At 42.4% G+C, this 57,671-nt stretch carries 44 protein-coding genes and 3 pseudogenes (2 of these 47 running past the window's edge); 33 read left to right on the plus strand and 14 right to left on the minus strand.

The window, feature by feature from the left end; genetic code table 11:
* Positions 1 to 326, plus strand: the final stretch of a protein-coding gene (locus NG22_RS03745) for an AraC family transcriptional regulator (protein ID WP_053404480.1). Its footprint begins 586 nt before the window's first position; only the last 326 of its 912 coding nucleotides appear in the window; its start codon lies beyond the left edge, outside the window; it ends in the stop codon at positions 324 to 326.
* Positions 327 to 667: 341 nt separating this feature from the next.
* Here NG22_RS03745 and NG22_RS03750 read toward each other — a convergent pair whose 3' ends face one another.
* Together NG22_RS03750 and NG22_RS03755 are read right to left on the minus strand one after the other, a co-directional pair.
* Positions 668 to 1,579, minus strand: coding sequence for an Rpn family recombination-promoting nuclease/putative transposase (locus tag NG22_RS03750; protein WP_053404481.1), 912 nt, complete (start codon positions 1,577 to 1,579; stop codon positions 668 to 670).
* 522 nt (positions 1,580 to 2,101) lie between these two features.
* Entirely contained in the window at positions 2,102 to 2,641 is a 540-nt protein-coding gene (locus tag NG22_RS03755) for an RNA polymerase sigma factor (protein WP_053404482.1), read from the minus strand.
* A 155-nt stretch (positions 2,642 to 2,796) separates the two neighbouring features.
* On the opposite strand from NG22_RS03755, the gene NG22_RS03760 reads away from it, so the two are divergent.
* The 8 genes from NG22_RS03760 to NG22_RS03795 all read left to right on the plus strand — a co-directional run bounded on the left by NG22_RS03760 (position 2,797) and on the right by NG22_RS03795 (position 16,011).
* On the plus strand, positions 2,797 to 3,900 hold the full coding sequence (locus NG22_RS03760) for a FecR family protein (protein WP_157600849.1): 1,104 nt from the start codon (positions 2,797 to 2,799) through the stop codon (positions 3,898 to 3,900).
* A 43-nt stretch (positions 3,901 to 3,943) separates the two neighbouring features.
* Complete coding sequence (locus NG22_RS03765; RefSeq protein WP_053404484.1) at positions 3,944 to 7,150, plus strand: TonB-dependent receptor; 3,207 nt, start codon at positions 3,944 to 3,946, stop codon at positions 7,148 to 7,150.
* 20 nt (positions 7,151 to 7,170) lie between these two features.
* A complete protein-coding gene (locus tag NG22_RS03770; protein WP_053404485.1) occupies positions 7,171 to 8,739 on the plus strand; it encodes a RagB/SusD family nutrient uptake outer membrane protein in 1,569 nt (522 codons plus the stop codon).
* 2 nt (positions 8,740 to 8,741) lie between these two features.
* Positions 8,742 to 9,719, plus strand: a complete 978-nt coding sequence (locus tag NG22_RS03775) for a glycerophosphodiester phosphodiesterase family protein (protein WP_053404486.1) — start codon at positions 8,742 to 8,744, stop codon at positions 9,717 to 9,719.
* A gap of 133 nt (positions 9,720 to 9,852) precedes the next feature.
* A complete protein-coding gene (locus NG22_RS03780) occupies positions 9,853 to 10,629 on the plus strand; it encodes a glycerophosphodiester phosphodiesterase family protein (RefSeq protein WP_172674313.1) in 777 nt (258 codons plus the stop codon).
* A 644-nt stretch (positions 10,630 to 11,273) separates the two neighbouring features.
* The gene (locus tag NG22_RS03785; protein ID WP_053404488.1) at positions 11,274 to 12,932 is read left to right on the plus strand and encodes a hypothetical protein; all 1,659 of its coding nucleotides are present in this window, start codon (positions 11,274 to 11,276) and stop codon (positions 12,930 to 12,932) included.
* A 72-nt stretch (positions 12,933 to 13,004) separates the two neighbouring features.
* Positions 13,005 to 15,224, plus strand: a complete 2,220-nt coding sequence (locus NG22_RS03790) for a hypothetical protein (RefSeq protein WP_157600851.1) — start codon at positions 13,005 to 13,007, stop codon at positions 15,222 to 15,224.
* Position 15,225: 1 nt separating this feature from the next.
* Complete coding sequence (locus NG22_RS03795; protein WP_053404490.1) at positions 15,226 to 16,011, plus strand: DUF4249 family protein; 786 nt, start codon at positions 15,226 to 15,228, stop codon at positions 16,009 to 16,011.
* A 366-nt stretch (positions 16,012 to 16,377) separates the two neighbouring features.
* On the opposite strand, the gene NG22_RS03800 is transcribed toward NG22_RS03795, so the two are convergent.
* The 3 genes and pseudogenes from NG22_RS03800 to NG22_RS03815 all read right to left on the minus strand — a co-directional run bounded on the left by NG22_RS03800 (position 16,378) and on the right by NG22_RS03815 (position 21,158).
* The gene (locus NG22_RS03800; protein WP_053404491.1) at positions 16,378 to 16,740 is read right to left on the minus strand and encodes a hypothetical protein; all 363 of its coding nucleotides are present in this window, start codon (positions 16,738 to 16,740) and stop codon (positions 16,378 to 16,380) included.
* Between the two features lie 490 nt (positions 16,741 to 17,230).
* Positions 17,231 to 18,411 (minus strand): annotated as a pseudogene (locus NG22_RS03805) (phytase).
* A gap of 29 nt (positions 18,412 to 18,440) precedes the next feature.
* Positions 18,441 to 21,158 carry a TonB-dependent receptor gene (locus NG22_RS03815; protein WP_072159024.1) on the minus strand — a complete coding sequence of 906 codons (2,718 nt, stop codon included), beginning with the start codon at positions 21,156 to 21,158 and terminating at the stop codon, positions 18,441 to 18,443.
* A 319-nt stretch (positions 21,159 to 21,477) separates the two neighbouring features.
* Here NG22_RS03815 and NG22_RS03820 point away from each other — a divergent pair, with 319 nt between their 5' ends.
* Positions 21,478 to 22,239 carry a cyclase family protein gene (locus NG22_RS03820; protein ID WP_053404495.1) on the plus strand — a complete coding sequence of 254 codons (762 nt, stop codon included), beginning with the start codon at positions 21,478 to 21,480 and terminating at the stop codon, positions 22,237 to 22,239.
* Positions 22,240 to 22,295: 56 nt separating this feature from the next.
* On the opposite strand, the gene NG22_RS03825 is transcribed toward NG22_RS03820, so the two are convergent.
* Positions 22,296 to 22,970, minus strand: coding sequence for a hypothetical protein (locus NG22_RS03825; RefSeq protein WP_157600852.1), 675 nt, complete (start codon positions 22,968 to 22,970; stop codon positions 22,296 to 22,298).
* A 300-nt stretch (positions 22,971 to 23,270) separates the two neighbouring features.
* On the opposite strand from NG22_RS03825, the gene NG22_RS03830 reads away from it, so the two are divergent.
* On the plus strand, positions 23,271 to 24,503 hold the full coding sequence (locus NG22_RS03830; RefSeq protein ID WP_053404287.1) for an IS256 family transposase: 1,233 nt from the start codon (positions 23,271 to 23,273) through the stop codon (positions 24,501 to 24,503).
* Positions 24,504 to 24,880: 377 nt separating this feature from the next.
* Complete coding sequence (locus NG22_RS17330) at positions 24,881 to 25,003, plus strand: Sua5/YciO/YrdC/YwlC family protein (protein WP_367379240.1); 123 nt, start codon at positions 24,881 to 24,883, stop codon at positions 25,001 to 25,003.
* A gap of 201 nt (positions 25,004 to 25,204) precedes the next feature.
* Here NG22_RS17330 and NG22_RS03835 read toward each other — a convergent pair whose 3' ends face one another.
* Entirely contained in the window at positions 25,205 to 26,143 is a 939-nt protein-coding gene (locus NG22_RS03835; RefSeq protein ID WP_053404497.1) for a hypothetical protein, read from the minus strand.
* Between the two features lie 265 nt (positions 26,144 to 26,408).
* Between NG22_RS03835 and NG22_RS03840 the strand changes: the two genes are divergently transcribed.
* Both NG22_RS03840 and pgk read left to right on the plus strand, forming a co-directional pair.
* Positions 26,409 to 27,371: an L-threonylcarbamoyladenylate synthase gene (locus tag NG22_RS03840; protein ID WP_053404498.1), complete on the plus strand. Its 963-nt coding sequence runs from the start codon at positions 26,409 to 26,411 to the stop codon at positions 27,369 to 27,371.
* Between the two features lie 54 nt (positions 27,372 to 27,425).
* Positions 27,426 to 28,613 carry a phosphoglycerate kinase gene (gene pgk, locus NG22_RS03845; protein ID WP_053404499.1) on the plus strand — a complete coding sequence of 396 codons (1,188 nt, stop codon included), beginning with the start codon at positions 27,426 to 27,428 and terminating at the stop codon, positions 28,611 to 28,613.
* A 666-nt stretch (positions 28,614 to 29,279) separates the two neighbouring features.
* Here pgk and NG22_RS03860 read toward each other — a convergent pair.
* On the minus strand, positions 29,280 to 29,585 hold the full coding sequence (locus NG22_RS03860) for a hypothetical protein (protein WP_216597589.1): 306 nt from the start codon (positions 29,583 to 29,585) through the stop codon (positions 29,280 to 29,282).
* Positions 29,586 to 29,851: 266 nt separating this feature from the next.
* Between NG22_RS03860 and NG22_RS03865 the strand changes: the two genes are divergently transcribed.
* The 4 genes from NG22_RS03865 to NG22_RS03880 all read left to right on the plus strand — a co-directional run bounded on the left by NG22_RS03865 (position 29,852) and on the right by NG22_RS03880 (position 33,041).
* Positions 29,852 to 30,088 carry a hypothetical protein gene (locus NG22_RS03865; protein ID WP_053404503.1) on the plus strand — a complete coding sequence of 79 codons (237 nt, stop codon included), beginning with the start codon at positions 29,852 to 29,854 and terminating at the stop codon, positions 30,086 to 30,088.
* Positions 30,089 to 30,403: 315 nt separating this feature from the next.
* Positions 30,404 to 30,757, plus strand: coding sequence for a carboxypeptidase-like regulatory domain-containing protein (locus tag NG22_RS03870; protein WP_053404504.1), 354 nt, complete (start codon positions 30,404 to 30,406; stop codon positions 30,755 to 30,757).
* An 86-nt stretch (positions 30,758 to 30,843) separates the two neighbouring features.
* Positions 30,844 to 31,035, plus strand: a complete 192-nt coding sequence (locus NG22_RS03875; protein WP_053404505.1) for a hypothetical protein — start codon at positions 30,844 to 30,846, stop codon at positions 31,033 to 31,035.
* Positions 31,036 to 31,262: 227 nt separating this feature from the next.
* On the plus strand, positions 31,263 to 33,041 hold the full coding sequence (locus NG22_RS03880; protein WP_172674314.1) for a GAF domain-containing protein: 1,779 nt from the start codon (positions 31,263 to 31,265) through the stop codon (positions 33,039 to 33,041).
* A 66-nt stretch (positions 33,042 to 33,107) separates the two neighbouring features.
* On the opposite strand, the gene NG22_RS03885 is transcribed toward NG22_RS03880, so the two are convergent.
* The 4 genes from NG22_RS03885 to bla form a co-directional block, all read right to left on the minus strand.
* Positions 33,108 to 33,308: a hypothetical protein gene (locus NG22_RS03885; protein ID WP_053404507.1), complete on the minus strand. Its 201-nt coding sequence runs from the start codon at positions 33,306 to 33,308 to the stop codon at positions 33,108 to 33,110.
* Positions 33,293 to 33,652: a hypothetical protein gene (locus NG22_RS03890; RefSeq protein ID WP_053404508.1), complete on the minus strand. Its 360-nt coding sequence runs from the start codon at positions 33,650 to 33,652 to the stop codon at positions 33,293 to 33,295. The genes NG22_RS03885 and NG22_RS03890 overlap by 16 nt, the downstream gene beginning before the upstream one ends.
* A gap of 41 nt (positions 33,653 to 33,693) precedes the next feature.
* Positions 33,694 to 33,984: a hypothetical protein gene (locus tag NG22_RS03895; protein WP_053404509.1), complete on the minus strand. Its 291-nt coding sequence runs from the start codon at positions 33,982 to 33,984 to the stop codon at positions 33,694 to 33,696.
* A 214-nt stretch (positions 33,985 to 34,198) separates the two neighbouring features.
* Positions 34,199 to 34,795, minus strand: a complete 597-nt coding sequence (gene bla / locus NG22_RS03900; protein ID WP_053404510.1) for a metallo-beta-lactamase — start codon at positions 34,793 to 34,795, stop codon at positions 34,199 to 34,201.
* Positions 34,796 to 35,271: 476 nt separating this feature from the next.
* On the opposite strand from bla, the gene NG22_RS03905 reads away from it, so the two are divergent.
* Positions 35,272 to 35,601, plus strand: a complete 330-nt coding sequence (locus NG22_RS03905; RefSeq protein ID WP_053404511.1) for a hypothetical protein — start codon at positions 35,272 to 35,274, stop codon at positions 35,599 to 35,601.
* Between the two features lie 291 nt (positions 35,602 to 35,892).
* Positions 35,893 to 37,581, plus strand: a complete 1,689-nt coding sequence (locus tag NG22_RS03910) for an AAA family ATPase (protein WP_053404512.1) — start codon at positions 35,893 to 35,895, stop codon at positions 37,579 to 37,581.
* A gap of 1,154 nt (positions 37,582 to 38,735) precedes the next feature.
* Here NG22_RS03910 and NG22_RS03915 read toward each other — a convergent pair.
* Positions 38,736 to 39,323 (minus strand): annotated as a pseudogene (locus NG22_RS03915) (phenylalanine-4-hydroxylase); the annotation flags it as partial.
* A 396-nt stretch (positions 39,324 to 39,719) separates the two neighbouring features.
* On the opposite strand from NG22_RS03915, the gene NG22_RS03920 reads away from it, so the two are divergent.
* The 8 genes and pseudogenes from NG22_RS03920 (at position 39,720) to NG22_RS03955 (ending at position 49,969) form a co-directional block, all read left to right on the plus strand.
* Positions 39,720 to 40,409, plus strand: a complete 690-nt coding sequence (locus tag NG22_RS03920; RefSeq protein WP_053404514.1) for a CoA transferase subunit A — start codon at positions 39,720 to 39,722, stop codon at positions 40,407 to 40,409.
* Between the two features lie 29 nt (positions 40,410 to 40,438).
* The gene (locus NG22_RS03925; RefSeq protein WP_053404515.1) at positions 40,439 to 41,092 is read left to right on the plus strand and encodes a CoA transferase subunit B; all 654 of its coding nucleotides are present in this window, start codon (positions 40,439 to 40,441) and stop codon (positions 41,090 to 41,092) included.
* Positions 41,093 to 41,219: 127 nt separating this feature from the next.
* A pseudogene (locus NG22_RS03930) lies at positions 41,220 to 42,375 on the plus strand (homogentisate 1,2-dioxygenase).
* Between the two features lie 47 nt (positions 42,376 to 42,422).
* Complete coding sequence (gene hppD / locus NG22_RS03935; RefSeq protein WP_053404516.1) at positions 42,423 to 43,547, plus strand: 4-hydroxyphenylpyruvate dioxygenase; 1,125 nt, start codon at positions 42,423 to 42,425, stop codon at positions 43,545 to 43,547.
* A 43-nt stretch (positions 43,548 to 43,590) separates the two neighbouring features.
* Entirely contained in the window at positions 43,591 to 44,859 is a 1,269-nt protein-coding gene (fahA, locus tag NG22_RS03940; protein ID WP_253275647.1) for a fumarylacetoacetase, read from the plus strand.
* Between the two features lie 374 nt (positions 44,860 to 45,233).
* Positions 45,234 to 46,124, plus strand: coding sequence for a flavin reductase family protein (locus tag NG22_RS03945; protein WP_053404518.1), 891 nt, complete (start codon positions 45,234 to 45,236; stop codon positions 46,122 to 46,124).
* A 464-nt stretch (positions 46,125 to 46,588) separates the two neighbouring features.
* Entirely contained in the window at positions 46,589 to 47,962 is a 1,374-nt protein-coding gene (locus NG22_RS03950; RefSeq protein ID WP_053404519.1) for an FAD-binding oxidoreductase, read from the plus strand.
* Between the two features lie 789 nt (positions 47,963 to 48,751).
* Positions 48,752 to 49,969: a hypothetical protein gene (locus tag NG22_RS03955; protein WP_216597590.1), complete on the plus strand. Its 1,218-nt coding sequence runs from the start codon at positions 48,752 to 48,754 to the stop codon at positions 49,967 to 49,969.
* 306 nt (positions 49,970 to 50,275) lie between these two features.
* Here the strand turns inward: NG22_RS03955 and NG22_RS03960 are convergent, their stop codons facing one another.
* Positions 50,276 to 50,743 carry a PaaI family thioesterase gene (locus NG22_RS03960; RefSeq protein ID WP_053404521.1) on the minus strand — a complete coding sequence of 156 codons (468 nt, stop codon included), beginning with the start codon at positions 50,741 to 50,743 and terminating at the stop codon, positions 50,276 to 50,278.
* 345 nt (positions 50,744 to 51,088) lie between these two features.
* Here NG22_RS03960 and NG22_RS03965 point away from each other — a divergent pair, with 345 nt between their 5' ends.
* The 5 genes from NG22_RS03965 to NG22_RS03990 form a co-directional block, all read left to right on the plus strand.
* Entirely contained in the window at positions 51,089 to 52,300 is a 1,212-nt protein-coding gene (locus NG22_RS03965; RefSeq protein WP_053406875.1) for an aminopeptidase C, read from the plus strand.
* A gap of 1,081 nt (positions 52,301 to 53,381) precedes the next feature.
* Positions 53,382 to 54,449, plus strand: coding sequence for a hypothetical protein (locus tag NG22_RS03975; protein ID WP_053404523.1), 1,068 nt, complete (start codon positions 53,382 to 53,384; stop codon positions 54,447 to 54,449).
* Between the two features lie 20 nt (positions 54,450 to 54,469).
* Positions 54,470 to 57,031 (plus strand): SusC/RagA family TonB-linked outer membrane protein, encoded by a 2,562-nt coding sequence (locus NG22_RS03980; protein WP_053404524.1) that lies wholly within the window; start codon positions 54,470 to 54,472, stop codon positions 57,029 to 57,031.
* Positions 56,998 to 57,615: a hypothetical protein gene (locus NG22_RS03985; RefSeq protein ID WP_053404525.1), complete on the plus strand. Its 618-nt coding sequence runs from the start codon at positions 56,998 to 57,000 to the stop codon at positions 57,613 to 57,615. The genes NG22_RS03980 and NG22_RS03985 overlap by 34 nt, the downstream gene beginning before the upstream one ends.
* A gap of 10 nt (positions 57,616 to 57,625) precedes the next feature.
* Positions 57,626 to 57,671, plus strand: partial view of a RagB/SusD family nutrient uptake outer membrane protein gene (locus NG22_RS03990; protein WP_082304980.1) — the start only. It continues 1,613 nt past the right edge of the window; 46 of the gene's 1,659 nt are visible here — the first part of the coding sequence; its start codon is at positions 57,626 to 57,628; the stop codon falls past the right edge of the window.

Here is a 57,671-nt window from a genome sequence, read left to right on the forward strand (position 1 = left end):
TCAATCAGGCATTGTCAACCTATTTTGATTCTGGTCGGGTGCAGGAAGAAGGAATTCCGGGCATTGAACAAATCGCCGAGGAGCTTTCGGTATCACAGCGTTATTTGAGCGATACGCTGAAAAAAGAAACGGGCAAAACCACCACCGAACATTTGCAGCTCTACCTGATCGAAGAAGCCAAGAATATCTTACTGGATCCGGGCAAAACCGTAGCCGAAGTCGCCTATGAATTAGGCTTCGAATACCCTCCTTATTTTTCAAGACTGTTCAAAAAGAAGGAAGGCATGAGCCCCACCGAATACCGCCAAAAGTACAGCATGAATTAATCGGACAGTCCCAGCAGGTGCTTTTTTGGGGCCGTGCCTCGCAGGCTCAGCACCGGGCTGGCGGCAGTCGCTATTTTGGCGCGCCGCCCACAATAAAACCGCCCAAGTTGGAGCTGGCCAAAATGAGCTCCAACAATGCCTTCATCCCTCGGCCGGGCTGCTTTGCGGGTCGATACAGATTATTCTTGAAAGAAAGCTGCCATTGGAAAAACGGAGGAGGGTGATGCAAAGCATTAACATATAATACCTTGGCTTTTATTAAGCAAAAACGAGGGATTACCTGTAATTATTAAAAGCCTTTGATATCCAGTTCTTTATAGGGGGTGTCAAGTACTTCTGTCTCATTTTTCACCTTTAAACTCCCGAACCTGCTCTATTGAAATATTCAATGCCTCGGCGATTTGCTCATCTGTGAGCAAGCCGGTTTTTAACAGTCCATGCACAGAATTTTTTAGGGTTTCCGTTCGGCCTTCTTCCCTGCCTTCTTCCCGCCCTTCAATCCTGCCTTCTAAACGACCTTCCTCCTTTGCTTCTTCCTTGGCAGTTTCCATCACATTATAAAGATCGCGGTAATTTTTCAGGGAAGCTTCATAGGCTTTCTTTTCTATCGGACTGTATTTGGCCAGTTCTGCCAGATCAAAAAAACGATTAAAAACCCTTTCCTGTAATTCCATCGGCCGGCTTTGCAATTGCTCCAGATTTCTCAACAGGTAAAGCCATTTGTCAAAATGGTTTTCAAGTTCATGTAATTCCTTGGTGAATTTGGGGGTTTCCAGATAAATAAAAGTCAGTTTATCGTAGAAGACTTTGCAGGTCTCTACTTCCATGAGTTGTACACGGTGCAGGATTTTTCCAGGCTCATCGTCTTCCTCTTCAAAGAGAAAATCCATAATGCCGATGGTATAAACACTTTTCAGACGGAACTTCCATTCTTTCCCCGGCTCGGCCTGTTCCTGTATAGGAAAGGTGGAATAATAAAGACTTCGGTCCTTAAAGTATTTTTGTTTCGCCCTTTGTAGTTCAATGATGAATTTTTCCCCGTCCTGATTTTCACAGTATAAATCAAAGATCGCCTTTCTTTCTTCCGGGGTCCGGGGAAAATGTTCATTGGCCTGATAGCTGAGGTCCGCGATTTGGTCTTCTTCTGGCAGGAGCTGGTTGAGGAAATCAATGAGTAACTCCTTATTGGCTTCTTCTCCAAAAAGCTTTTTAAAGCCAAAGTCCGTAAAGGGGTTAATGAATTTGCTCAACATGCCGGTTATCTTTTAAAAATGAAAAAGAAGACGCTTACGCCCTGATTGTTGGCACAAAGATAAGCAAAAATATAAGAGAAGGGAATGGGGTGTTTGGGGGTGCTCCATATTTTTCCTCTTGGCCAGGAGGTTGTCTATTAAGAGGTGGGAAATTTCTTGATGATGAAGACCATGGGCACAGCGCGTAAAGCGTGGTGGTAGCCGCTTTTCCAATAGGGTGTTTTTGTTTTATCATCGGTCAATGGGTTAAAAGGCAGGCTTCTAACTTAATTCCCGGGTATTTTTGGGTAGCTTAGCGGGCGAATAGCCCGGAAGGGGCAGGGATGAAGCGGGCTTGTTTGAACCACAGCGGCCCAAAAGGCCGATGGGGTGAGCCGCGCCAGCCCGGTGCTGCCGTCTAAGCGGCAGCAGTCCCCCAAAAGGAATTCTCCAGTATTTTAATGGGTATGGAAAGGGAGCCTGGGAATGCTTTGCTAGTAGAGCAGGGGCATACTATTCTGAAATAAGGTTGACTCAGCTGATTCAGGAAATGCTATAGCCATGTAGCAGCATTTTTTCTCTGATATTTTTCAAAGCCATTCCCAAAAGGTTGTATACGGTTTTGGGGCTGATCTCCAATATTTCAGCAATTTCCTGCACTCCAAGTCCGTCAAATTTGGCCAGACGGAAGACCATCTGTTGTTGCGGGGCCAGGTTGTTCACCATCATTTCCAATACCTGTTGAAGGTCGGCATATTGCACCTGATCGTTGCCATCATCTCCAATGATCGGTAAGTCTTCTGCTATGCTGAGGCTTTCTGATTTTCTGGATGATTTTTCCAATAGGTTAAGTACGCTATTCTTTACGGCACGGTATAAATAGGGCTCAATAGAAGTTTTGATGTTTTGACTTTTTCGATTTTTCCAAAGATTAAGAAAAACATCTCCTACTATATCTTCAGCTTCTGTTTCTGAAAGTTTCATGGCTTTGGCAAATCCGACCAACCGATCATGATACTTAATAAACAGATCACTGAATTCTTCTTTATTGTTAAAGGAGGCATGCTTAGAAAATAGTTCCATTGCTTTGATTCAGGTATAAAACAAAGGTAGTATGTGCGGTTTTCGCTAAGTGAAGTTTAAGTTCAAAGCTATGTTATACCGAAATGAGAGAGCGGTTAAGGCAGTAAAGTGGGCTTAATATTGGTGGTGATTTTGGTGGGCTGTGTTATCCATTTGTGAATGTTGAAATTCATATGGGAATTTATGGGGTGTTGTCTGTCTATATGATCAGAATCGATTTATTATATAAAATGAATGAACTGATCGGGAAATATTTTTTAAATGAACTGACATCCGGAGAGCAGGGACAATTAGCGGAATGGCGGAGCGCACATCCGGATAATGAAGCTTATTTTCAGGATATCGCCCGTCTGCAGGAATGTAAAGTCAGCCGGGAGGTGAATCTGAATGCTTTTATAAGGGTGAATCAGCTCAATGAAAAAATCCGGGACTATGAGTATGGGCGGAGTATTGAAAGAAAACGGAAGGCATACCAATATTCAGGTGCGGCGGCGCTTTTAATTTTGGTGCTATTCGGAGGGGTGATGTACGGGCTTATGGGGACTTTTGTTCCAGAGAAGGACCGTTCAGTTGTGACTTTAACCAGTAGTCGGGCCGTTACCGGAGAGAAAAGGCCTCCGATCATTTTCAAAACGAATCAGCCTTATAAGCGGGTGAGTTTACCGGATGGTAGTGAGGTGACTTTGAGGGCTGGCGCGGAACTGAAGTGGATGTGGGATTTTCATCAACAGTATCGGACCGTTAGGCTGAAGGGCGAGGCTTTTTTCGATATTAAGCGGGATGAGGCACACCCTTTCCGTTTATATGCCAATGATAGCCGGACAGAGGTTCTGGGTACTTCCTTTAATGTGGAGCAGTCAGAGGAAGCGGTTAGGTTGTGCTTGTTTAGCGGTAAAGTGAAATTCGGGCAGGTTTCTGTTAAAGAGGAGGTTGTGCTGCAGCCCGGGCAGGCTGTGAGTTTTTCTGAAAAGGAAGGGCAGATGGTATTGGGTGATTTTGATGCGGAGGCTGTGTCAGACTGGACCCGGGGGATTCTTCGGTTTGATCAATGTTCTATGCCGGAGATGGTGCAGAAACTGAATAAGCATTACAACAGTGATTACAGGCTTAGCAGTAATGAAGATTTTTCGAAATTAAAATTTACGGGAGTATTTACAGATGTTCCGGTAGCGGAAGTGATGGATATGATGGGGCAGGTGCTTCACATAAAGACGGTCCATCATGGTGAAGAAAAAATAATAACAAAGTTGTGGGAGTAGATCGGCAAACCTTTCCCACAACCGTATAAACCAAACCAAAAATATGACAATTTTTACAAAAAGCAAGGCGGCCGGCATTCTGATGCTGGCGGCAGGGGCATTCTTTGTCCCAACTTCAGGGCATGCAGCACCTGAACGGCCTGTAATTCAGTTGGAAACTGGAGAGCGCATCGCGCTGAAAAACTTGTTTAAGCAGATTGAGAAAAGCACGGATTACCGCTTTGTTTTTTCTCAGGAGGTGGATGTGCTGCAGACGGTGGAAGTAAAGAATACTTCCCTTAGTATTGATGAGCTGCAAAAAGTACTTAGGGAACAGTTGGGGTTGAATTGTAATCAGCAAGGGAATAATATTCTGATTACGCCCGGCACGCAAAAGCAAAAGCTGACGCAAAATGTAAAAGTTAAAGGGGTGGTGCTGGATAATTATGGCGAGCCTATTATCGGTGCTACGATTGTATTGAAAGGAACACAGCAGGGAGGGATTACCGATATTGAAGGTAAATTTAGTCTGAACCTGGAAGGAGTAACGGCGGAGGATCGTTTGGAAGTCAGCTTTTTGGGCTATGAAGATAGTGAGGTGAAGCTGGGGAATCAGTCGGATTTTCGTATTGTGCTGAAGGAGTTCTTCGCTGAGTTGAATGAAGTTGTGGTGGTAGGCTATGGCGAGATGGAGAAGAAGGATGTTACCGGTGCGGTGGCCTCAGTAAGTGGAGAAAGCCTGAATGATATGGCTACGGCTAATTTTTTGGATGCCGCACAGGGTAAGGTGGCCGGTTTGGATGTGAACATTGGAAGTGCTGCTCCGGGGCAGCAGATGGACATCGTGATTCGTGGGAACAGTTCGATCACCGCCTCCAACGCACCGGTAGTGGTGGTGGACGGAATGCCGATTGAAGGCGGACTGAATGAGATTAACCCTAACGATATTAAATCTATGGAGGTGCTCAAGGACGCCTCTTCCACAGCGATCTATGGTTCTCGTGGAGCAAATGGGGTGATTTTGATTACCACCAAAAGAGGAAAGTCCGGCCAGACGCGCGTATCGGTGGATTCTTATCTGGGGGTGACTTCCGTTTCCAACAAGCTGAACCTGATGAATGGGGAGGAATTTGCGGAGATGAAAAGGGAAGCTTATCGTACGGCGGGCAACCTGATGCCGGATGATCAACTTTTCGATCCGATAGCCTATAATAATTTACAGCAAGGGAATTATACTGACTGGCAGGACTTAATGTACCATAATGGCTTACAACAGAATCATCAGATCAGCATCGTAGGAGGGAATGATAAATTAAGAACGGCTGTCAGTGGTGGCTTTTATGAGGAGCAGGGGATTATTGATAACTACGATTTCAACCGAATCAATTTGCGCACCAATATTGATTATGATGCTTTTGATTGGTTGACGGTGAGAACGTCCACGATGTTCTCCTCCTCAACTCAGAATACCGGACCCGGAGGTCAGAATATTTTTGATAATATTGTTCGTCTGAATCCGCTGGGAGACGCTTACGATGAGGATGGGAATATCCTTTTTCGTCCAACGACTGATGAGGGTCAGCGTTCGAATCCTTTATCGGATATTGAAAATATCACCAATGAGATAAAGAACAACCGTTTCTTGTCTAACCTTTATGCGGAGGCCAAAATATTACCTTGGTTATCTTACCGGGTGAATTTGGGTTTGGATTATTTATATGAAAATTCCGGTGCTTTTTATGGTAGTGAGTCTTCGCGTCAGCAGGGCGGAAATAACCGTGCGGAGGTGGTGAATCGCAGGAAGATGGGCTATATGGTGGATAATATTTTATCGGCTAAAAAGACCTGGGACGATCATAAGTTGAATGTGACCCTGATGACGGGAATGCAGGGAGAGAACAGCACTTATGCACACATCTATGCCAATCGCATTCCTAATGATGATTTTCTGTGGCATAATATCGGATCAGCAGAGGAGATCGAATCTGTTGGTTCTGACTATGCTGACTGGATGCTGTTGTCTTATATGGCGCGTGTAAATTATACCTTCAAGGACCGTTATATCTTTACGGTGAGTTCACGTCGGGATGGCTCCAGTCGTTTCGGAGATGGCTATAAGTACGGCTTGTTTCCTTCGGCGGCTTTTGCCTGGAGAATTAAGGAAGAAAGTTTTATGCAATCGGCAGAATGGCTGGATGATCTGAAGTTGCGCGTGAGTTATGGTGCAGCGGGTAACACCGGCATTCCTCCCTATCAGTCTTTGGGCAGTTTGCACAGCTCCAACTATGTTTATGGCGATCGTGGGGCTTCTGGTTTCCGATTTCAGGATTTGGCTAATCCGGATTTGCGTTGGGAAAAAACTGCTTCTTTTAATGTGGGTGTTGATCACTCGCTGTGGAGCGGAAGAATTAGCGGAAGTATTGAATATTATAATTCTTTGACTACTGATTTGTTGTTGGAGCGCCGATTGCCAGCCTCAACCGGTTATGAATCGGTATTGCAAAATGTGGGAAGCGTGAGAAATTCCGGTATTGAATTTAACCTGAATACGGTGAACGTAGTGACCAAGGATTTTCGCTGGAATTCCAATTTAAACTTTTCATACAATAAAAATCAGGTAGTTGATCTTTACGGCACCGGTCTGGATGATGTGGGGAATGCCTGGTTTATTGGTCAGCCGATCAATGTGATTTATGATCATCGTAAATTGGGCATCTGGCAGTTGGAAGAGCAGGAAGAGGCCCTAGCAAAAGGTTTTCAGCCCGGAGAACTGAAAGTGACAGAGGGGCGGGAGATTATCGGTTACCGTGATCCGCAGTGGATTGCCGGTATGACCAATAGTTTTAGCTATAAAGGTTGGGAATTCAGCTTCTTGTTAACCGGGAAATTTGGTTATGAAATTTACAGTGGTCTGCATTCTTCTGCCGGTCGCCTGGACGGAAGATACAATAATTTCCGACAGGATTACTGGACGCCGGACAATCCGACCAATGCCTACCCAAGACCCGATGCCGCCACTCAGGGCCCTAAATTTGGTAGTTCCAATAATGTGTTCAGAGGAGATTTTATCCGATTGAAGAATGTGACCCTGGCTTATAACTTCAATGCAAAGCAGTTGGAGCGAATCGGTTTGAAGAATCTTAGAATTTATGCACAGGCCAAAAACCCGGCCATTTGGACAGAATACGAAGGTTATGATCCTGAATTCGGTACCAGCACTGCTTACCCGGCGGTCTCTACTTACTTAATGGGAATCAATTTAAGCTTTTAATTATTGATTAAATTTTTGTCATGAAAAAGGTAAATTTATTATATATCCTACTATTCCTTTCCTTCAGTGCCTGTACTGGCTGGCTGGAGGAAATTCCAAAGTCATCCATTACCGGTGATAAGCATTTTTCCACCTATAGTGGAATCCTGGACGGCCTTGCCGGCACCTATGATGGCTTAAGGTCGATTTACGGGCAACAGGAAGGTTTTATGGTCACTACTCCAGGGACGGATATTTTCACCCACGGGAGTGAGGGAGGCTCCGAAATGGATACTTATGATGCGCGTTTGAATCCGCAGATGGGGAATTTCCGACACATCTGGAATACTATGTACGATAATATTAATCATTGTAATGCGATGATTGAGCGCTCAGCTTTGTTAACTGATGCGACAGCAGAGCAGATTGAGCAAGTGCAGGCGGAAGCATATGTGATACGCGCCATGTGCTATTGGTGGCTGACCCAGCAGTACGGGGACGTGCCCTTCAGAATAACGGAAACCAAAGAGATTTCCACAGAGGCTACCCGTGAATCGGTTGAAGTGATTTTGAATCAAATGGTGAAAGACCTGGAGTGGGCGATAGGCGTTTTGCCTTCCCATTCCGCTCAGGAATTGGGGAAATTCACCAAGGGGGCTGCGCAGCATCTGTTGGCGAAGATTCATTTGATTATGGCTTATCAATATCAGCAGACGGCCTCCTATGTGGCAGCTGAGGAACTTGCAAAAGCGGTAATCAATTCGGGAGAATACCATTTAGAAGAATATGCCGCTATTTTCGATTACGATAATCAGCGCAATGGGGAGGTCGTGTTTGCCGTTCAATTTATCAATAATCCGCAGTTTAACCGTAGCGGTAACCGTGGCCATTTATACTTTACTCCGGTATATGATAAATTCCCCGGCTTGATGCGTGATTTGCATCAGGGAGGTCGTCCATGGAGTCGTTTTGCGCCCACGAAGTTTTATAGGGAATTGTTTGATGCGAATGATGCTCGTTTTGATGTCACTTTCCGTCGTATGTGGTATTATAATACCGAGGCCGGCTTGCCGGATGGGAAAGCCATCGGCGATGAGGCTGAATGGGATTATCTGGATGGAAGCACCGATGTGATAGCGCCGAATGAAGGCCTGATGCACTGGGGTATAAAAAAGCATGATGACCATACCCGTGCAAGCTTCCAGGACACGAACGGCTTCCGTGATTATTTTGTCTTCCGCCTGGGCGAAACCTATCTGATTTTGGCGGAGGCGCTTTCTGAGCAGGGGAAAACAGCTGAAGCGGCTGAAGTACTGAAACAACTGAGAGCTTTCCGTACCGTGGAGGGAGGAAGTATTCCGGAGGTGCAGGCCTGGGATATTGACCTGGATTATATTCTAGATGAAAGAGCACGTGAATTGGGTGGAGAAATGCACCGTTGGATGGACTTGGTCAGAACAGATCGTTTGATTACCAATGTGAAAAAACATAACGAAAATGCGGCGCAATTCATTCAGGATTACCACGCCCTGCGCCCGATTCCACAAACTGAAATAGATTTGGTAACCACAGAAGGTTACGAGCAAAATCCGGGTTACCCGAAAAACTAATCATGAAAAAAATTCTTTTATCTCTTGTAGTTGCCGGCTTGTTTTTTCAGGCCTGTGACTCTCAAAAGGCGAGTGTTCAGGAGCAAACCTCGCCCAAAAATGCAGAAAATAAGAAAGCCGTCGCAAAGGCTGAGGCTTTGAAAAAGTACCAGGCGGCATTCGATCGGTTAAATCAAAAACCTGTATGTGAACAGGGGCTTGATCAAGTGCGTGAAATATTCGGAAATCCGGAAGGCCGGGTGTTGGTCGCCGCCCACCGTGGAGACCATATGGAAATGCCGGAAAACTCCCTGCCTTCCTTTGAGCATTCCGTGAAATACGGCACCGACATTATTGAGTTGGATATCAGAAACTCAAAAGAAGATTCTCTGATGGTGATCCATGATGGTACCGTGAACCGAACCACCAATGGGGAGGGGAAGGTGTCAGAGATGAGCTATGAACAGTTACGCGCTTTAAAGCTGATTGATGAATTTACAGGTAAGAACACGGATTTGTATATTCCCACCCTTTATGAATCCCTGAAAGCCATGAAGGGGAAGATCGTGATTGATTTGGATATCAAATGTGATAACATTGAAGCAATTCATGCCACAGTGGGAGCTTTGGAAATGTTTGATCAGTGTTTGTTCTTCTGCGATGAAGCAGACATGGATTATGTGCTGGGCAGAACACCGGAGGCACTGGTGATGCCTCGTGCCCGTTCCATGGAAAGTCTGGAACACTTGATGGAAAAGTACAATCCGGCTATTATTCATATTGATGATTCCAATTTTGAGGTGAGTGAGGCAGTACGGTATATCAAATCTATGAGAGCGGACTGTCGGGTTTGGGCCAATGCTTTGGGCAAGTATGACCGTGCGGCTATTGAGGGGAATGATGCGGGCATTTTGAAGCTGATGGAGCAGGGGATAGATGTAGTACAAACCGACTTGCCACGTTATGTGCAGTATTTGGTATGTAAGGAAGCCTCTTATTAAAGATGAAAATTAAGCTGACTCGATTTTTATTGATCCTTTCCCTTCTTGTTTTTCAAGGGGGAAGGTTTTTTCTCAGGCGATTCAACCCATCCTGGAGAAATTTCATAAGACGGGAGAGGGGCAAGTGATGGTCATGGCGCACCGGCAGGACTGGAACCATTTTCCGGAAAATTCTCTGGAAGCCCTAGAAGGAAGCATTGCGCAGGGAGTGGACATCGTGGAAATTGATATTCGCAAAACCAAAGATGGCCAACTGATCGTGATGCATGATCATACCGTAGATCGTACCACCAATGGGCAAGGTGCAATAGCAGAGCTTGACTGGCTAGAAATTGAAAAATTACAACTTCGAGATAAGGAGGGAAATCTTACCTCCTACAAAGTACCGACCTTCAAGGAATATATGCAGGCGGCTAATGGGAAGATCATGGTAAATCTGGATATCAAGATTGACCCATTAGAAAATTTTTCTGCCATGTATCAGGTGCTGGAAGCCACTGAAACCCTGGATCAGACTTTCTGGGTCTTTGATGCGTCCTATCAGGCGGTGAAAGATACTCTGCAAAAATACCCCGGGGCCATCATGTGTCCAAAGATTGGTTCTCATCAGCAAGACCCCGTGGGGGAATACTATGCCTATGTGGACAATATGGAATTACAAACGCTTTTCTTTCGCTTCAAAACGGAGCAGGATACTTTATGGACCGTCGTGGAGGATGCTTTGAATCGGGGGATCAAAACCTATTGCCATACGCTTTGGGAAGGGAGTTCTGCTGCCGGACATTCCGATTATAAAAGCAAGGATGATCCGGATTTCAGTTGGGGTTGGCTGATCGACCAGGGCATGGAGATTATCATGACAGATGAAACGGAAGCGTTGATCAGGTATTTAGAAATAAGGAATCAATAGATGGGGATTTGATAGTTTCTGTTTGAATTGTTGGAGAAGGTGGCCTGTTGGCTGCCTTTTTTTATGAGAAAGGTTTCTTATCAGTGGAGATAACTTTTTTCGACAACCTTGAAAGCCTTTGTTGATTGTTATTGTAGGGAATTTGATACAAACAGCTGCAATAGGCTTTAAATTTGGGCTATTTTGGGGTGCTGTATTTTCTTTAGTTGTTATATTTTGAGGTTGGTTATTAATCTCTTAAGTGATGTTCTTCTGCGTTTTTCACGATATTGTAATGCATACTTTCGTTAATTGAGTTTTAATATTTTGTAGTGTAGGATAGTGGTTTTTATGTTTTATTCTTTAGGCCGGTTTTTCCGCAACTTTGTTTAATGAGCCCGGCGTGGTTTTCAATTTAGCTATGTTTAATGGCTGGGTTGAAAGTTGTTTTAGAAATCCTCATCTTCTGGTACTTTATGTATTGCTTTTTATTTATTGACCAACAAATTCAGCGCAGAAAGCTGTTTGTTGACTGAGGAGTGTTACTATAGGTTTGTGTATTTTATCTGTTTATTATTGTAATAACTGATTAATGGTTTTGATGCGAGATGCTTTTATTTTATAATTGCATGAAAATATTTTATTGTAAATAATTATTTATTTTTATGAATTTATCGCGATTGATTTTGCTGCTGTCAGTTGGTTTTTTGATCTTATTTACTGCATGTAAGCCGGATGATCCGGTTGAGGATCAGGGCTCTTCTATCGAGGATGTTATTGGGGATGGGAAGGTGGAGAGTTACAGGTTGAGTGCTGATGGTTTATCTTTGGAAATTGTTTTTGAGAATGGGCAAACGGCCACAATCAACTTTCCGGAATCCATTCAAGGAGAAGATGGGCAAGATGGAGTGGGAATTGAAGATATAACTTTTGATCCTTTAACAAATGAATTGAAGATTTTCTTAACTAATGGGGTGGAGTACATTTTCGTATTGGAAATAAATGGTGAAGGAGGGATGGATCCCATTTTTTCGGATGTGAATGGAAAATATTTTGTAAAGGACTTGAAGGTCGGGGCCCTGGACTTAGTAAATATTACCTACACTAATGATTTTCAGGTCAAGGACATTCGGAAATATGATGTAGTGGATGGTCAAAAAGTCAAATCAAGTGAAATAATAAAACAATTTAATGCTCAGGGGCAAATTAGCCAAGTTACGAATCGAGAGTTTGTGACCAAAAGTGGACCTGATTATTATAACCCGTATTATAGCGGTAGCATTAATTATTGTTGTGAAGCTTACTCTTTGGAATACCAGGGTAGCTATTATTTGAATGGGGATGTTTTGGGAATATATAGATATCAAAGTGATGATCAATTTGTGTATGCAAGTTATAATTATTATTCTTATTACTATGGTGATTATGAGGTTGATGTGATCAAAGTGTTTGAGGTGAGTGAAGATGATTATAATAATGGAGAATGGGCGGATAAAAATCAGTTTTATCTAAAAGTAGCTGAGAATTTCGGTGTGTTTTATGAAAGGGAATTGGTTGAATTCGTGAATAAGGACGGGGTTTCTTCGGTGGTTTTGGTTTATTTGGTTAGGCAAGGGGTAATTCGGGCAGAAAATCCAGAGCTTGGGAGTTTGAAGTTGGAGCAGAATTCATTTATGTCTTACCTAAGCAATGGTAAGTTAGATAAGGTTTATGCTAGTGATACGGATGATCTTGCCGACGCCAAAGAATATAGTCAGCATTTTTATAATACTGCAGGAGAATTAATCAAGGTAGAGTACTATCATAAAAATGCTCAGGGAGAGTTTGTAAAGGATCCGGCATACACCACTTTAGAATATTCAGGAGGGGTAGTTGTTGCTATGTATCGCCATGAGGGAGGGGAATCTCAAATGGAAGGCAAAGTATATTATGATGATGAGGAGGAGCGCAATCCTGTGGATATTTGGTTTTGGGAGCCAGCCAAATATGATTACGATTTCGTGTTTGATTTTGAAACTGGTGATTATGTTTGGGATAAAATTATAATTGAAGAAGCGGGTTTAAAACATCAAGTTACGGTCGAGTATAATTATGAGATGAAAAACTTTTTTGGAAATTCTATAGAAGCATTAGCTCCTGAATTGCGCGATTTTAAAATAAATAGAGCGGTAAGAAGAATTTCTGATCCAAATGGATTGAATTCAAGTACTATGGACTATCAGCATTTTAATATCGGGGGGTATCCGGAGACTGTCACTCTGCGATTGAACGAGGCAGGAGAGTTTATACTTTTTGAAGCTGCTATAGATTATCATAAAAAATAGAATTAACAATAAGTGAGGAGTTTCTCCTCACTTTTTCTTATGAAGGGCAGATTTTTATTTTTGGTTTGTTTCATGAATGTTTTTCAAACTTGGGCTCAGGTAACGCTTCACTTAATTGATGGTCAGGGTCTTGATCCGATAGATGCTTCATTGATTCTTATTAATGATCGACCTTATTTGTTGAATGAACAGGGGGCGGTAAAAGTTTTTTCTCCAAAATCAGTTGATAGTCTTTGTGTTGAAGTAAGTGGTTATCAGCCTCGATTGGTCATGCTTCCTGATGAGGGAGAAATGGTTTTAGAATTAATTCCTATTACTTATAATTTGAAGGAGTTTGTTTTGGAGGGCAATCACAATGAAGTTGTGGGGCAAGTTGAAATTTTTTCAACGGAAAGTTTGTCGAACCTTGCCCCACAATTTATGGGTGAGTTTAATATTGAAAGAAGCCTTCAAAGTCTTCCTGGGGTAATGCAAACTGGGGATCATCAGAGTGGTATGTATATTCGTGGCGGGCATAGAAGCGAAAGTATGAGTTACTTAAATGATGTGCCTTTATTGTTTACCAATCATTTTTTTGGGATTAGTGGTCCTCTGCATGCTCAAATGGTAGAGGCCGTATATTTGTATAAGGATTACTTCCCCATGGCATATGATGGTGTAAGTTCCGGATTTTTAAATATTGATACATTTCAGGCTGTTGATGACAGGCAAGAGGTTTCAGCAGGGGTGGGAATTATTTCTTCAGATATTTATTTGAAAATACCTTTGATCAATGATCGATTGAATTTAAGTGTTGGTGGGCGACGGACTTATTATGATCTAATTGCCAATTTTTATAATCAACAAAATAGCAATCATATTCATTTACCTGATTATCGATTTTATGATTTTGATATTAATCTAAGTTGGAATATTAAAACCGATCAATTTTTCCATATTAATTATTTAAATAGTCGGGATGATTTATTTGCTGATTTTGGTTCCCGAATTCTTTCTGGTCAATGGTCCGGGCACCATTTTAGTGCGCAGTGGTTGAAATCATATAGTAATCAAAGGACATTAACTTTTATCACAGGTTTTAATTTAAATAAATTTAACCACACTTTTGATTTCCTTGGAAAAGAAAGGGTGGAAATGGAGAATGGATTGGATTTTGTAAGTCATAAAATTAAGTATGAGGAGATTTTAAATCGGTTTTGGAAGTATGAAGCTGGGATTGATTTCGTAACTGAGGGAGGTGTTCAGAACCTAAAATCGACAAGCGATGAAATAGAGGATGGTGATGATGTCAGGGCCTATGAAGCATTGGGAATTAGGCTGGATGCTTATTTGGAATCTACCTTATTGATTACAAATTGGCTCAATACAGATTTGGCTTTGCGTTATGGGTGGTTTGCCACCAAAGAGAAAGCGTATAATTTACCAAGTATTAGATTTAGAACTACTTTGGATGCAAGTGACCGGATCCAGTTTTACCTTTCCTATATGCAGTCTTGGCAGCACAGGCATGTGATTCCGGGAGTAGGGATGGATTTACCGATGGATCAATGGTTTTTTTCAGATAAATTCATTAATCCGATTTTTGCTCAGCATTATAATTTTTCTTTTAAGTATCAGTGGTTGAAGTGTTTAAGGTCTTCTTTGAATTTTTTCTTTATTGATAAGCATAATATTTCGGATACTAAGTCTGGTTTGTATGCCGGAGGGATTCGATGGCAAGATGCAGTAGCCCAAGGAGATGAGGTTAATTATGGTTTAGAAAGTCAGCAGGATTTGCATATAGCGAATTTGGAATTAAAACTTAGCTACACTTATTTGTTCTCCGAAAGGAAAATTGAGGGTATTAATCAAGGGCATTCCTATAGGAATGGTTATAGTCCTCAGCATCAGTTAAATATTAATGGGCAGTATCAGTTGAATAAGAATTGGTCTTTTGGTGCCTTATGGTTCCTTTCCACTGGCCAAAAAATCACCTTGCCTGAATCATTTACGTTAATTCAGGGGCTACCGGGCGGCCACCCCTCTTATGATTTTGTTCCAATATATGGAGAAAGAAATAATTTTGATTTACCTATCTCTCATCGTCTAGATATTAGTATTGATTATTCTAAAAAGAGGAGATGGGGTGATTATACTATATCACTTAGTGTTTTTAATGTTTATAATCAGGCTAATCCATATTTCATTAATTTGGAGTTAATTACTTTTGAAGATCGACCATCAGTAGTGGGAGCAAAAACAGAAAGTTTATTACCGATAATGCCTTCTTTATCGTATCGTGTTAAATTTTGATATGGGGAAAAAATTTGTAATCATTATTTTAGTTGTTTTCTTAGGTTGTAAGCCAGTGGATAGCTGGTATATGATTCCGATCGAAGGATATGCTCCGTATTTTGTAGAAGCTTATATGGAGCATGGATCCCCATTGGAGTTTACTTTATTTGAAAGCCAGCCATTAAAAGATTCTTTATTATTAAAACCGGTCTGGAATGCGAATGCTTTATTAATGGATGAGTTGGGGAACCAATATGAGTTAGAAAATTTGTTTTATCGCAGAGGGGAAGATGGAAGGGTGGTTAATTATGTTTATGTTGATAGTATTGATTGGGAAGCTCAGGCATTTGAATTACAATTTACATTGACCGATGGGACAATTTTGGCTAGTCAAACCAGAGCAATTAAGCCCCCCGATTTGATTGCTTTTGGTAATGATGTAAGTCGGCTCTGGCTAAGCTTTAACCATCAGGATGATGATGATTATTATCGTTTGGTAACGGATTATTATATCAATGGAGAGCGTAATTATCAAAAATCTCAAACTTACGAACTGTTGAAACAAGGAGAGGAGAGTTGGACTATAGCATTTAATCATCCTACCACCATAGAATATGACTCCATGGTGGTTCATTATTATAAATATACTGAAGATGCTTATCGGTTTTTCGAGTCAGTACGAAAGGCCAAAGTAGGAATTGTTGATCCTACGAGCCCGGCAGTTCCTATTCTTTCTAATATTGAGGGAGGTTCGGGTATATTCTCCTACGTTTGGCATGATACCATCCATATTAGGCGTAATTGAGCAGAGGATTTAACCCAAATTATTCACCGCTAGATTGATGGGGGCTTAAGAGGTTTGTTTTTTAGTGTTTTATAGTTAGCTGGCTGTTTTTTTCTTCATAGCCCAAATTTGGGCGAGTTTCCTTTCTCCTCATTCATCTACTTTGTTGAAAAAACATAAAATAGGAGACTATTCCCTTTTTTCCGCCTTGCAGCTAACCGAGGGTTTAAGTATGTATGATTTGGGTTAAATCCGCCTCCACCCTGAATGGCGAGGTTTTTATTGCCAATTCACGGCTCTGTGGTATCCATAATTTTGAGCCAGTTATGATTTGCTTTATGGCAGGTCGTCATTGGTTGATGGCCTGCTTAGATCTGTTGAGGTGGCTTAATGCTGTCCCTGTACCTTATTTTTAGGTTTTTTTTTCAAGACGAGTAAAATGACCATTAGTCCTCCGCCAGCAATCGCTATTCCAGGTAGGGCGGCCATCATTGCGGTGGCTGAGAAAAATAATTCATAGGATTCCTCATTCGGGGCACCAGTAGGGTATGCCGCTGTAATTTTCCCGATGCTCAACAACCAGCTAACGCCCACTAGAAAGAAGCCTGTGATCCACCATTTTCTCCGCACGCTTTTGGGGTAATTTGTTTTTCTGAATATTAAACGGGAAACAAAGGTAAGCGCGATTCCGCCGACGATGCTGATGAGGAAAGCAAATGCGGCGATTAAAAAAGTAAATACCCCTATCATTAGCAAGTGATTAAGTATTGGAAAGAAAAATTTTGATAAAAGTATGCATTTTAAGTGAAATATTATGATTTTTTCTGTTGCTTTCTTTAGTTGTTCATGAATAGAATAACCTAATGGAGTTGGAATAATAGAGCGGCCTGCTTCGGTTTGCCTTCACCTTGAAATTCAGTATGTACCTCTGGAGTTCAGGAGAAGTGAGGGTAGGAGGCTTGCTTCGTGTAAGATGGGTTATATAGCTCAGCGGGCGATTAGCCCGGAGGGGGCAGGGATGAAGCGGGCTTGTTTGAACCACAGCGGCCCAAAAGGCCGATGGGGTGAGCCGCGCGAGCCCGGTGCTGCCGTCTAAGCGGCAGCAGTCCCCCAAAAAAATGTTGTATCATGATTTTAGTTTAGAGGCCCGATAAGGGAAAAAGAAAAAGTGGCTCCCCAAAAGGTTTCCACTTTTATTGATTTTACATTTCGTATAACAAATGGTGGGTATGCCTTTGTTTTATTGCACGGGAGGTAGTAGGCCCATCGCCTCCTCGATTTTCTCCCAGGAAATGATTTTAAAGTTTTGCGCCACAAGGCTGTCACCTTCAAAATTGAAGCCGTCTTGCACCACTAAGGCGCCTTTTGGGAAGTCCGGACCCAGGGCCACTGGGGTGACTTCCAGTCCATCCGTTTCTTCCACGCCATCCACTTTGCCGTCGACAAGCGCAAAGCTGCCCAAATAGGTTTTGCTTTCCAGCTCAAAGAGGGCATAGGAGAAATTGCCCTGTGAGCTTGCGATTAAATAGCCACCAGTGGCACCTGTTGGGTAGATGGTGATGCCTTCAATATCCGCTACAATGTTTTCATTTTCCGCTACCCGGGCAGTGGTCATCTCTTCCATGGTGGTGGCTGCTGAGGCCTTTGCGTCTACAATCCAGATGGTGCTTGCTTCCTCTCCTATATAAAGTTTGTCAGTACGGTCGTCGGCCACCATCCCTTCCGGCTGGGAAGAGACTTTCATACTTCTTACCAGACTTTGTTTGAATTTGTCCCCTTCCAGATGTAGTTCATATTGCTCAATGACACCGTTTTTCCCATTGATAAAAGCATAAAGTTGCTGGTTTTGCTGATCCTGATAAAGGCAGAATCCATAGGCGTCGTCAATGGCTTTGCTTACCAGTTGCGGGCGATCATATAAAGATATTAATTTTCCTGCTTCTAATTTCATCCAACTGATGCTGTTGTCATTTCGATTAGAAGCAGCTACGATGTCCAGGGTGTCATTTCCTATCACCACTTCCTGTCGGATGTCAACATTATTGACTTTTCCAATCGGGTATTCCCAAGAATTTCTCCTTGTAAATTAAAGACATATAGTCCTTTTTTCTTATGCGTTCCGATGATCAGGCTTTCTGATGGGTTTTGGTGATTGATCCAAATGGCCGGATCATCTGCACTGTCCATATCTGCCGGCGCATTAACAGGTGCGGTTTGATGATTCACCGGAATGCTTACCTTAATTTTTTCTTGTAATTGATAGGCCACTCGCATGCCCTCATCTGATTGACGTGGGTCTTTTGGGAGGGTGGTGGCTTGTTGATTTTCTTTTTGGTTTTTGCAAGCTGAAAAGCTCAGTAAAATCAAAAGACTTGTTAAAATGTTTTTCATAATTAATAAAAAAACAGGAGGCCTCTTCATGCCTCCTGTTGGTATTGGTTGGCTTTAATTTAATACAAATCCATTTTCAAACCGACGGAGAAACGGGTGTTATAGTATTCTTCCTGGAAGGTGAAATTCTGACTTCCCTGATAATATCTCAATGGTTGATTCAAAAGATTATTGACTTCCACAAATACACGGGCCTTTTGCGATAAATTGATATTAGCATTGGCATCTAAATAGAATACCTGATCATAATAAATGTCTTCGAATTGTTCACCACCCACCTCGTCGATAAAATCCGAAGTATAGTTAAAGGAAACGCCTAAAGAGAAATATTTTGAATCATACAATAAAGAAGCATTCATACTGTGTTCTGCGGTTCCCACTAATGGTAAAGTTTCGCCTTCGCGGTCTTCCAGATTAAAATTATTTGTTGAAGATTGGGTGAAGGTATAGTTGGCAAAAACCGACATATTATTTAAAGGAGCAGGAAGGAAATTTAGCTGACGCTGTAAGCCCAGTTCAAGACCGTAGATGTTAGCGTCTCCGGCGTTTACGGGTTGGAATACATCATGTTCAATTCCATTGAAAGTTTCCTTACTTCTTTTTGTAACGATATAATTTTTCAAATCTTTTGTGAATACCCCACCGGAAATTAAACCGATATTTTGGAAATAATATTCCAACATGAGGTCAAAGTTCATAGATGTGGTGGCTTCCAAATTGGAGTTTCCGATGGCGATCTCCTCATCACCGGTGAAAATCTGGCGGTAAGGTACCAGGTCAAAATAGTTTGGGCGCGCCAGGGAGTTGGTCCAGGCCAAACGGATATTGGCATTATTATTCGGCGAATATTTTAGATGAACCGCAGGCAGGATGTTGATGTAGTGATCAGTTTCCGTGGAGGTTGGGTCCAGCGTGCCTTCTTCATCATCGTAAATGAATCCGCTGTATTCCAGGGAAGTTTGTTCCATTCTTAAACCGAAAAGGCCGGAGAGTTTGGATCCAAATTGTTGATCCAACATGATATAGCCAGCATTGATTTGCTCTTTTGCGGAGAAGTTACCCGCCATTTCTTCTAGCTCCATTTCTCCTTCAAAGGAGCCGTTTTGGAAATTGATGTTGCCTAAATATTCCGCTGAAACGAAATTCCCCATGGCGTAAGGACCGGCTAAAAAGTTGCTTTTTGAAATGTCTTCATACTGTAGGGTATTAAAGAATACTCCTTCATCCAATGGCTCATAAGCATAGAAATCATTATTTCTACTTTTATCCTTTAATTTGATTTTACCACCAAATTTTAGTTGGTTGGAAAAGGCACCTTCGGCTTTTAAGGGTAAAAGGAAATTGATGCGCAGACTAAAATCTTCCTCTTCGGTCCTTTGGGTTTCATTCGATAAATCATCGATTTCCCAATCACTGGTGATTACCGGAAAGAAATCGGAGGGGACCGGCGTATTGGTACTCCCGTTGAACTGAATGGGGTTGCCGGGCTCTAATTCGTAAGAAATGTAGCGTTCGTTCGGGCGATTTTCTGAGGCTTTGGCATAAGTAGCCGCCCAGTCCATATGCAATTTACCGAACAGATGATCTCCGTAAAGTGCGAGGTTCCTTACACGCTGATCTTCCAGTCTTTGGTTTTTATCGTTTTGTCCCCCTTTGGTTTCTCTTTTTACGCTACCCAAAGTGTAGTCGCCGGATTCCGCATCATACTCATCCACTTTATATTGTAATTTATAACGGTTCTCCCAGTCGTTACGGTGGTTGTACATGCCCTTGAGGAATAAAGTGTGGTTCGCATTGATTTTATAATCCAAACTCAAAGAGTAAGACTGACGCAAACGCTGCAAATAATACTGACGGTTTTGGAATTCTTTCAATGAGCCATCTTCCTCCCATTCAGCTTCAAAGTTATCAGAACCCAGCATATGGTTCAATACTGAGGCAGAGGCGATCACGCCGAATTTATCATTCGCAAATCGATTACCAAGGACCAACCCGCCATTGATCATGGGCTTGTTGGCGATGAAGTTGTAGCCGGAACCTAAAGTAATGGCCGCACGCGGTGCACTAGGGGCAGAACGTGTAACTAAATTGACCGAACCGCCAATGGCATCGCCATCCATATCCGGGGTAATGGCTTTGGACACCTCAACCGCCTGTACCATATCCGAAGGGATTAAATCCAATTGTATCGAGCGGTTTTCCGCTTCCGCCGAGGGGATGCGTTCCCCATTGATGGTGACGGAGTTTAATTGGGGTGAAGTACCGCGGATATTGGCGAATCGTGCTTCGCCCTGGTCATATTGTACATAGATGCCCGGGATTCTTTTCATCGCGTCCCCGATATTGGAGTCCGGGAAGCGCCCTACCTGGTCAGCAGAAATGACATTCATAATATTCATGGCATTTTTCTGCTGGTTTAAGGCATTGATCTGCGCATTTTTATTACCGGTAATCACGACTTCGTTCAGGCTCTGGCTGGCAGATAGATTGGTTTGAAGATGAACCGTTTTCCCTTTTTCGATTTTTACAGTTTGTTTAATTATCGGATAACCGATGCTGGATATCGAAATTTCTTGTTCTCCTTCTGGTAATTTAACCAGTTTAAATTGTCCGTCAATATCAGTAGAGGTGCCAAAGGAAGTGTTTTCTATAAAAACCAGTGCGCCCGGCATGGCCAGATTTTGTTCATCCAGGATGCGTCCGGTGAGGTTGCCTTGTGCGTTTGAAATGATGGTGAATAGGAACATTCCAATTGCCAATAGTAGTAGTTTTTTCATCTTTATAGTAAGGTTTTGATGCCTCAAAGATGGTGTGGCGGGCTTGAAAATGTTTACTGATAGTGGTTAAGAATGTATGGTGTTTATGTTTTGTATAAATCACGCTTGAGACAATCTGGGGAGATGAAATGTTGTTTTTTGGATAGAATGGTCAGAAATAAAACTTAATATTAGTTTAAAATAAGATTGGGTTTGTGTGAGTGTTATCAATTAAGGTACTGATGCAGGGCTTTTAGTTTTCGCAGTTAATTTATTTCAATGTTTGTTGATTTTTGTTTATCTCGCTCTTTCTGTTATTTCGTTTTTTATTTCAATAATCATGCAGCAGATAGTCGACCTCACTAAACCGATCAAAGAGTATCCGGATGACCCATGGTTCATGAAGGTGAAGATTAAACATAAGCCTCATCATAAAGCCAAGTGGCTGATTCGGCTTTTTGGCTTGCCTTTTAAATTATTTCCCAAAAGCTTTGTAGGCTGGGCCGATGATACCATAGAAAAAATGGGGGTACATGCCACTACGCATATTGATGCGCCCTGGCATTACACGCCAAGCCTGAATGGCGAGAAAGCCAAAACCATTGAACAGATTCCTTTGGATATTTGCCATGGGGAAGGCCTGGTGATCGACATGTGCCATAAGCCAGATTTTGATCCTATTACAGCAGCGGATATTCAAAGTTTTTTGACGGAAAACGATTTGGAATTGAAGCCCGGAATGATTGTTCTGATTAAAACGGGGAGGGACAAATTGATCGGGACGAAAGATTACCCACATAGGGGTACGGGCATGTCTGCTGAAGCGACCCGATTTTTGATTGAGGCGGGCGTAAAGGTGATGGGCATTGATAGTTGGGGTTGGGATATCCCCCTAAAATATCAGATCAAAAAGGCCAAGCAGGATCAGAATGATCAGTTATTCTGGGAAGCTCATTTAGTGGGACAGCAGCAAGAATATTGGCATATGGAGCAGCTGGTGAATCTTGATGCACTCCCACTTTCTGGATTTAAGGTAGGCGTTTTTCCCTTGAAAATTGTCGGGGCTTCGGCTGCGCCGGCAAGGGTAGTGGCGTTTTTGTAGGAGGCTTAGACTGGAGGAAGGGCAGCTACTCATTTGTAAGTAGCTGCTTTGAGGTTTTAATATCCGGCGTTATAGGTGTCAATGGCCCGATCTATATTTTTATAGTTCCCGATTTGGAAGGTCCAGCCCACCGCGATCATGCCAGCACCGATAAACACACCGGCGGGAATTTTTACATCAACAGATTCTCCCTGACTCGGGACGCTACCATCCGTGGAGGTGTCCATGTTCGAAAGTCCAGAGGCAATCATGATACCAGCACCGAGGGTGTTGATCACGATTGTTGCTATATTATTGGCTTGGTATTTTTTTAGAGGTTGTAGGGCGGCGGGATCACTCTGCATTTCTTTCTTTAGGTTGGAGTAATTGGCTTTTAGTAAAGGCTCAAAACCATGATTAAAATACTTCACCTTAGTTTTATTCACCACTGTGCCTCCGGTCCACATTCCTGTGTGTGGATTGTAGTTTGGAGCTGTGTGCGCATTTACCTCCTTTGTGAAAACGTTTATTTTTCCAGATTTGGTCATTTTAAGATATCGGTGATTACCAGAATTCCCGATGAGTAATTCATTGGCGAATATTTCATTAAAATGACCATAAAATATTACCTCATTTGAACTGCGCTCTTTCCCGTCTATAAACAGTTTTCTTTTGCCCAATACGGGTTTTTCTAAAGAAATCCTATGGGCTTTGATGACTTGAAGTTCCCGATTTACCCAAAATGCCCGCATATTATCTTTTTTGTCAGGAAATGAGGGTTCTTTTTTTTCTTTCAAGCTTCGTTTTCTACTGCTGTTTAAGATATCACTTACGGAAGTGAATCGAAGATCAATGTATTCACCTTTATAAGTGATGGCAATTAGATCTTCAGTGGAAATAAATAACTCCTCATCCGCTTTTTGAATTAGGATTTCTTCAATTTGAATAGATAAAATTGAGTTATGCCCGAAACTGGTGTTTGGGGGTTGAAAAATAGCGGCAAAATTGGTTGATTTAAATGCGAATAAAAAACTAACCAAAAATTTGCCACCATGAGCGAAATTAATCAAATCCCACCTATTACAGAAGCAACTCACGATCTATTAACTGAAACTATTCGAGCGGGAGCCAAAGAAATCATACGCCTTGCGGTTGAGGCGGAGTTGGAGGAATATTTAAAGCAATTCCGCGACCTTAAAACTGATGATGGAAAAGCCGCAGTAGTCCGAAACGGTCATTTGCCGGAACGAGAAGTTCAGACAGGTATTGGCCCGGTAACGGTCAGAGTTCCAAAGATTCGTTCCAAAACAGGAGCCCCGGTTTCATTCCAATCGGTTCTGGTTCCGCCATATGTTCGAAAATCGAAATCACTGGAGGCTGCGATACCCTGGCTTTACCTCAAGGGTATTTCAACGGGAGAAATGAATGATGCCTTAGAGGCCCTCTTAGGCCCCGGAGCCAGCGGTTTGTCTTCTAGCACTATTTCCCGTTTAAAAACAGAGTGGGGCAAGGAATACGATGTCTGGCGAAAAGCCTCTTTAGAAGATAGAGAGTGGGCTTACATTTGGGTTGATGGCATCTACAGTGGCCTGAGGAAAGAAGATGATAAACTTTGTGCGTTGGTCGTTATTGGAGTTGACGGTCAGGGAAGGAAGCATTTTTTAGCCATAGAAGATGGGGTCAGGGAGTCTAAACAAAGCTGGAAAGAGGTATTACTCGAATTGAAGCACCGCGGTATGAATGCTCCTAAACTAGCGGTTGGCGATGGTGCTCTGGGCTTTTGGGCAGCACTGGAGGAAGAATTCCCTAAAACAAAGGCGCAACGCTGCTGGATGCATAAAACCGGCAATGTTTTGAATTGCTTACCCAAATCGGCTCAACAAAAGGCTAAGGACAAAATCCATCAAATATGGATGGCCGAAACCAAAGACGAAGCAGATAAAGCATTCAACTTATTCATAGACACTTATGAAGCAAAGTATCCAAAAGCTACAATTTGTTTACAAAAAGACCGTGATGAATTGCTGAATTTTTACGACTTTCCCGCCGAACATTGGCAAAGCATCCGAACCACGAACCCGATAGAGTCCGCTTTTGGGACGATCAGACATCGTACGAAGCGATCAAAGGGTTGCCTGGATCGGGACGGAATGCTCCATATGATATTCAAACTCGGCATGTGTGCGGAGAAAAACTGGAATCGAATACGGGGCTATAAAACCATTGAAAAAGTAATCAGAGAAGTTAAATTTAAAGACGGCGAAGAGATCAAACAAGCCGCTTAACTTCGACCTCCTGAACACCACTTTTGGGCATAGCTCATAAAATTTTGCAGGATATACTTTCTTCATTGAAAAAGAATAGCTTGTCTTGAGAAAAGCCGGATTGAGCAATGAATGAAAGCAATAATAGGATAGCGGTTTTTAGCTTCAAGGTGATTAGTGTAAGTAGGTTGAGTCTAAATATCTATATAAATTATAGTGAATAAAATATATTTTTTTATTAAAAATGTTTAAATATCAATTATTCAAGAGAATAAAAACATCCTTCGGGTGTCGGAGGAAGTAGATGTGCCTGTTTTATCTTAAATTTTTTCCATTCCAAAAATCTTTTTCCTTTGCCCCGAAATTAAAATAATACAATCGCAGAAATAGGACAGGATATTCAGCAGGCTAAGGCATTATTAGAAGCGGGGGAGTTAGTGGCAATCCCCACGGAGACCATGTATGGGCTCGCAGCTAATGGTTTAAATGCGAAAGCATATAAAAGTGAAGATTTAATATAAGGCTCATTGTAAAGCCAAATGGCTAATTCGACTTTTCTGCTTCCCCTTTAAATTATTCCCCCAAAACCAGAAGGGTGGAGGAGATGATACCATTGAAAATTGCGAGTGGCTTCAGCCGTTCCGGTAATGGCATTGGCGTTTTTGAAATTGCTATAAAATGAAAAGACCGTTATTGATTTGAAATTAGCGGTCACTGAGAATTTAATAGCCGGCGTTATAAGTATCAACCGCTTTATCAATATTTTTGGAATTCCCGATTTGGAAGGTCCAGCCCACCGCGATCAAACCAGCACCGATAAACACACCTGCCGGAATTTTTACATCAACAGATTCACCTTGACTTGGGGTCCCTCCATTTGAGGAGGTGCCCGTGTCTGAGAGAAAGGAGGCGAGCATTACTCCGGCCCCAAGGGTATTGATCAGAATGGTTAGCGTATTATTGGAGCGGTATTTTTTTAGGTGGCCTAAGGCTTCGGGGTCATCTTCCATTACGCTTAGGAGGTTGATCGATTTGACGGGCTGTATAGGCCCAAGCCCCTGATTAAAGTATTGTACTTTCCTCCGACCCATGTACATCGTTCCTCCTCCCATCATTTGACCGTTGGGTCCCATGGTTGGGGCTGAAGGAGCATAGTCGGCTACTTCCTTTTCAAAAATATTGATTTTACCGAGTTTCACCAATTCCAAGTACCGGTGTTGAGCCCGGCTACCTGTAAGAGATTCGTTGGCATATATTTGATTGTACTCCCCATAAAATAATACCTCGTCGGAATCCAGGCGATTGCCATCGATATACAGTTTATTTCGGCCAATTAATGGATCTTTAAATTCTATTCTTTCTGCAGGAATGATCTGTCGGTTACGGTTTACCCAGAAAGCAGGATATTGGCGCATTGCCGTTTTTAATGGATTATCAACTTGACTGGATTTTTTGTAGACTTCCAATTCCATCATGATTTCCTGTACAGATGCAGACTGTAAGTCAAAGAGCTTGCCTTTGTATAAAAAGGAATTGAGGTTCTGTAGAGGGGCTACGGTTTCTTGTCCCCTGGCTATTAGGTGAATGGTGTCTTGGTCAATTTTGATGATTTCACAGTTTAAGGTATGTCCGGTCTTGGAATATAGGACATCCTGCGCCATTAATGAAGTTGTAAGAAATAACAAGAGCGCTAAGAAAAAAATAAATGGACGGTTCATCGCTATAGCTATAAGTAGGTAAGGCCGCAATATAAGATTTTTTAATAGTTGAATAAATATATTTTTTTATTAAAAATGTTTAAATATCAATTATTCATGTGAATAAAAATATCCTCCGGGTGGCGGCGGAAGCAGATGTGTCTGTTTTATCTTAAATTTTTTCCATTCCAAAAAACTTTTACCTTTGCCCCGAAATTAAAATAATACAATGGCAGAAATAGGACAGGACATTCAGCAGGCTAAGGCATTATTGGAAGCAGGGGAGTTAGTGGCAATCCCCACAGAGACCGTATATGGGCTCGCAGCCAATGGTTTAAATGCAAAGGCCGCCGCAAAGATTTTTGAAGCCAAGAATCGTCCCTCCTTCGATCCATTGATTTGCCACACCAACTCCATGGAAAAGGTGGAAAGTTTCACTACTAACATTCCAAAGAAAGCTTACGCCCTGGCGGAAAAATTTTGGCCGGGTCCTATGACCATGCTTTTGGATCGAGCGCCGGTGGTTCCGGATCTTACTGTGAGCGGACTCGGAAGAGTAGGGGTGCGTATTCCCGATCATGAATTGACCCTGAGTCTTTTAGAACAGTTGGATTTTCCATTGGCAGCGCCTTCGGCCAATCCTTTTGGTTACATCTCCCCAACCACTGCCGCTCATGTCAATGATCAATTAGGGGAAAAAATAAATTATATCATTGACGGAGGTCATAGTGAAGTCGGGATTGAATCCACTATTATTGGGTTCGAAAACGATGAGGCGATCATTTACCGCCTTGGAGGTTTGTCTGTAGAGGAAATTGAGGATGTTGTTGGTCCGGTAAAGATCAATGCTCATAGTTCTTCCAATCCGGCAGCCCCTGGCATGTTGAAGAGTCATTATGCTCCTTCCTGTCCTGTAATTTTAGGGGAGGAATTGAAAGCGATGGCCCAGCAATATGCAGGTAAAAAAGTGGGTGTTTTGGGCTTTGATTATGGTCTGGAAAATATCCCTGCAGAGGATCAATTCGTGCTTTCGGTCAGAGGTGATCTGAATGAAGCCGCCACCCGTCTGTTTATGGGTTTACGCTATCTGGATGGTCAAAATCTGGATTTAATAATTACGACTTTGGTGCCTGATGAAGGCTTAGGACGGGGTATTAACGACCGTCTGAAGCGTTCGGCAGCCAAAGGATAAATAAGGAAACATAAATCGGTGCTCACTGTGAGTACCAAATTTGAAAATAACACTATGAAAACAGTAGACAATTTCAACTTCGCTGGCAAAAAAGCCGTTGTTCGTGTTGACTTGAACGTTCCATTGAACGAAGATTTAACTGTACGTGATTACACTCGTATCAACGCTGTAGTTCCTACCGTACAAAAAATCGTTAAAGATGGCGGTTCTGCGATCTTGATGTCCCATATGGGTCGTCCAAAAGATGGTTTCGAAGATAAATTTTCTTTGAAGCACATCGTTGCTGACTTGTCTGAGAAATTGGGTATCGATGTAAAATTCGGTGGTGACTGTATCGGTGCTGAAGCTGATGAAATGGCAGCTAACCTACAAGCAGGTGAAGTAATGTTGTTGGATAACCTTCGTTTCTACAAAGAAGAGAAAAAAGGTGACGAAGCATTTGCTCAGAAATTGGCATCTCGTGGTGATGTATGGGTGATGGATGCCTTCGGTACTGCGCACCGTGCGCACGCTTCTACTGCTGTTATTGCTAAATTCGTTGCGGATAAAGTAGCGGGTTACACTATGGGTCGTGAGATCGAAGCTTCTCGCAAAATCTTGGAAGAAGGAGAGAAGCCTGTAACTGCGATCATGGGTGGTGCGAAGGTTTCTGATAAAATCTTGATCATCGAAAAAATGATCGACGTTTGTGATAACATCATCGTTGGTGGTGGTATGGCTTACACTTTCTTCAAAGCAATGGGTGGAACTATCGGTTCTTCACTATGCGAGGAAGATAAATTAGAATTGGCATTGAGCCTGATCGAAAAAGCAAAAGCTAAAGGTGTGAAAATGTTGTTGCCAGTAGATTCATTGGCGAACACTGGTTTCTCTAACGATGGCGTTTGTATCGAAGTAGACAATATGGCGATTCCTGATGGTCACATGGGATTGGATATCGGTCCTAAGGCAGCAGTTGAATTCGCTGACGTAGTAAAAGCTTCTAAAACTGTTCTTTGGAATGGCCCAATGGGTGTTTCTGAGTTCGATAACTTCGCTAAAGGTACTGTAGCAATCGCTAACGCTGTTGCTGAAGCTACTGAGGCAGGTGCTTTCTCTTTGATCGGTGGTGGTGACTCTGCAGCTGCAGTGAACACACTAGGTTTCGGAGACCGCGTTTCTTACATCTCTACTGGTGGTGGTGCAATGTTGGAAATGATGGAAGGTAAAGTATTGCCGGGTATCGCTGCTTTGGAAGACTAATTCAAGCACAAACAGTAGAAATCTTCGGATTTCGATATGAATATAAGACAGCAGGGTGGTCACTCTGCTGTTTTTTTTTGACTTTTTTTAAATCCAATTTTTCAACAATAGTTCTGGTAGTTTGGTATAAATGATTTTTTATCATTTTGTTCCGACTGGCTTGGCTGTTTTTCAGTAACCCAAAATTGGGTAAGCTTGGCTTCTCCTTATTCACCTGCTTCCTCAGAGAAACTCGAAATAGGAAACTATTCCTTCATTTTTTCCTCCTTACAGCTATACGAGGATTTAAGTATAAATAATCCGGCTTAGTTAATGGGGAAGCTGGTGGAGTCGGACGATCTTTGTTTCGCTGACAAGGCGCCGGAAGCTTTTGATAAAAATGGACTTTTGGGGGGATGTTTTTGCCCAATCAGGGATGTGCATTTGATAGTGTGCGTTCTGATTACGCTGAGATTAAAAGGAATAAAAAAAGCCTTCTTTATCGGAAGGCCTTTAGAGGGTGTTTAATAGCTCACCTCCGGCTGCAAATTAGAATTATTGGAAGTGGTTTTGTGTAATTTTTCAACAATAGCGATGCTATTCTCTCAAAATAATTCTATACCGCTTCTGAATATTTCAGAATTTCCCTTCGAATTTTGGTTTTTAAACACGCTATTGTGTTCACTATTAAAATTCCAGGCACATTAAGGTTTTCATGGCTTCAAGCGAAGCGATGTAAGTATCATAATCCATACCTTCAGCTTCTAGTTGTGCTTCAAATTCAGGACAGCTTCTTAAGTTCTTAGTGATAGAAACCATTTCCGTGATTTCATCACATCCGAAATCTTCTGAATCTATCATTTCTTCTGCTAAAGCTTCTAATTTGGCCATTGAGGCATCGCATGAAACTTCCTCTTCTTTGTCTTTGCTACAGGAAGTGAATAATACAGCTGCTGAGAATGCAGCCAATAGCATCATCTTTTTCATTGTCATTAAAAATAGGTTGCTGATTAAAAAAATCTATACGAAAATAGGAAGTGAAAATAAAAATTCAAATTTTATATATAAATAGTTATAAAGCTAATATTGATCTTTCTGTGTATTAGGTTGTTATCAGGGAGATGGTCTGGGGTGTTTGGTGGCTAATTAATTTATCTTGAAGGGTTCTTTTCAAGCGTTTTTAGAAATTGGATTGAAGCCACTCCGGCTTATTATTGTTCCTTAGAATTTTGTGTTTTGAGAAGGAATAAACTGATTATATGCAATATAAAATCCATATACCAAAAGCCTGCGCTGAAAAATGGGAACAAATGACGCCCACAGAAAAGGGGAGGTACTGTAAAAAGTGCCAAAAGGAAATTTATGACTTTACGCATTTGTCGAACCGGCAATTGATGGAGAAGCTGGAAAATGGAGCCTCCCTTTGTGCGAAATACCGTCTTGATCAGCTGGGTGTGGATTTGAAATCCCGAGTAAATTTCGGCTATCGGCCTTAATGTTAAGCCTTATGGGCTTTTTGAGTTTGAGGCCTTCTGTCACAGCAACTACAAATGTGCATATTCCCACAAGTGAACGGGCGGAGTTTAACCCGGATTATTCAGGCATAAATCCTCGTTTAGCTGTAAGGCGGAAAAAATAAAGGAATAGTTTCTTATTTCAAGTTTTTTCCAACGAAACAGATGAATGAGGAGAAAGCAAGTTTGCCCAAATTTGGGCTATTATAAATTAAAGAAAACAAACATTAAAGAGCTGAAAATAAGTCGCTTGCACTTAGTTAATAAATTTAGCGGTGAATTATTCGGGTTAAGCAGGTGCAATCCGGCAAAAAGCCGAAACAGCAGGAAAAAGTTTTGGTCAGGGGAGTGGTTAGTGATGCTGAGGGAGCGCTGTATGGAGTGAATATTCACCAGAAAGGAGCATCTGTGGGAGTTTTTTCAGATCGTGAGGGGGAATTTGAAATAGAGTTGATTATAGGGGGCGAGCACATAAATGTGCTGGAGTTTAGCTTTGTGGGGTACAAAAATGTGGAACTGAGAATAAAGTCCCACACTACAAAGGTTGAAGTGCTCCTGGAACCCGAGATTTGCGTGTTGGGAGAAGTAGAAGTAATCACTGGAAAGCGAAATGTTTTTCAACGTTTCGGTAACTTGTTTAGAAGAAGATAGAAAGTCTTCAGAAGAAAAAATAAGGCTAAAAAAAGTCGACCATTATGGTAGACCTCCATCATTTGGGTTAATATTAAAAGCTATATATGAGGACTATTCCTGTGTTTGATGGGCTCAATAAGATTATGGGAGAGGAGTCATACTTCATAGGTCCGTCAAATGCTTTCTTTCTTCCAAAAGAAATCTATTGGAATCTGACGGGAACTTTGTCACCGTTATCGGTTTCCGATTTATTGTCTTTGGATGTCCCTACCATTGGTTATGTGTCTGTTAAATAGAGGTTAGTTGGCTTGTGGTGGTTTCGAAATGGGATATGTATTTTGTTTTGGTAATATATTGCCATATCAAGAACTGTTTTTTTGCTATTGAATGAAGCGTAGAAAAATGATAGTATTGGGCTTTTAATTAAGCTATGAAGACCCAACATCAACAACAAACAATTTTTCGATTTTTATTATTTTCCTCGCTGATACTCCTTGGTGGAATTTTGGTATTAGTTTCTTTTTTGTCCTATAGGTATAATTATCAATCGGCCCTGGAAGAGCGGGTATTTCAAAAATTAAATCAGTCTGGGGATATTTTGTCCAATAAGGTAGCGGATCACTTTGAAGAAATTCAACAATCGGCTAAGGTGATCGCCAATGACTATTTAATAAGAGAGGCTTTATTAAAAAACAGGAGCTTTTCAGCGGAAGATTGGAGCAGTATAATGATTGCCTATCAGGAGGCCCTTGGCTACGCTCAAGTGTCGGTTTATGATGCCGAAACTAAATGGAGACATACCGATGAAGACTTTTTGGGAGAGGAGATCAATGACTTAAGAAAAACGCCAAAATGGTTGAATGCCTTTTTGTCCTCCCAAAATGAAGGGATGTTCCGGGTGTTGACCTCTTATCAGGATAAAAATGAGTTGATTATTCGCTATGATTTGAAAATTACTCATAATGGGAAATTGCTGGGAGTCGTAGGGATAAATGCTCCCTGGCATGGAATAAAAGAATATTTATATCAATTTCGTCCGATGGAGGAGGGGGAGGTGATGCTTTTAACCTCAAAAGGTAAAAAGCGAATTGCCAACCCGGATTCACCATTCAAGACAGAATTGATCAGCCAGCAGGAAGGGTTAGCAGAAGTTGCGGATGAATTGTTAGAAGTAAAAAATGGGCTTTATTCATTTAAATCAAATCATATAGCTTATCATGCAGGCGTCAAAGAGGTGCTGAATACGGGTTGGATAATACTGAATGTGATGAATGAAAAACATATGATGGCCTCGGTATATCGGTCTACTTTTTTGATGGTGGCTTTCGTATTGGCAGCATTACTATTAGTGGTTCTGTTTTATGTTTTTATTTTTCGTCAGGTGACGGCTAATATTCCCTTAATTGGGCAGGCTTTTGAGGCATTGGCGGTAGGCGATGTTAGTTTTACTAACGACAGAAATCATCGTTTTCAGGAGTTTTCTACTTTGTGGAAGAGCTATGAGGATTTAAGGAAATCCATGGTGGATATTACGGGCTTTACTAAGGGTATTGAAGAGGGCGATTTTCATCAAGAGTTTGCTGTCAGAGGAGAGGCAGATGATCTGGGCGCTTCCTTGATTCAGATGGCTAATCAATTGCGTACCTTAGATGCGGAGCAACAGGAGCGTTTGTGGATTAACCAGGGCGTTAATGAGGTATCTGCCTTTTTATTACAAAATCAATCTGATATACTCGGTAAATTACCTGAATTATTATCTAAAATTTGTCGTTATATTGGAGCCAATCAGTCCTGCATTTACCTGAAGGAGGGGGAGGAGCATCCAATAATGCAATTACATGCAACTTATGCCTATGGGAGGTTAAAGCACATTTCCAATAAGATCCTTCCCGGCGAAGGGTTGATTGGTCAGGTTTGGTTAGAAAATGAAATCACTGAATTGACGGATGTTCCGGCTCAATATGTTAACATTACTTCCGGTTTGGGGGAAGCAACTCCGGGTCACATCATTATTCTGCCAATGGAATTTAATGAACAGGTTGTGGGCATTATTGAATTTGCTTCTTTTCAGCAGATGCCGGAAAAGGTAAAAACCATGATGGACAGGGTTTGTACACAAATGGCTTCCACTTTATTCATGTATCAAAATGCAAGATATACGGAGGATTTACTGAAAGCCTCTCAGGAGCAGGAAGAGCAATTGAGAGCACAAGAGGAGGAGTTAAGGCAGAATATGGAGGAAATGATGGCGACACAGGAGCAGTTGCGCAGACAAGCAGAGGATGCAGAATCTATGGCTTAAAATGGATGTTATGCTGACTGCTATGGCCGGAGGAAAAAGGAGTTGATAAAATTCTTTTGGGAAAGATTATTTCTTAATAGGCGCTTCTTGCATGACCGCCAAGCGGATCGGTACCCGATAATCTGACCATTCTCCCAGGTTTAAACTTTCTTCAGGAATAGGGTGCTCTGTTTTGGAAATCGACTCATAAAGTTGGGCAATTTCAATGATGATTTTTTCTATCTCCGGGATAGGTGTATTGGATGGGGCCTTCAGACGAAATACCACTTCCTCGGGACTTTCCGCATATCGGGGCTGCGTCCAAAGTTACGATAATGGAGTAGGGCGATTTTTCGAAGCGACTCTTCAGTTAAAGGAGTGCCTTTATAAAGCCAGGTCTGTTGTTCATAGTCCAGTTGTATTTCAATTCGTAGGATGCAGCCATTAATGTTACAAGGATCCCGATAGATACGAACCTTTGTCGCATTCCTTGTTTTTTCTATGGATTCATGTTCGCACAGCCAATCCGTCAGTTCGCCATAAGTTTTAATTTCTTCCGGCAATAGCGAGAAGGACTCCTGACAAGCCCACAGGAATAAAAAGAGGCTAATGTATTTTATCTTATAGAACATAGCCTCAATTTATTAAAACAAAACGTCAAATGACGCGACTTTTAAGAACAGTTTTTTGCTTTTACTAAAGCTCCTAATTCAAAAAAGGAGTCCTTGGATAAGTCTTGCTCCTTTAAAAGTTCTAAAAATACAGGATGATCCTCTAACTTTTTGCTGGTCTCCAGAAGCTGTTGAATCTGTTCGCAATCCGTAGTATTTAATCGGAATTGTTCAACGGCAGTCTGAAACTCCGTTATCAATGCATCTTGCTGGTCAATAGCCAAATTTTCCTCACCTGTACAGGCTGAAAAAGTTAAGCATAAAAATAAAAAAGAGATATGGCGCTTAATCATGAGTATCAGTTTAAAAATAGTATGAATATGCAAGCAAATCTCTGGTTTTATTCGCTTAAAAATACTGATGAAAAAGATTATTTTTTGTGATTCTTCAGTAGGTCCAAACTATGCAATATCAAATCCATTCCTCCGCTTCGACCATGTCCGGGAATGACTATTTTTGCCATGGGAAAGGTCTTTTCTACCTTTTTTAGGGTTTCCGGCCAGGCTTTTAAATTTGCATCTTCGGTATTGCCCATATTTTGTGATGCCATACTTTTAACCAGACAGCCCCGAAAAGGATTTTTTCCTCCGGAAGGTAAACCACAATATTATCTTCGGTATGGCCACCACCCAAATAGCGGCAGTTCACCTTGCTGCCTTCAAAATCGAAATTCAAGGCCTTTTTGAATTTTCGCTGACTTTGGGCTTTTCCAGTGTTTTTACAAATAGAACTTGTTTTGCTTCCGCTAATGGTCTCGACTCCTTTCCCTTGCAGGTAGGGCATGCCCGCCATACAATCTGCATGGTAATGCCCGATGATCAATGTCGTGACCTGAGCATTTAATTCAGAGGTAATATAGTCGTATAACTCAATAGTGGTCGGTTCGTCAGCAGGAGTATCCACCAACAGGGCCTTGCCGTTTTTTATCACCAAAAGTCCATTCGAGGCCACCCTTCCAAAACCTTCAAATTCATGAAAGCTGACATGTATATAAGTATGTTCATTGATAGGACTCAAAAACACATGATCGCTGATTTTAATATTTTGCGTAAAAGCGGGAAGGCCGAAAAAAAGCAAAAGTAGGAAAGTCGCAAAAGTACGCATAGGAGTGGTAGGTATTGATTTTTATAATAAGTGGAATGCAATTAACCACCAAAGGCGGGGAGAAAGAACTAATTTCTCCAGATTTTAAGAAGAAAATACAGATGAGTTTGTAATAGATAAAAATTAGCATAGCCGAAAGAAATTAGGTTGGCAGGTAACCCTCTGGCTAAGAGTAGTTACAACGTCAGGAGGTGGTTGCTTCTCAAAGAGGTTAATTGCAGGGATTGGTCTTAAGGGTTTCGCATTGTACACTCTTAGCTGTTTTATCATTTTTTCGGATGCGAGACCATGATCCTTTGTAGTGATGTTTCGCGGTTGCCGTGATGAAATTTGTGGTTGCTTTTAGAAGTTGGGCTTGTTCGATTTAGCTCAATGGATGGGGAGTCTTATCGATTAAGAGAGACAATGAATCTTACACAACAGGCATATTTTATTGAAAACAACCATGGGCTTTTAGCCTATTTATTTTACTTTTAATGGTACCCTTTTCGGTTGGAGATTACACCTCCGGAAATATTGTGGCCAATTACGATGGTAATAAAAATCAAAAGGAAATTCCTTTGTATGGAAGTGGCCCTTTAGGAATTCGCTTTGTGGATGACATCACCGGAAATAATAGCACCAATGTCTTTGAGTATAAAGACCATTTAGGCCCCGTTCGTGCCCACGCCTTTTGCAATGGCGAAAGCATGGTTCATGACCAGTGGCGGGTTTATTACCCCTTTGGTCTGCAAATGGCCAGGGACTTAGATGCTAAGCACAAAAGCCGATTTGGCTATCAGGGAGATTTCCCCCACTGGTCGTAGTCTTCGCCTGCTGAACTTCAAAGTCTTGTAGGGATGTAGCGCGGCGACTACGACCCAGTCCACGAAATTTGGTGGTTGGTTTTCGGTGCTCGAAAGTTATACGGTAACACTAAGATCAGAGAAGGATTATTTGTTCAGCAAATTTCACTTACCCCTCTGTTCGAAGCATCGCGCTTCAAACAAATCCAACAAAAACAAAATCAAAACCTACAAAATAGCGATCGACAACAGCGGGTCACCATTTTTTATCCCTTGAGGAAAATGCTTAACTTGCATTAAATCAAGGAAAGCATGAAAGACTTAGCCATCGGCGTATCAGATTTTCAGGAGATCATTAACGCAAACGCGTATTATGTGGATAAAACCCTTTTTATCGAGGAGTTATTGCATAAGAATAAAACTAAAGCCGTTTTATTACCGCGTCCGCGCCGTTTTGGGAAGACGCTCAATATGAGCATGCTGAGTTATTTTTTCGATATTGATCATGCAGAGGAGTATCGGGAATTGTTTTCCGGCTTGGCCATTGAGCAGTCGGAGGAATGGAAGCATCAGGGAAAATATCCGGTGATTTTTCTGACGTTTAAGGATTTGAAGATGGGGACTTTTGAGCTTGCCGTGTCCAAATTGAAGAAAGAATTAGGGAGGGATGTGGTCAGAAAATATGGCTATTTGTTTACCTCTGATCAATTGGATGAATTTGATAAGGAATATTTGTTGAACTTCCGAAAAGGAGCGGTGGATATTTTTGATCTCGAGGATTATTTACGGGAGATCAGTAAAATGTTGGCGAAACACCACGGCATTCCTCCCATCCTCCTGATCGATGAATACGATGCGCCCATACATGCGGCTTTCGAATATGGCTACTTGCCGGAGATGGTCGGTTTCATGCGGAATTTTCTATCTGCCGGGTTTAAAGACAAAGATCTCATTACCAAAGGGGTGATTACCGGCATTCTGCGTGTTGCGAAAGAGGATATCTTTTCCGGTTTAAATAATCTGGCGACTTATTCTATTTTGGATTACGAGTTTGCGGATAAGTTCGGGCTTACACAGCCAGAGGTCAATCAATTGTTAGATGATGCGGGTTATGGGACAGATCGCCAAAATGTAGCCGATTGGTACAATGGATATACTTTTGGTCAGGTTGAGAAAATCTACAATCCATGGTCTATCCTGAATTTTGTCTCCCGCCATGAGGAAGGGCTCAAACCCTATTGGGTGAATACTTCCTCCAACAAGCTGATTCAGGAGACTTTGCCCAAAATTGATGCGCCTACACAGGAGTTGCTTTTTGATTTGTTGCAGGGTACATCCGTGCGTGCCCGACTGTCGGACTTTACCATTTTTGAAGATTTATACAGCGGCGACTCCAAAGTAGTTTTAGGATTATTGATATTTAGTGGTTATCTCACCACGGACGGTACTGCGCTGGATCCGGGCCGACTGGAATATAAACTTCGGGTACCCAATGAGGAGATTCGCATCATGTATGAAACGATGTTGGCAAGATATCTGAAAGCGAGTGAGAAGGTAACGGACAATGAATTGTTGATGGCCTTGCTGCAGCAAAAGCCCAAAACTTTTGCAGATGCCTTGAAAAGATATTTATTGCACTCCTTTAGTTTTTTCGATATCGGTACCAAAGGCTTTTTGCCTGAAAAAATCTACCATGCTTTTATGCTGGGACTGATGGCGCATTTGAGTCAGGAGTTTCATGTTAAATCTAATCGGGAAAGTGGTTTAGGTAGGGCAGACCTGATCATTTACCCTAAAGATCCGAATAACTCAAAAGGTTGGGTGTTGGAATTCAAAAAGAAGACGCTTGATGATCCCGAAAGCCTGGAAGAACTGGCACAATCCGCTCTGGAGCAGATTCATGAGCAGCAGTATGTGGCTGAATTAAACGGTCATGGAAAAACCGATATTATGTGCATGGGCATTGCTTTTGACGGGAAGCAGGCGGCTTGTGCATTTTGATTGACGCAGTAGTTTTTCCAGGTATTAGCCCAAATTTGGGCGAGCTTGCTTTCCTCTGCTTCCTTGGAAAAAAATGAAATAGAGCACTATTCCTTTATTTTTTCTGCCTTGCAGAGTAGTTAAGCATGAATAATCCGGCTTAAGCTTCTCATTTATTTAATTTATATCTCACTATAAGTTTATCTGCGAAATTGGAATTTTGAAGTTTAGCACGGCCTTTTTGTGTAGTTTACAATCAGGCCCTTGAAGTATTAGTTTTTTTTCTGTTGCCGGTTTTCCGGGGAGGATTATTTTATACAGTGTGGGCTTTTGGGTGAATTTAGCAGCGCGGAACCCTTGGGCCAGGGATGGAGGCGGAGGCGTTAGCCGGTTGTGGAGCTCTTTTTTGGAGGGGTGACTTTTGTAATTATCAGGGTAGCGGTCCCCAAAAAAAGCGACCGCCGTGAGCCCGGTGCGCAGTTGCGCAGGCCCTAAATACCGATATCAGTCATTCAACACCTATTATTGAACAATTAATCGTTTCTTTTTCATTTTTTCTTGATAAAAAACGAAACAAAAAATCAAGGCTGTGATCCCTGTCGGCGGGACAAAGAACCTGCTGACGGAATCCATCAAGGCGACATTTGCAGAGTACGCGAGACTGGTAAAGTATTGCGGAAATGTCGCTGTGATGCCTTCTTGTCGCCAGCAGAACCATTGTCTATCCGCCCATTGATCAAGGCCGGAGGGTTGATGTGGAAGATTTTATATCATAATGTCAATACTGTAAAAGGTAGTGAGCTAACTCATAAACAAGCGCTCAAATCAAATAGACCCCCATTGGGAACTAGATCATTCCTATAATTTGCCCATTTGTAGTTTTATGAAAAAGCCGTGTATAGTAAATCGCTTTAACTTATTTATGATAAGTCCATTGCATTCGTGTCGATTGATTTTTTGATCGCCCGAATTTAGGTGAGCTAGCTTCCTTCTCATTCCTCTGAATCCTCGGGAAAAACTCGAAATAATGAATTTCTTCCTATTTCCCGCCCTACAGCTAAATGGGGATTTAAGCCTGATTAATCCGCTTAAATCCCCCTCTTGTGGCTAAAGGCTCAGCAGAAGATTAATCAATTGAAAGATTCTGCTGAGACATTAATAAGCGTTATCCGTCTTTACCTCACCGGTTTTACATCCCCTAATCCTTTCTGAATGAGGTTTTGTAGATGTTGTTCTACGGTGGGGATGCAATCCGCCAGGTCCGACAATTGGTCGATCACATAATATTCATTTTGAATATCATCTTTTCGGAAGGGGTTGTTAAATATGACATCAATATCAAAGGGGATTTTTTTGGATGCATCACTTACCGAAAATCGGGATTCCTGCGGGGAGGAGATGATGCCGGCACCGTAAATTTTTGCTTTCCCCGCTTGGTAAATCAGACCAAACTCCACGGTGAACCAATACAATCTCTGAAGCAGGGCGGTGGCTTTCTCGTTATGGGTATATTTCAGGGCCATTTTCGCATAGGCCTGAATGAAATCAGAATATTCCGGCAGAATGAGTAGGGGAATATGTCCAAAAATATCATGAAACATATCAGGCTCCTCAATGTATTTTAACTGATCCATCCGCCGGAGCCAGGTGGAGGCGGGGAATTTTTTTTCACTAAGAAGCTGAAAGAATTCTTCTACGGGAATTAAGCCTGCCACCACATGAATTTCCCAACCAGTCGAATCTCCCAGTCTTTGATTTAAGTCGGTGAAGCGGGGATGCGTTCGGCTTCAAAGCCAATTAAATCGAGGGCCTTAATATATTCCTTACAAGCCAGTTGGGGATCTGTTCCAGCTGCTCCTCAAAAAGGATCTGCCACACGCGGTGGTCTTCCGCGGTATATTGGTCATACTGTTGCTGCATTTTGGGTCTTGTTGTTTGTTGTTATTTACGAATCCGGGCTTTGAGCCGTCTTTCTACGTATGCAATAATAGGCCAGTTTCCTAAATTCGGAGACAGGTAAAATTATTGAAATTAAAAAAGAGGACTCAAAAAAGGACTTCAATTTTCTAAAAACATAAAATCGAACCGATTTATTATAATTTATTTAAATTTCATTAAATTAACAAAAGCGATCAAACGCATAAACCCAAATATAGCCCATGAACAAAGTTTTTGATGATGCCACCACCGCACTGCAGGATGTGCAGGATGGCATGACCCTTATGCTGGGAGGCTTTGGTCTCTGTGGTATTCCGGAAAATGGAATTGCCGCATTGGTAGCCAAAGGTGTCCGGAATTTAACCTGTATCTCTAATAATGCCGGAGTGGATGACTTCGGTATCGGCCTGATGCTTCAGCAAAGACAGGTCAGGAAGATGATTTCCTCCTATGTAGGAGAAAATGCGGAATTCGAAAGACAATTATTAAGCGGCGAATTGGAAGTAGAGCTTATTCCACAAGGCTCTTTGGCGGAAAGATGCCGGGCCGGAGGCGCAGGTATTCCGGCTTTTTTCACGCCGGCTGGTTATGGAACCGAAGTGCAGGATCGAAAGGAAGTCCGATGGTTTAATGGGAAAGCGCATATTTTAGAATATGCATTAACGGCTGATTTTGCTTTGGTGAAGGCCTGGAAAGGGGATACTGATGGGAATTTGATTTTTAAAGGAACGGCAAGAAACTTTAACCCGCCTATGGCGATGGCGGGAAAGATTACGGTAGCGGAAGTGGAGGAACTGGTGCCGGCAGGAGCGCTGGATCCGAACCATGTTCATACAGCGGGAATCTTTGTGCAACGCATTTTTCAGGGGGAGGCTTATGAAAAGCGCATCGAAAAACGCACCACTCGTTAGTAAAAATTGTTCCATCAAATTAGAAAATCATGCTTGATAAATATGGTATAGCACAACGGATTGCGCAGGAATTACAGGACGGCTATTATGTCAACCTGGGGATTGGGATTCCGACGTTGGTGGCCAATTATATTCCGGAGGGCATCAAGGTGACCCTGCAATCAGAAAATGGCTTATTAGGAATGGGACCCTTTCCCGAGGAGCAGGCAGTGGATGCCGATGTGATCAATGCCGGCAAACAAACGATTACCACTTTGCCGGGATCCGCCTTTTTTGATTCTGCCACCAGTTTTGCCATGATTCGTGGAGGACATGTGGACTTGACAGTTCTGGGGGCCATGGAGGTTTCCGAAAACGGCGACATTGCCAACTGGAAGATTCCTGGTAAAATGGTAAAAGGAATGGGAGGCGCCATGGATTTGGTGGCTTCGGCGGAGAATATTATTGTGGCCATGATGCACACCAATAAAGCCGGCGAATCCAAATTATTGAAAAAATGCAGTTTGCCGATTACCGGAGTGAATTGTGTGAAGAAAATTGTTACCAATCTGGCCTTTTTGGAGGTAAGCCATCAGGGCTTTAAGCTTTTAGAGCGAGCCCCTGGTGTGAGTGTAGAAGAAATACAGGCTGCTACCGAAGGACAGTTAATTGTGGAGGGAGAAATTCCCGAAATGCAGTTATAATATAAAACGCACGTTTAAATCTAACTGTCGGCGGATGTTTTTGTCGACAGATTTTAAAACAGATAAAACAATCAACCAACATTTCCGGAACCCCTAATTCTGGAGGTGTGAACAAACAACAGAGGAAATGCCACTATATCACAAACTTGGGAAAATCCCTCAAAAGCGGCACACCACTTTTGAAAAAGCCAGCGGGGGATATTATTATGAACAGCTTTTTGGGACCGAAGGCTTTTCGGGCATGTCGTCCCTGCTGTACCATATGCACAGGCCCACGCAGATTTCAGCCATTGGAGAAAGTATGGATATTCGGCCGAAAGTAGCGGTGCAGCATAATATTGAACCCCGAAAGTTAGTAGGTTTTCGATTACCTCCCGAACATGATTTTCTGGACAGTAGAAAAGTGATGCTGCTTAATAATGATCTGTCCATTGCTTTAGCGGCTCCGCTATCCTCTATGGAGGAATATTTCTATAAGAATGCGGATGCCGATGAAATGATCTTTGTCCATAAAGGCAGTGGAGTACTGAAAACGCTGATGGGGGAAATCTCTTTTGAATATGGAGATTATTTGATTATTCCGCGGGAATGATCTATCAGATTCAATTTGATAGCCCTGAAAACCGCCTGTTGATACTCGAATCACATTCTCCGATTTATGCGCCCAAACGTTATCGTAATGAATTTGGTCAGTTTTTAGAGTCCTCTCCTTATTGTGAGAGAGATTTGAAATTGCCCACTTTTATGGCGCCAAAAGAGGAAAAAGGGGCTTTTACCATTAAAATCAAAAAGGAAGGGCTTTTGCATGAAGTGGTGTATGCTACTCATCCTTTTGATGTGGTCGGTTGGGATGGTTATCTTTTCCCTTATGCTTTTAATATTCACAATTTTGAGCCCATAACCGGCCGTATTCATCAGCCACCTCCGGTGCATCAGACGTTCGAAGGGAGAAATTTTGTGGTCTGCTCTTTCTGTCCGAGGCTTTATGATTATCATCCGCAGGCAGTACCTGCCCCTTATAATCATAGTAATATTGATTCGGATGAGGTCCTCTATTATGTTGAAGGCGACTTTATGAGCCGGAATGATATCGATCAGGGCTATATTACCCTGCATCCGGGGGGTATTCCTCATGGGCCGCATCCGGGGCGATGGAAAGGAGCCTTGGGAAAAAAGGTACGGAAGAGTTTGCGGTGATGATTGACCCTTTCCGTCCGCTACAGCTGACCGATACCGCCCTGGAGCTGGAGGATGAAGATTATTATAAATCCTGGTTGGAATAAGATCCGATTAAACAAACAATAGAACAAAACGCAATTTTTTTAAAATCATGAATACCGAACCAAAAAATGTTCCCACCGCTGTGGAGGATTTTCTTCCCATTCAGGGAACAGATTATATTGAAATTTATGTGGGAAATGCCACCCAGGCGGCTCATTATTACCAAACCGCCTTTGGCTTTCAGCCTATTGCCCGCAGAGGGCTGGAAACAGGGAGTAAGGAATCTGCTTCTTACGTCCTGCAACAAGACAAAATTAGATTAGTCCTGACCAGCCCACTAAAAGGGGGAACCGAAATTGGAAAACATATTGATCAGCATGGTGATGGAGTAAAGGTGGTGGCCTTATGGGTGGATGATGCCCGGAAATCCTGGGAAGAAACGACCAAAAGAGGAGCGAAATCTTATATGGAGCCGGTGGTGGAGCAGGATGATCACGGCCGGGTGGTGCGTTCAGGAATACATACTTATGGGGAGACGGTGCATATTTTTGTGGAACGAAAAGATTATAAGGGTATTTTCCTTCCGGGATTTGAGTCCTGGAATCCGCATTATCAACCTACAGATATTGGTTTGAAATATGTGGATCATATGGTGGGGAATGTGGGCTGGAATCAGATGAATACCTGGGTGGATTTTTATGCCAATGTGATGGGGTTCAGTCAGCTGGTTTCTTTTGATGATAAGGATATTTCCACGGATTATACCGCTCTCATGAGTAAGGTGATGTCTAATGGAAATGGTCGTATCAAATTCCCGATCAATGAGCCGGCGGAAGGAAAGAAAAAATCTCAAATTGAAGAATACCTCGATTTCTACGGAGGGAGTGGAGTGCAACATATTGCCGTAGCGACTGACAATATCATTGAAACCGTGACTGCTTTACGTGACAGAGGGGTCGAATTTTTAAGGGTACCGACTACATATTACGAGGATTTGCTCCAACGTGTGGGGAAAATTGAGGAAGATTTGGAACCTTTGAAAGAGTTGGGTATTTTGGTCGATCGTGATGAAGAGGGATATCTTTTGCAGATTTTCACCAAACCTATTGAGCCTCGTCCTACCTTGTTTTTTGAGATTATTCAAAGAAAAGGGGCGAAGTCTTTCGGGAAAGGGAATTTTAAGGCCTTATTTGAAGCTATTGAGCGAGAGCAGGCTAGCCGAGGGACACTTTGATTTACAACCATAGAACCAACGATTTTTACTTTTTTAAAGAACTATGACAGAACATTACCGGAAGATGAAATCCTGGGTCCCCGTGGATCCCGAATCAGGATATACCATCCATAACCTCCCTTTTGGTATTTTTTCAACCCCTGAGCTAAGTCGGCGAGTAGGGGTGGCCATCGGTGAATACATCATTGACATGAGAATGCTGGCCCGCCTGGAGTTTTTGGAAGCGCTGGAAATTGATACCACCGTTTTCAACCGCCCTTATTTAAATGATTTTATTGAATGCGGAAGAGATGTCTGGACTAAAACCCGCCAGATATTAATTTCACTTTTAAAAGATACGGATGATGATTCTCCATTAAAACCTCATTTTGAACGGGTATTCTTGCCCCGAAGAAGGGCGCTAATGCATACGCCGATTAAATGTGGTGATTATACTGACTTTTATTCTTCCCTGGAGCACGCTACCAATGTGGGCAAAATGTTCCGTCCGGATAATCCGCTGATGCCGAATTGGCGACATATGCCGGTGGGTTATCACGGCAGGGCCTCTTCGATTGTCACTTCCGGTAGTGAAATCATGCGTCCGAAAGGACAGGTTTTACCCAAAGGAGAGGAGCAACCTATTTTCTCCCCTAGCCGGGCATTGGATTTTGAGCTGGAAATGGCTTTTGTGGTGGGGAAAAAAACAAAAATGGGAGAAAGCATTTCTGTAGATCAGGCCAGAGAGCATATCTTTGGAATGGTTTTGTTCAATGACTGGTCTGCCCGAGATATTCAGAAGTGGGAATATCAGCCGCTAGGTCCCTTTTTAGGGAAATCTTTCGCTTCCTCCATGTCGCCCTGGGTGATCACCATGGATGCATTGGAACCTTTCCGTTGTGCAGGACCAAAGCAGGAACCAGAGGTATTGGATTATCTAAAAGAGAGAGGGCATCATCACTATGATGTGAACCTGTCAGTGGAGATTCGCCCTGGGCGTTATGCCGAACTGGAAACTGTTTCCAGATCGAATGCGAAGCATTTGTATTGGAGCATCTCCCAACAATTGGCCCATCAAACAGTCAATGGCTGTAATGTGAATGTGGGGGATATCATGGCTTCGGGCACTATTTCCGGCCCTACGCCGGATTCCTGTGGTTCTCTTTTGGAATTAACCAAAGGCGGGCAGGAGCCCATCACTTTTCAGGATGGACAAGAACGGACCTATCTGCAGGATGATGATGTGGTCATCTTAAGAGGATTTTGTGAAAAGGATGGTATTAAAGTAAGTTTTGGGCATGTTCGAGGGATCGTCACACCAACAAAGCAATAATACTGAATTCAAAATAAGTTGAGAGGCAGTTCTTTCTGAGGATTGCCTCCTTTTTTAGAGCGTGTTTAAAAGCCAAAATTCGCAGCGAAAATTTGATTATTGCAGAGGGGATACCCGATTATTTTGAGCAAATAGCATCGCTATTGTTGAGCAATTATCCAAAATCGCTTCCAATAATTCGAATTTGCAGCCGGATGGTGTGCTTTTAAACACGCTCTTATCTTTTATTGCGCATTTGTCTATTGGCAAAAGCAGGAAAATTCGGGAATATTTTCTATTTTAAAAGAATGTTCTGATCCTGTTCGAGAAGCCAAGCCATTAATATGGATTATGCTTTATTTTATCGTACAGGGAATTCCCACTACTAAACCCAAATGATCCCCTTGAAAACTTTTTCTCCCATAACCGGACAGACTGCTGCCTTTCATAAACTCATGCTTTCTGCTGTTGCCCCTCGTCCTATTGCGTTTGTAAGTACCGTTGATGAAGAAGGCAAGGTTAATTTAAGCCCCTTTTCTTTTTTCAATGCCTTTAGTTCCAATCCTCCTATTTTGGTGTTTTCCCCGGCGCGACGAGTACGGGATAATACCACAAAGCATACTTTAGAGAATGTGTTAAAGGTACCCGAGTGCGTGATTCACATTGTGGATTTTGCTATTGTAGAACAGATGTCTTTAAGCTCTACGGAGTATGAGGAAGGGGTGAATGAATTTATAAAAAGCGGTTTAACCGAACAGCCCTCGGAAGAGGTGAAGCCTCCCCGGGTTATGGAGGCGCCTGTGGCCTTTGAATGTAAAGTGAGGGAAGTGATTTCCCTGGGCGATAATGGGGGCGCCGGAAATATGGTGGTTTGTGAAGTGTTGAAAATGCACGTGAGGGAAAATATCCTGCGTAGCGGAACGATAGACCCGGTTTTATTAGATCCGGTGGCGCGTATGGGCGGAAACTGGTACGCCCGCCTGACGGAAGAATCATTGTTTGAAATCCCCAAACCTTTAAGTCGAAAAGGTATAGGGGTAGATCAGTTACCGGAGGCCATTCGGGAGTCCAATGTCCTGACAGGGAATAATTTGGCACGGTTGGCCAATGTGGAAGAAATGCCCGTATCACAATTGGCCTTTTTGGAAAAATATGCCAAAACCATTGAAAAGATTAAAGGGAAACATCATGGGGAAGAGCGACAAGACGTTATTCACTCTTTGGCGAAAAAGCTTTTGGAAAGGGGAGATGTGGAGGAAGCCTGGCAAGTGTTGCTGGCTGATTAATGCTAATACTCATCAATTCTTTCCTACTCCCTTTTAGTAAAGCTTAATGATCTAATCAGTGCTGCGGTGCTGATTTTTTTATGGGTTAAATTTCACCTGAATGATTTAGCCTGAATTATTCACGAAAAATCCATTAGCCAAGCGCAAGTGGTTTAATTTCAGTTCTTAGTAACTTGTTTTCTTTGAATTATAATAGTCCAAATTTGGGCAAGATTGCTTTCTCCTCCATCATCTGTTTTCTTAGGAAAAATTCAAATTAAGGAAACTTCTTGCATTTTTTCCGCCTTGCTCTTAAATGAGGATTTCGGCATCCATCATTCTGATTTTCACAAAAGGAATAAATTTGGTCGAAGGTGGACTATAGAAAGAAAGTTTTTTTAAATGTCCAAATACTGACATTTCAGTGCCCTGAAAAGAAAAGAAAATGGTTCTAACTATAATTGTTTTACCAAATTGTTTGAACCATGGAAAGCCTGATTAAGAATGAGGAATTTATCCAATCCATCAGAGGAACCTGTTTATTTTCCGGTGATTTGGAATATGAACAGGAACGTGCACTTTACAATGCGATGATTGATAAGCATCCGGCCATGATAGTGAAATGCGAGGATGTGGCCGATGTGATCACAACAGTGAATTATGCGCGCGAGGAGGGACTGCTGCTTGCCGTGAGATGCGGTGGGCATAATGGGGCTGGTTTTGGATCCTGTGATGGTGGGGTGCTCTTGGATTTGAAACATTTGGATGGCCGATGGATTGACCCGGAAACTGGCATAGTGAAAGTGGAGGGAGGTTGTACATGGGGAGATGTAGATCATCTCTGTCATGCTTTTGGTCGGGCAGTACCCTCCGGTATTATCTCCACCACCGGTGTAGGTGGCCTTACTTTAGGAGGAGGGCATGGGTATCTGACCCGAAAATTCGGATTGACGATAGATAATCTGGTAGAGGCAGAAGTGGTACTGGCCAACGGGGAGTTGGTTGTTGCTAATGAAAATAAAAATGCGGACTTGTTCTGGGCCATTCGCGGTGGGGGTGGAAATTTTGGGGTGGTGACTTCTTTTACTTTTCAGTCCCGGGAGGTGAAGGAAATTTACGGAGGCGTAAGTTTCTTTGAGTTGGAACGTTCGGCGGAAATTTTGGACTGGTATTTACCCATGATTGAAAATGCGGAGGAAGATTTGTATGGTTTTTATGCTTTCCTGAGAGTACCTCCGGCACCTCCTTTTCCTGAACATTTACATACTAAAAATTTGTGCGGAATTGTCTGGTGTTATACCGGCAACCTTCAAAGAGGGGAGCAGCGGTTACATGAATTGATGCATGAATCCAATCCGGTTTTTACCCATTTGGGTGCAATGCCTTTCCCTGCGATTCAAACCATGTTTGATGCCCTTTACCCCAAAGGACATCAATGGTATTGGCGCGGAGATTTTTTCACCGAAATTACCCCTCAGGCCAGAGAAGAATTTGTGAAATGGGGATCTCAGGTGCCCACCATTCACTCCACCATGCATATTTATCCTATTAACGGAGCGGTGCAGCATAAGAAACCTCAGGATACGGCTTTTAGCCATCGGGAAGCGAAATATTCAGTGGTTTATGTGGGTGTGGATCCTGATCCAGCTAATAAAGATTTGATTACGGATTGGTGTAAAAACTACCATGAAGCCTGTCACCCCTATTCGTCGGGCGGGGCTTATCTGAATTTTATGATGGAGGAAGGCGAGGACCGAATCAGGTCAACCTATCGGGCCAATTATGATAAGTTGGTGGAGGTGAAACGGAAATATGATCCGCAAAACTTATTCCGGGTGAATCAGAATATTAAGCCCTAGATACTTGTTTTGTCTCAGCAGATTTCGAAGCAGATCTGCTGAATGTGAATTTCAATAATTCGGATTTGCTTTGGATGGTGGGGCGTTAAATACATTATAAATTAAAAAGGGACCCTTGGTACAGGCGCCCCTTTTTTCTGCTTTATGTTCTTTTTTTGAGGGAAAGCGTCAGGATAAATGCTGCTACGGCTTATTCTCCGAATTTGTCCGGGTGGCAGGTTGTATTGGCAATGAGTTCCGCGACCCGCTCTCCCTCAGTTGGATTTAGTTGATCTGGATTAGGTATTTTTTTGTTTAAATATTTATACATTTGGCGCAATTATAAATTGTGTTACTTTGAAGAAGTTTTTAGAATTTGTCTATGGGCTATTTTTGCCCCCTATATATTGGGTTCATCTTTGGTTTAGAAATCTATCCATAGGGAAAAAAATATTTCGTACTATTCTCCTTTTGGTCAATCCAATAAGCTATTTGTTTTTGATATGGATGTATTGGGGTTATTGGGAGCTTTACTATAGCCTAAAAAACAATGAAAAGGGGTTGGTGACTGAGCAACCCATGGAGCCCAGTCGGAAAGTGGCTAAATCAGCAAGACCAATAAAAGCATACTCGCGACCAACAAAGGCAGAGGAATTCCAAAAATGGGAACATCTGCCATTAGATTTGTCATGGAGGGGAGGGACTAGTGCTGTTGCTTCCGGCGATCTTCAGAAATTCTATGCTTTCTTAGGGGAATCGGTCCTATGGCCTTTCCAGGAAAGCTGTGAATTTCCTGATCAACCATTTTTAATGAATGATATACAGTTGGATTTATCCGGAAGAAGTTTAGATCTCGGTTTGGATGCGATCAATCACCGATTTGGTTTGTATGAGGCCGGGGATAGTCTGATTAGTTATGACTTGGTGAAGAATTTCGAGACATTGATAGGTTTACCTGTTTTTTTAAAAGATCAACATCTGAAATTTCGCGTTTACAATCCGGAAATGATTCGTTGGGTACAGCAAAATCTGATTCCAGAGCCACATCAGCGACTTCAGTCTTGCACCATGCAATCCTTGTATGAGCTTCATTTTCAGCGATATTTCAGGCTGACGATGGATAGCTATCTATGGTTAAAAAAGCGAGGTATTAACGAGGATGTCGCTTTTTATAATGATGCATTTGTCATCGATGATGCTCAATATTTTGCCGTACCCATGTGGGAGGATGCGGACCGTCAGGATTTAGAAAATTATCTCGGAGATTACTTCATTAAAGAGGAGTATTCAGAAGGGTATTACTATGGCCCAATTATGGCGCTGGGTGGTTGGCTGAGGCGTTTCATTGATGGCTCAGCGCCGGATCTTTTTAATCTTTATTATGAGGTGATGAAAAGGTTTGATCAAGAGTGGTTCGATCAAAGATTGAGTGCATATGATTTAATAAATGACCAAATTTTCCTATCGCCCAGGGGGTATTATGGGGCGTTTTTAAACCTGGATTTTGAGCCCGCCAGATCAGTGGTAGAATGGAATGAAGCAGTTGTTGTCTCCTCAGACTTTTTTCCAAATGCTTCATTGGTCAAGGATACTGTTCAACAGCATATCCTGAAAAAAATAATAAACAGGGGATCGGTCTCCTTTAATATTTTAGATTTTGATGAAAATAATCACTCCCTTTTTCTGGGCGATATTTATGAATTAGGGGACGATTATCAAATTCGAACTTTTGGTTTTGAAGATAGGGCCTCCAAAGAAATTCATGGATTCGGACTTTTGAGTAAGGGAGGTGAATTTTCACATGAAATTATTCCCCTCTGGTGTAATAAGAATAAAAGAGGCAGAAAAGCTGCCGAAGCACATGAAAAATGGTTTTATGCTACTTTTGCCGAAAAAAGTCCTCAATTAGAGGTGGTGCGCTGGAGTTGGCGAGATGCAAAGGCCTTTAGTAAACGGAAGGAAAAAGACGCTTCAATGGAAAAATATTCGCTTAAGGAGGCTAATACGGTATTTCAATCCTACATTTAGCGCGAATAAGAGCGTATTTAAAAGCCAAAATTCGCATCTGGATGGTGCGCTTTTAAACCCGCTCTAAAACCATTGGAGTGAAATCTATTTAGTGAACGAGTAGCTTTCTTTTAGTCATGTCGGCCCGTAACTCGAATAAATTTAAGGTATAGATGGGGCTGGTATATTGTCGTAGGAAGGAATTATCTGTAACTCAGGTTGTTTTTACTATGGCGATGTTTGGCTTATACGGAGGAGATGAGTTGGTGAAATTTTCGAATAATAAAGGGACGCTTGGTACAGGCGCCCCTTTTTTTCTGCTTTATATTATGTTCTTTTTTTGAGGGAAAGTGTCAGGATAAATGTTGCCACTGCTTCCTCTCCGAATTTGTCCGGGCAGTAGGCGGTAATGGCGATGGGTTCCGTGACCCGCTCTCCATCAGACATAGTGGATTGTACCATCTTTTGGATTTTTGCCCCTTCTGTACATCGAAAGGTTACATCCGCTTCTGGGCGTTTTAGGAAATCAGCTTTGAAATCTTTAAACACTAAATCGATGGGCAAGTCCATTTGCTTGATCATGGAGAAGGCCAGTAAGCCTCCTGCAATATCAGCCCCAACGGTTAGGGTGCCGATATACATGGATTGAAGGTGGTTTTTGGTACGATCGTTCAGGGGAATTTTGACCGCTATTTCTTCTGCCGAAATTTTTAAAATCTCAGGCTCACAAAAGCCGATCATCGGTACTTCCGTTTTGCCAAATTCTTTCAGCATGGCATTGGCGAGGTTTTGCATCTGTTTTGGGTTTTGAAGTCGAATAAAAATTCAACTGTTGGAAAATTATTTTGGGTTATTAGAAGATAGTCATTTTTAATAGATTAGAAAAGGGACAGTAGGCTGGCTTTATAAAAAATCGGGATTAAAGGGGACTTATAATTTGAATGAATGCAACAATATTTCATAATTACTTTTGTGGGATTTGGGCAAGCTCATTGGGATGTAGTATATTCGCGCTATTGTTAAAAAAAATGACGGCTTGGGGGTCTGAGATTTGAGGTGTTCTGATTTTTTTCGGAATCCGGGGTTCATGGGGGTAGTTTTTCAACCTTGGTGACCGCCCGCCTGATTAATTTTCTTTTTATGAGTAGATTTTTGAAAAACGCATTGGCGACAGTGGCATTAGGTGCTTCTGTAAGTTTTGCTGCGCAGGCGCAGGAAGTTAAGACTAACAAAGAGAATGGTGGTTATGAATTCACTACCATCAAAGATTTGGAAGGTGGAGAAGTGAAGAACCAGTGGAGAACTGGTACGTGTTGGTCATTTTCGGCTTTGTCTTATTTTAACGCTGAAGTAAAACGCGTTTCAGGTCAGGAAGTAAATCTTTCTGAAATGTGGATCGTGCGTAATGCCTACTTCATGAAAGCGGAAAAATATATCCGCATGCATGGAAAAACCAACTTTGGTGAGGGTGGAGCTTTCCACGATATTCCTTATGTAATGTCAAGCTATGGTATCGTGCCGGAGTCGGTTTACGAAGGAAATATCGAAGGTCAGGGAGAGCGTCGTCATCATGCAGAATTAGAAAGCTTGTTGAAAAGCATGTGTGATACTTTCATTGAGAATAAATCGGGTAAATTGTCTCCAGCCTGGAGAGATGCCATCAATGGCGTATTGGATGCTTATTTCGGTGTTCGTCCTGAAACTTTTGAAGTGGATGGCAAAGAGTTTACGCCTGAATCTTATTTGGCATCTTTGAAATTGCCATTGAATGAGTATGTTTCGATCACTTCTTATACGCACCACCCATTCTATGAGCAATTCATCATTGCTATTCCTGATAACTGGGCTTGGAAATCCTCTTACAATGTAACGATGGATGAGATGTTGGCCATTGCAGAAGGTGCAATTGATAAGGGTTATTCTTTTGCTTGGGGAGCGGACGTTTCAGAGGCAGGTTTCAGCTACCGTGACGGATTGGCGATTGTACCGGGTGACGGAATCAAGGTAGAGAAGCGTGGTCGTGATAACCGTAACTTCTCTGATGCAGGAGCTGAAAAGTCTTCCAACGCATTTGACCGCCCAATGGAAGAGAAAGAAATTACACAAGAATTGCGTCAGGCAGCTTACGATAACTATGAAACTACTGATGACCACGGTATGCACATCACTGGTTTGGTAAAAGATCAGAACGGATCAAAATACTTCATCGTAAAGAACTCTTGGGGTAAAACCAACGACTGTGACGGTTACTTCTACTGTTCTGAAGCGTACTTCAAGTACAAGACAATGAACTACGTATTGCACAAAGATGCCTTGTCAAAAGACATGAAAAAGAAATTGGGAATTAAATAATCCCCAAGAACTTTAAATAAATCATCCCGCTGGTCTTCGGATCAGCGGGATTTTTTTTGTCAATTTTAACCCCGATTATTCATGCTTAAATCCTCGTTTAGCTGCCAGGCGGAAAAAATGAAGGGATAGTTTTCTATTTCGAGTTTTTTCCACGAAGCAGATAAATGAGGAGGAAGCAAGCCAAGCCCAATTTGGGCTATCAGAAATTTGCTAGGCTAAATGACAACAAATTGATGAGTAGTCTCTTACGGTGGATTCTGAAACTAGTGGTGAATAATCAGGGTTAAGCGGTCATATAGGTTAAGGGCTAATTCCTTTTCAGGAAATTTCATTAGCTTGAAATGGTAATATTGTAAGTTGTGATTGCAGGGGCTTCATGATAGGTGCCTCTTTCTAGGCGGAGGAATAACCAAAAGGAGTGTTGGATCTAGAGAGGTTGTTTGGTGAAATTCCCCAATGTTTTTTTTCTTTCCTTTTAAGTTCAAAAGGCTATTTATGCGTGCTGAAGCCGGATTACGTTTGATTTTTTTATGTTTTTTTAATACCTCATTTTCGCTTTTAATCCATCGGTATGGTGGGTAATTTTATCTAATTTTTTGCGGACAAGCTATTTTTTGTAGAATATCGCATATGCCTTGATGAAAAGAGGTTGATTTTTGCGAAAGTCGAATTTTTCAAACTCATATAGGCCTGTGTGAGTCTGGATCGGTAATTATTTTTTTATCACCTACTTATTAAATATGAAGAAGCGGTTTACCCCCCTATGGCGGCGATCTTTGTTTTGGGCGTTTGCTTTTTGTACTTTTTCTAGATGTGCTTCCGATGTCCAGATACACCCTTATGAAGGTGTCCCCGAAGATTTGCGCTACATTCCCTTATTGCCAGACTACGAAATTATTAGTGGTCATGAATTTTTTTCCGATCCCCCAAGTTGGAGAGGAGGCAGTCAAATGCAATTTGCACTTTTGGAAAATCAAGATGAAACCCTTTTTGAGAATATTTCCGTGGATTCCAATTCCGGAGTGATCAGCCTCAATGATTTTAATCGGTTGCTGCCGGGGAATATCAAATTGGTGTTCAGATGAAGCATCAGCAGCAAGGGGATTGGCAAGTTTTTCCTGAGGCCTATGCGGTTCGGATCGGGCAAGGCCCGGTAAGTGGCCTACAGTATTCTCCCTCTACTTATTCCATTTACGCCGATGATGTGACTGATGCCACGGCCATGCCCGGTGTGCGTGGTGGTGGGCCTTATCAGTTTCGTTTCCCGGATCACTATAATGGCGCCTACCAAATTAATGAAACAACAGGTGTAATTTCCCTAAAAGTTGCGGAAGAGGTATCACCGGATTTTGTGGAGGAAGAATTGCTTACTGTGATTGTTTCCAATGCCCTGGATACCATCACCATTAGCCCGGCCATCACCATGGAACGCATCGGGGCGGATATGGGCCGGATGATCTTTCAGGCCAACCATAAGATTGCCGATCGCGCTCAGAATGGTTTGATTAATACGCATTCTTACACCTATACTGGTGATTATGCTACGGTGTTGAAATGGGAGGAAGAAGGGCAGCTAAAGGAAATGGATTACAGTACGACCCTTATAGGGGCAGAAGAAGCGGGTAATCCATTATGGCATTACTGCTGGTTTGGCCGAATGAAGCGGGACTCGAATGGTGAGGAAATCCAACTGGCCATGTCCAAGGCCAAGTCCAAAAATGAAGGGTTAAATTATTTGTTTACCGATGCGATAGACCTTTCGGCCTATCCCGGCGCGTTGACCACCTTTATCAAGGGTACTATTTTTGCCAATGCGGCCTCCTGGACTACGGCAGAAAAGTACCATTCGCTCCGCCTGTTGGTGTGCAGGGCTTCGGAATTCAATGCAGAACAGCCGGATCTCTCTGCCTGGTCCATTGTGGAGGAAAATATCATTCCCGATTTGCTCTTGGTGAATGGTTATAATGATGTCGCATTTCCGATTGATGCAGAACTTTATGAAGAGTATGGGACAACTTATGCGCTACCCGAAGCTTTTCAGGGGCAGGAAATTGTGTTGGCCTTGCAGTCCGTTCTGATGAACCCCTATGATGAAGCCCATGACGCTCGTCCCGCGATTGAGAAATGGGAAATTCGCGCAAAGAAGTAAGCACTATAAAATAATTCAAGATGAAAAACTACTATATCTACCGAGTAATCTGTGGACTCCTTTTGTGGTGCCTTACTTTAGGATCGGCGGAGGCCCAGAAGAAGTTTTATATGTTAGCCGGAGCAGTTACGGATGAAAGTGCTACTCCTCTAATCGGCGTTTCCATTAGGGTAGAAGGAACTTCCAATGGAACCATTACAGATATTGATGGAAAATTTAAACTTAGAGTTAAAGGAGAAGAGAAGCTTATTTTCAGTTATGTGGGCTATGAGGAGAAGGTAATTCCTATTTTGAGACGCTCCATTATGGAAGTGCAGCTGAGCCCGGATGTAGAGGAGCTGGAGGAAATTGTGGTGATTGGTTATGGGGAAGTGCAGGCCCGGGATGTGACCGGTTCGGTGCAACGCGTTGGTATGAAAGACCTGAAGGATTTCTCAGCGGGTTCTTTTGAGCAGGCTTTACAGGGCCGAATGGCCGGGGTGCAGATCACCGCGGCAGATGGTACGCCGGGAAATGTTTTTTCCATTCAGGTAAGGGGTGCCGGAACCATTACCGGTGATGGTAATCCGCTATATGTCATTGACGGTTTTCCGATTGAGGATCCGGAATTTATGGAAGGGATTAACCCGGATGATATTGAAGATATTACCATTTTGAAAGATGCCTCGGCGGCAGCGATATATGGTGCGCAGGGTTCTAATGGGGTGGTATTGATTACCACCAAATCCGGTACTAAGGGTTCTCCGAAAGTGATTTTCTCAGCCCGTTTTGGGGTTTCTGAAATCCCTCAGGAAAGACGTTACGAGACGCTTTCAGCTTATGAATTCGTGAGGTTGCAGAATGAAATCAATGGAGGAACGTCCTCCTACGGATCAGAGGAATTATACCGTGACGTGCAGGCGGTGGATTGGCAGGATAAGATTTTCCGTCAAGGGCTATTGCAGGATTATAATATGTCCATTGCGGGTGGGTCAGATTTGACAAAATTCCGTTTTTCCGCTGGCTACCGCGAGCAGGAGGGCACCTTAATTGAATCCGATTATCAACGATTTACCACTGCTCTGAAATTGGATCAGCAGGTGAAGCCCTGGATGGATATGGGCTTGAATTTCCGTTATGCCCATAGCCTTCAGAAAGGAATGAATATTACCGGGAATTCTGTCAATGTGGTGACACAGGCTTTAACCTACCGTCCGGTTTGGCCTATTGGTCAAAACCCGGGCTCAGATGATGAATATGAGCTGGAGGATGTTTCCAATGCCTTTTTTCCACCTAATAAAACTTTGGAAAATACGGATCGTGAGCGCGCTAATGATCAGTTTCTGGCCTCTGCTTTTCTTCGCTTGAAGCTGATGAAGGGGCTGGAATTCCGAACTGATTTTAACTACACCTTTTCCCTTCAGGAAAATAAATTGTTCTATAACCGAGGAACGAATCAGGCCGACCGGGGAACTTCTGGAATCAGCGGTAGCATAGAAGATAGAAAAGGGCTGGATTGGCGTAATTCCAATCAGTTAACTTATAAATTTAAAAAGGGAGATCATAACTTGAATTTGACTGCCGTTCAGGAATTTAGATATAATTCCTCCTTTGTGAACCGCATGGCTTCTAACCATTTTGCCACGGATGATTTCGGCTGGAATAATATGAATTTGGGCGTGAGTCCACAGATGAATACCTCCAATTTTAATCGCAGTACCATGCTGGCCTCCTTGGGGCGTGTGATTTACGGATTTAAAGGCAAGTATAATCTGACGGCTTCCATTCGGGCGGACGGCTCTTCCAAATTTCGGGCAAAAAATCGCTTTGGTTATTTCCCTTCCGCCGCTTTTTCCTGGCAGGCAGGGGATGAGCCCTTTATTGCGAATTTGAATGTATTTGACGATTTGAAATTCCGTGTTTCCTATGGAGAAACCGGTAATTCAAGAATTGGTGCTTTTGATGCTTTGTCGACCGTGGTGGTGACGAATGGTGCGTATTTTAATGGGCGATACCAATTGGGAGCAGGCCAAAACAGTTTGGCGAATTCGGATTTGAAATGGGAAACTTCCAGAACCCTGAATGTAGGGACGGACTTTGGCTTTTTCGAAAATCGCATTTATGCCAATGTGGATGCTTATTACAGAACGACAGATGACCTTTTGCTCAGAGCTAAGGTGAGCCCTTCTACCGGTTATACCCAATTGACGCAAAATATTGGTTCTATTGCCAACAAAGGGATCGAGTTGAATATCAGAACGATCAATATTGAAAAAGACCAATTTCGTTGGGAGACTAATTTCAATATTACCTTCAACCAGAATGAGGTGTTGAGTCTCAGCGATGGCGAGCAATACCGCTATTATGCCCCAAGTTTTGGAGGTGCTTTTTTCGCAGAGGAAAACTACTATGCCATGATCGTAGGCCAGCCTGTGGGACAGATGTATGGTTATGTGTATGATGGTTTATACCAAATGGATGACTTTTATCGGGACCCGAATTCCGGGCAGTTGGTGCCTAAGCCAGGGGTGCCTTATATCAAGGATGGGGCAGCGTGGTTGGTCCGGGGATGCCGAAGTATCGCAATATACACAGCGAAGTAGACGCTGATGGCAATTTGATAGATGATGTAATCGATGAAAACGACCGGACGGTGATTGGAAATCCTCATCCGATTCATTATGGTGGGTTGACCAATACTTTTAGATACAAAAATTTCGACCTGAGTATTTTCATGAATTGGTCTTTTGGAAATGATGTTTTGAACGCTAACCGTTCCAAAGCAGGGATTGCCAATAAGCAACAGAACAGAAATTATATGGCGGAAGTAGGCAATAGATGGACACCGGATAATGCCATTGAGTCCGGGGTTTGGGGATCGGGAGCAACAGAATGGATGTCCACCTACAATGGTCGCCTGGCCAGCACCTATTTCGTGGAGGATGGTTCCTTCCTACGCATTCAGAATATTACGCTAGGTTATAATCTTCCTAAGGATACGCTGAGAAAGCTGAAGATGAGTAGCCTCCGTATTGCCTTCTCTGTGGAGAATGCTTATGTCTTTACCAACTATTCGGGTTATGATCCGGAAGTCTCGGTAAAGAATCACCCGATGTATTCGGGAATCGATTGGTCTGCCTATCCAAGGGCCAGATCATATAATTTGAGTTTGAATATGGGTTTTTAAATGTTGAGTAATGATGACTTTTAAAACTATAAATATTAAATCACTAGCTATCCTTT

It is taken from the genome of Persicobacter sp. CCB-QB2 (assembly GCF_001274635.1).
Lineage (GTDB): Bacteria > Bacteroidota > Bacteroidia > Cytophagales > Cyclobacteriaceae > Persicobacter > Persicobacter diffluens.

Bases quoted from the DNA above. Each gene is read 5' to 3' on its own strand.
- NG22_RS03920 (WP_053404514.1), top strand. From the start codon at position 39,720: ATGAACAAAGTTTTTGATGATGCCACCACCGCACTGCAGGATGTGCAG.
- NG22_RS03785 (WP_053404488.1), top strand. From the start codon at position 11,274: ATGAATTTATCGCGATTGATTTTGCTGCTGTCAGTTGGTTTTTTGATC.
- NG22_RS03825 (WP_157600852.1), bottom strand. From the start codon at position 22,970: ATGCGGGCATTTTGGGTAAATCGGGAACTTCAAGTCATCAAAGCCCAT.
- NG22_RS03980 (WP_053404524.1), top strand. From the start codon at position 54,470: ATGAAAAACTACTATATCTACCGAGTAATCTGTGGACTCCTTTTGTGG.
- NG22_RS03910 (WP_053404512.1), top strand. From the start codon at position 35,893: ATGAAAGACTTAGCCATCGGCGTATCAGATTTTCAGGAGATCATTAAC.
- NG22_RS03840 (WP_053404498.1), top strand. From the start codon at position 26,409: ATGGCAGAAATAGGACAGGACATTCAGCAGGCTAAGGCATTATTGGAA.
- NG22_RS03895 (WP_053404509.1), bottom strand. From the start codon at position 33,984: ATGATTAAGCGCCATATCTCTTTTTTATTTTTATGCTTAACTTTTTCA.
- NG22_RS03965 (WP_053406875.1), top strand. From the start codon at position 51,089: ATGAGTAGATTTTTGAAAAACGCATTGGCGACAGTGGCATTAGGTGCT.
- NG22_RS03830 (WP_053404287.1), top strand. From the start codon at position 23,271: ATGAGCGAAATTAATCAAATCCCACCTATTACAGAAGCAACTCACGAT.
- NG22_RS03875 (WP_053404505.1), top strand. From the start codon at position 30,844: ATGAGGACTATTCCTGTGTTTGATGGGCTCAATAAGATTATGGGAGAG.
- NG22_RS03770 (WP_053404485.1), top strand. From the start codon at position 7,171: ATGAAAAAGGTAAATTTATTATATATCCTACTATTCCTTTCCTTCAGT.
- NG22_RS03985 (WP_053404525.1), top strand. From the start codon at position 56,998: ATGCCGAAGTATCGCAATATACACAGCGAAGTAGACGCTGATGGCAAT.
- NG22_RS03905 (WP_053404511.1), top strand. From the start codon at position 35,272: ATGGTACCCTTTTCGGTTGGAGATTACACCTCCGGAAATATTGTGGCC.
- NG22_RS03800 (WP_053404491.1), bottom strand. From the start codon at position 16,740: ATGATAGGGGTATTTACTTTTTTAATCGCCGCATTTGCTTTCCTCATC.
- NG22_RS03815 (WP_072159024.1), bottom strand. From the start codon at position 21,158: ATGAAAAAACTACTACTATTGGCAATTGGAATGTTCCTATTCACCATC.
- NG22_RS03775 (WP_053404486.1), top strand. From the start codon at position 8,742: ATGAAAAAAATTCTTTTATCTCTTGTAGTTGCCGGCTTGTTTTTTCAG.
- NG22_RS03890 (WP_053404508.1), bottom strand. From the start codon at position 33,652: ATGTTCTATAAGATAAAATACATTAGCCTCTTTTTATTCCTGTGGGCT.
- NG22_RS03755 (WP_053404482.1), bottom strand. From the start codon at position 2,641: ATGGAACTATTTTCTAAGCATGCCTCCTTTAACAATAAAGAAGAATTC.
- NG22_RS03860 (WP_216597589.1), bottom strand. From the start codon at position 29,585: ATGACAATGAAAAAGATGATGCTATTGGCTGCATTCTCAGCAGCTGTA.
- NG22_RS03795 (WP_053404490.1), top strand. From the start codon at position 15,226: ATGGGGAAAAAATTTGTAATCATTATTTTAGTTGTTTTCTTAGGTTGT.
- NG22_RS03765 (WP_053404484.1), top strand. From the start codon at position 3,944: ATGACAATTTTTACAAAAAGCAAGGCGGCCGGCATTCTGATGCTGGCG.
- NG22_RS03925 (WP_053404515.1), top strand. From the start codon at position 40,439: ATGCTTGATAAATATGGTATAGCACAACGGATTGCGCAGGAATTACAG.
- NG22_RS03835 (WP_053404497.1), bottom strand. From the start codon at position 26,143: ATGGCGCAGGATGTCCTATATTCCAAGACCGGACATACCTTAAACTGT.
- NG22_RS03960 (WP_053404521.1), bottom strand. From the start codon at position 50,743: ATGCAAAACCTCGCCAATGCCATGCTGAAAGAATTTGGCAAAACGGAA.
- NG22_RS03750 (WP_053404481.1), bottom strand. From the start codon at position 1,579: ATGTTGAGCAAATTCATTAACCCCTTTACGGACTTTGGCTTTAAAAAG.
- NG22_RS03865 (WP_053404503.1), top strand. From the start codon at position 29,852: ATGCAATATAAAATCCATATACCAAAAGCCTGCGCTGAAAAATGGGAA.
- NG22_RS03780 (WP_172674313.1), top strand. From the start codon at position 9,853: ATGGCGCACCGGCAGGACTGGAACCATTTTCCGGAAAATTCTCTGGAA.
- NG22_RS03790 (WP_157600851.1), top strand. From the start codon at position 13,005: ATGAATGTTTTTCAAACTTGGGCTCAGGTAACGCTTCACTTAATTGAT.
- bla (WP_053404510.1), bottom strand. From the start codon at position 34,795: ATGCGTACTTTTGCGACTTTCCTACTTTTGCTTTTTTTCGGCCTTCCC.
- pgk (WP_053404499.1), top strand. From the start codon at position 27,426: ATGAAAACAGTAGACAATTTCAACTTCGCTGGCAAAAAAGCCGTTGTT.
- NG22_RS03975 (WP_053404523.1), top strand. From the start codon at position 53,382: ATGAAGCATCAGCAGCAAGGGGATTGGCAAGTTTTTCCTGAGGCCTAT.
- NG22_RS03820 (WP_053404495.1), top strand. From the start codon at position 21,478: ATGCAGCAGATAGTCGACCTCACTAAACCGATCAAAGAGTATCCGGAT.
- hppD (WP_053404516.1), top strand. From the start codon at position 42,423: ATGAATACCGAACCAAAAAATGTTCCCACCGCTGTGGAGGATTTTCTT.
- NG22_RS03955 (WP_216597590.1), top strand. From the start codon at position 48,752: ATGAATGATATACAGTTGGATTTATCCGGAAGAAGTTTAGATCTCGGT.
- NG22_RS03945 (WP_053404518.1), top strand. From the start codon at position 45,234: ATGATCCCCTTGAAAACTTTTTCTCCCATAACCGGACAGACTGCTGCC.
- NG22_RS03950 (WP_053404519.1), top strand. From the start codon at position 46,589: ATGGAAAGCCTGATTAAGAATGAGGAATTTATCCAATCCATCAGAGGA.
- fahA (WP_253275647.1), top strand. From the start codon at position 43,591: ATGACAGAACATTACCGGAAGATGAAATCCTGGGTCCCCGTGGATCCC.